This window comes from Streptomyces sp. GbtcB6 (genome assembly GCF_019091475.1).
Taxonomy (GTDB): domain Bacteria; phylum Actinomycetota; class Actinomycetes; order Streptomycetales; family Streptomycetaceae; genus Streptomyces; species Streptomyces hyaluromycini.
Window position 1 is genome coordinate 369058 of sequence record NZ_JAGXJL010000004.1, and the last position, 57671, is coordinate 426728.

General features: G+C 69.4%; 52 protein-coding genes, 1 tRNA gene and 1 other RNA gene (2 of these 54 only partly in view). 26 read left to right on the top strand and 28 right to left on the bottom strand.

The genetic code is table 11. From position 1 onward, the window contains the following. The 5 genes from KVT45_RS09605 to KVT45_RS09625 all read left to right on the top strand — a co-directional run. Positions 1-172: the end of a penicillin acylase family protein gene (locus KVT45_RS09605; protein WP_217546068.1), read on the top strand. The gene continues 2342 nt to the left of window position 1, outside the view; the window shows 172 of its 2514 coding nt (coding positions 2343-2514); the start codon falls outside the window, past its left edge; it ends in the stop codon at positions 170-172. Beyond that, positions 165-809 (top strand): GNAT family N-acetyltransferase, encoded by a 645-nt coding sequence (locus KVT45_RS09610; protein ID WP_217546069.1) that lies wholly within the window; start codon positions 165-167, stop codon positions 807-809. The genes KVT45_RS09605 and KVT45_RS09610 overlap by 8 nt, the downstream gene beginning before the upstream one ends. Then, positions 796-1269, top strand: coding sequence for a cupin domain-containing protein (locus KVT45_RS09615; protein WP_217546201.1), 474 nt, complete (start codon positions 796-798; stop codon positions 1267-1269). Before KVT45_RS09610 ends, KVT45_RS09615 begins: the two co-directional genes overlap by 14 nt. Beyond that, positions 1266-2033, top strand: a complete 768-nt coding sequence (locus KVT45_RS09620; RefSeq protein ID WP_217546070.1) for an SDR family NAD(P)-dependent oxidoreductase — start codon at positions 1266-1268, stop codon at positions 2031-2033. The genes KVT45_RS09615 and KVT45_RS09620 overlap by 4 nt, the downstream gene beginning before the upstream one ends. A gap of 169 nt (positions 2034-2202) precedes the next feature. Beyond that, positions 2203-4029, top strand: coding sequence for a copper resistance CopC/CopD family protein (locus KVT45_RS09625; protein WP_217546202.1), 1827 nt, complete (start codon positions 2203-2205; stop codon positions 4027-4029). A gap of 19 nt (positions 4030-4048) precedes the next feature. On the opposite strand, the gene KVT45_RS09630 is transcribed toward KVT45_RS09625, so the two are convergent. The 3 genes from KVT45_RS09630 to KVT45_RS09640 all read right to left on the bottom strand — a co-directional run bounded on the left by KVT45_RS09630 (position 4049) and on the right by KVT45_RS09640 (position 6955). After that, complete coding sequence (locus KVT45_RS09630; protein WP_217546071.1) at positions 4049-4558, bottom strand: DinB family protein; 510 nt, start codon at positions 4556-4558, stop codon at positions 4049-4051. A 116-nt stretch (positions 4559-4674) separates the two neighbouring features. Then, positions 4675-6096: an ATP-binding protein gene (locus KVT45_RS09635; protein ID WP_217546072.1), complete on the bottom strand. Its 1422-nt coding sequence runs from the start codon at positions 6094-6096 to the stop codon at positions 4675-4677. A 580-nt stretch (positions 6097-6676) separates the two neighbouring features. Next, positions 6677-6955 (bottom strand): hypothetical protein, encoded by a 279-nt coding sequence (locus tag KVT45_RS09640; RefSeq protein WP_217546073.1) that lies wholly within the window; start codon positions 6953-6955, stop codon positions 6677-6679. Between the two features lie 297 nt (positions 6956-7252). Here KVT45_RS09640 and KVT45_RS57635 point away from each other — a divergent pair, with 297 nt between their 5' ends. Then, positions 7253-7381 (top strand): hypothetical protein, encoded by a 129-nt coding sequence (locus KVT45_RS57635; RefSeq protein ID WP_302832485.1) that lies wholly within the window; start codon positions 7253-7255, stop codon positions 7379-7381. 26 nt (positions 7382-7407) lie between these two features. Here KVT45_RS57635 and KVT45_RS09645 read toward each other — a convergent pair whose 3' ends face one another. Further along, complete coding sequence (locus KVT45_RS09645; RefSeq protein WP_217546074.1) at positions 7408-7656, bottom strand: hypothetical protein; 249 nt, start codon at positions 7654-7656, stop codon at positions 7408-7410. Between the two features lie 217 nt (positions 7657-7873). On the opposite strand from KVT45_RS09645, the gene KVT45_RS09650 reads away from it, so the two are divergent. Then, positions 7874-8299 (top strand): hypothetical protein, encoded by a 426-nt coding sequence (locus KVT45_RS09650; RefSeq protein ID WP_217546075.1) that lies wholly within the window; start codon positions 7874-7876, stop codon positions 8297-8299. 393 nt (positions 8300-8692) lie between these two features. After that, positions 8693-8998, top strand: a complete 306-nt coding sequence (locus KVT45_RS09655; RefSeq protein WP_217546076.1) for a hypothetical protein — start codon at positions 8693-8695, stop codon at positions 8996-8998. 21 nt (positions 8999-9019) lie between these two features. On the opposite strand, the gene KVT45_RS09660 is transcribed toward KVT45_RS09655, so the two are convergent. The 3 genes from KVT45_RS09660 to KVT45_RS09670 all read right to left on the bottom strand — a co-directional run bounded on the left by KVT45_RS09660 (position 9020) and on the right by KVT45_RS09670 (position 11184). Continuing rightward, positions 9020-9916 carry a hypothetical protein gene (locus KVT45_RS09660; RefSeq protein WP_217546077.1) on the bottom strand — a complete coding sequence of 299 codons (897 nt, stop codon included), beginning with the start codon at positions 9914-9916 and terminating at the stop codon, positions 9020-9022. 138 nt (positions 9917-10054) lie between these two features. Then, positions 10055-10306 carry a DUF397 domain-containing protein gene (locus KVT45_RS09665; protein ID WP_308310689.1) on the bottom strand — a complete coding sequence of 84 codons (252 nt, stop codon included), beginning with the start codon at positions 10304-10306 and terminating at the stop codon, positions 10055-10057. Then, the gene (locus tag KVT45_RS09670; RefSeq protein WP_217546078.1) at positions 10303-11184 is read right to left on the bottom strand and encodes a helix-turn-helix transcriptional regulator; all 882 of its coding nucleotides are present in this window, start codon (positions 11182-11184) and stop codon (positions 10303-10305) included. The genes KVT45_RS09665 and KVT45_RS09670 overlap by 4 nt, the downstream gene beginning before the upstream one ends. A 224-nt stretch (positions 11185-11408) precedes the next feature. Between KVT45_RS09670 and KVT45_RS09675 the strand changes: the two genes are divergently transcribed. Together KVT45_RS09675 and KVT45_RS09680 are read left to right on the top strand one after the other, a co-directional pair. Then, entirely contained in the window at positions 11409-12749 is a 1341-nt protein-coding gene (locus KVT45_RS09675) for a hypothetical protein (protein WP_217546079.1), read from the top strand. Positions 12750-12804: 55 nt separating this feature from the next. Further along, on the top strand, positions 12805-13509 hold the full coding sequence (locus KVT45_RS09680) for a 2'-5' RNA ligase family protein (protein ID WP_217546080.1): 705 nt from the start codon (positions 12805-12807) through the stop codon (positions 13507-13509). Here the strand turns inward: KVT45_RS09680 and KVT45_RS09685 are convergent. After that, on the bottom strand, positions 13390-13950 hold the full coding sequence (locus tag KVT45_RS09685) for an ATP-binding protein (protein ID WP_217546081.1): 561 nt from the start codon (positions 13948-13950) through the stop codon (positions 13390-13392). The genes KVT45_RS09680 and KVT45_RS09685 overlap by 120 nt on opposite strands. 211 nt (positions 13951-14161) lie before the next feature. Here KVT45_RS09685 and KVT45_RS09690 point away from each other — a divergent pair, with 211 nt between their 5' ends. The 6 genes from KVT45_RS09690 (at position 14162) to fxlM (ending at position 20786) form a co-directional block, all read left to right on the top strand. After that, on the top strand, positions 14162-14569 hold the full coding sequence (locus tag KVT45_RS09690; protein ID WP_254646498.1) for a hypothetical protein: 408 nt from the start codon (positions 14162-14164) through the stop codon (positions 14567-14569). Next, entirely contained in the window at positions 14566-14745 is a 180-nt protein-coding gene (locus tag KVT45_RS09695; RefSeq protein WP_145968885.1) for a hypothetical protein, read from the top strand. The genes KVT45_RS09690 and KVT45_RS09695 overlap by 4 nt, the downstream gene beginning before the upstream one ends. Positions 14746-14941: 196 nt before the next feature. Further along, positions 14942-15160, top strand: a complete 219-nt coding sequence (locus tag KVT45_RS09700; RefSeq protein WP_217546082.1) for an FxLD family lanthipeptide — start codon at positions 14942-14944, stop codon at positions 15158-15160. Positions 15161-15240: 80 nt separating this feature from the next. Further along, positions 15241-18303 carry a lantibiotic dehydratase gene (locus KVT45_RS09705; RefSeq protein ID WP_217546083.1) on the top strand — a complete coding sequence of 1021 codons (3063 nt, stop codon included), beginning with the start codon at positions 15241-15243 and terminating at the stop codon, positions 18301-18303. Further along, positions 18300-19475, top strand: a complete 1176-nt coding sequence (locus tag KVT45_RS09710; protein WP_254646499.1) for a lanthionine synthetase C family protein — start codon at positions 18300-18302, stop codon at positions 19473-19475. The genes KVT45_RS09705 and KVT45_RS09710 overlap by 4 nt, the downstream gene beginning before the upstream one ends. Before the next feature lie 87 nt (positions 19476-19562). After that, the gene (gene fxlM / locus KVT45_RS09715; RefSeq protein ID WP_217546085.1) at positions 19563-20786 is read left to right on the top strand and encodes a methyltransferase, FxLD system; all 1224 of its coding nucleotides are present in this window, start codon (positions 19563-19565) and stop codon (positions 20784-20786) included. Positions 20787-21181: 395 nt separating this feature from the next. Here fxlM and KVT45_RS09720 read toward each other — a convergent pair whose 3' ends face one another. From KVT45_RS09720 to KVT45_RS09755, 8 genes are all read right to left on the bottom strand, one after another. Next, complete coding sequence (locus tag KVT45_RS09720; RefSeq protein WP_217546086.1) at positions 21182-22162, bottom strand: hypothetical protein; 981 nt, start codon at positions 22160-22162, stop codon at positions 21182-21184. Between the two features lie 783 nt (positions 22163-22945). Continuing rightward, a complete protein-coding gene (locus tag KVT45_RS09725) occupies positions 22946-23455 on the bottom strand; it encodes a hypothetical protein (RefSeq protein WP_217546087.1) in 510 nt (169 codons plus the stop codon). A 43-nt stretch (positions 23456-23498) separates the two neighbouring features. Then, entirely contained in the window at positions 23499-24704 is a 1206-nt protein-coding gene (locus KVT45_RS09730; protein ID WP_217546088.1) for a hypothetical protein, read from the bottom strand. A gap of 569 nt (positions 24705-25273) precedes the next feature. After that, complete coding sequence (gene haaN, locus KVT45_RS09735) at positions 25274-25753, bottom strand: cyclophane-containing RiPP N-acetyltransferase HaaN (protein WP_217546089.1); 480 nt, start codon at positions 25751-25753, stop codon at positions 25274-25276. 92 nt (positions 25754-25845) lie between these two features. After that, complete coding sequence (locus tag KVT45_RS09740; RefSeq protein WP_217546090.1) at positions 25846-27006, bottom strand: FxsB family cyclophane-forming radical SAM/SPASM peptide maturase; 1161 nt, start codon at positions 27004-27006, stop codon at positions 25846-25848. A 13-nt stretch (positions 27007-27019) separates the two neighbouring features. Beyond that, positions 27020-27223, bottom strand: coding sequence for a HaaA family cyclophane-containing RiPP peptide (haaA, locus tag KVT45_RS09745; RefSeq protein WP_217546211.1), 204 nt, complete (start codon positions 27221-27223; stop codon positions 27020-27022). Between the two features lie 127 nt (positions 27224-27350). Next, positions 27351-30119, bottom strand: coding sequence for a cyclophane-containing RiPP biosynthesis TPR protein HaaT (gene haaT / locus KVT45_RS09750; protein ID WP_217546091.1), 2769 nt, complete (start codon positions 30117-30119; stop codon positions 27351-27353). Between the two features lie 353 nt (positions 30120-30472). Next, positions 30473-32182, bottom strand: a complete 1710-nt coding sequence (locus tag KVT45_RS09755) for a hypothetical protein (protein ID WP_217546092.1) — start codon at positions 32180-32182, stop codon at positions 30473-30475. A gap of 672 nt (positions 32183-32854) precedes the next feature. Here KVT45_RS09755 and KVT45_RS09760 point away from each other — a divergent pair. Further along, positions 32855-33352: a hypothetical protein gene (locus KVT45_RS09760; RefSeq protein WP_217546093.1), complete on the top strand. Its 498-nt coding sequence runs from the start codon at positions 32855-32857 to the stop codon at positions 33350-33352. Positions 33353-33521: 169 nt separating this feature from the next. Here the strand turns inward: KVT45_RS09760 and KVT45_RS09765 are convergent, their stop codons facing one another. The 5 genes from KVT45_RS09765 to KVT45_RS09780 form a co-directional block, all read right to left on the bottom strand. After that, positions 33522-35246: a relaxase/mobilization nuclease domain-containing protein gene (locus KVT45_RS09765; protein ID WP_217546094.1), complete on the bottom strand. Its 1725-nt coding sequence runs from the start codon at positions 35244-35246 to the stop codon at positions 33522-33524. Then, positions 35243-35635: a plasmid mobilization relaxosome protein MobC gene (locus tag KVT45_RS58055; RefSeq protein ID WP_308310690.1), complete on the bottom strand. Its 393-nt coding sequence runs from the start codon at positions 35633-35635 to the stop codon at positions 35243-35245. Before KVT45_RS58055 ends, KVT45_RS09765 begins: the two co-directional genes overlap by 4 nt. 359 nt (positions 35636-35994) lie before the next feature. Continuing rightward, entirely contained in the window at positions 35995-36948 is a 954-nt protein-coding gene (locus KVT45_RS09775) for a DUF2637 domain-containing protein (RefSeq protein ID WP_217546096.1), read from the bottom strand. Then, the gene (locus KVT45_RS57640; protein WP_302832486.1) at positions 36945-37070 is read right to left on the bottom strand and encodes a hypothetical protein; all 126 of its coding nucleotides are present in this window, start codon (positions 37068-37070) and stop codon (positions 36945-36947) included. Before KVT45_RS57640 ends, KVT45_RS09775 begins: the two co-directional genes overlap by 4 nt. 260 nt (positions 37071-37330) lie before the next feature. Then, a complete protein-coding gene (locus tag KVT45_RS09780; protein ID WP_254646567.1) occupies positions 37331-38791 on the bottom strand; it encodes a DnaB-like helicase N-terminal domain-containing protein in 1461 nt (486 codons plus the stop codon). Between the two features lie 402 nt (positions 38792-39193). Between KVT45_RS09780 and KVT45_RS09785 the strand changes: the two genes are divergently transcribed. From KVT45_RS09785 to KVT45_RS09795, 3 genes are all read left to right on the top strand, one after another. After that, complete coding sequence (locus tag KVT45_RS09785) at positions 39194-39718, top strand: helix-turn-helix transcriptional regulator (RefSeq protein ID WP_217546097.1); 525 nt, start codon at positions 39194-39196, stop codon at positions 39716-39718. Positions 39719-39841: 123 nt separating this feature from the next. Next, positions 39842-40141: a helix-turn-helix domain-containing protein gene (locus KVT45_RS09790; protein WP_217546098.1), complete on the top strand. Its 300-nt coding sequence runs from the start codon at positions 39842-39844 to the stop codon at positions 40139-40141. Between the two features lie 10 nt (positions 40142-40151). After that, complete coding sequence (locus KVT45_RS09795) at positions 40152-41918, top strand: tyrosine-type recombinase/integrase (protein WP_217546099.1); 1767 nt, start codon at positions 40152-40154, stop codon at positions 41916-41918. A gap of 122 nt (positions 41919-42040) precedes the next feature. Here the strand turns inward: KVT45_RS09795 and KVT45_RS09800 are convergent, their stop codons facing one another. From KVT45_RS09800 to KVT45_RS09830, 7 genes are all read right to left on the bottom strand, one after another. Next, positions 42041-42766, bottom strand: coding sequence for a PaeR7I family type II restriction endonuclease (locus KVT45_RS09800; protein ID WP_217546100.1), 726 nt, complete (start codon positions 42764-42766; stop codon positions 42041-42043). 13 nt (positions 42767-42779) lie between these two features. After that, complete coding sequence (locus KVT45_RS09805) at positions 42780-44456, bottom strand: Eco57I restriction-modification methylase domain-containing protein (RefSeq protein ID WP_217546101.1); 1677 nt, start codon at positions 44454-44456, stop codon at positions 42780-42782. 195 nt (positions 44457-44651) lie between these two features. After that, positions 44652-46136, bottom strand: coding sequence for an SAVED domain-containing protein (locus KVT45_RS09810; protein WP_217546102.1), 1485 nt, complete (start codon positions 46134-46136; stop codon positions 44652-44654). After that, the gene (locus KVT45_RS09815; RefSeq protein WP_217546103.1) at positions 46136-47056 is read right to left on the bottom strand and encodes an AAA family ATPase; all 921 of its coding nucleotides are present in this window, start codon (positions 47054-47056) and stop codon (positions 46136-46138) included. The genes KVT45_RS09810 and KVT45_RS09815 overlap by 1 nt, the downstream gene beginning before the upstream one ends. Before the next feature lie 30 nt (positions 47057-47086). Then, positions 47087-47602, bottom strand: coding sequence for a hypothetical protein (locus KVT45_RS09820; RefSeq protein ID WP_217546104.1), 516 nt, complete (start codon positions 47600-47602; stop codon positions 47087-47089). Between the two features lie 2 nt (positions 47603-47604). Then, entirely contained in the window at positions 47605-48603 is a 999-nt protein-coding gene (locus KVT45_RS09825) for a CBASS oligonucleotide cyclase (RefSeq protein ID WP_217546105.1), read from the bottom strand. 229 nt (positions 48604-48832) lie between these two features. Further along, positions 48833-48920: transfer RNA gene (locus KVT45_RS09830), tRNA-Ser, on the bottom strand. A gap of 72 nt (positions 48921-48992) precedes the next feature. Between KVT45_RS09830 and ffs the strand changes: the two genes are divergently transcribed. From ffs to KVT45_RS09860, 6 genes are all read left to right on the top strand, one after another. Next, positions 48993-49091: signal recognition particle sRNA small type (gene ffs / locus KVT45_RS09835), an RNA gene on the top strand. Positions 49092-49136: 45 nt separating this feature from the next. Then, positions 49137-51362, top strand: a complete 2226-nt coding sequence (locus KVT45_RS09840) for a DNA polymerase III subunit gamma and tau (RefSeq protein ID WP_217546106.1) — start codon at positions 49137-49139, stop codon at positions 51360-51362. Positions 51363-51662: 300 nt separating this feature from the next. Further along, a complete protein-coding gene (gene purD, locus KVT45_RS09845; protein ID WP_217546107.1) occupies positions 51663-52916 on the top strand; it encodes a phosphoribosylamine--glycine ligase in 1254 nt (417 codons plus the stop codon). A gap of 277 nt (positions 52917-53193) precedes the next feature. Continuing rightward, complete coding sequence (locus KVT45_RS09850) at positions 53194-54987, top strand: hypothetical protein (protein WP_217546108.1); 1794 nt, start codon at positions 53194-53196, stop codon at positions 54985-54987. A gap of 280 nt (positions 54988-55267) precedes the next feature. After that, positions 55268-56764, top strand: coding sequence for a N,N-dimethylformamidase beta subunit family domain-containing protein (locus KVT45_RS09855; protein ID WP_217546109.1), 1497 nt, complete (start codon positions 55268-55270; stop codon positions 56762-56764). Between the two features lie 92 nt (positions 56765-56856). Continuing rightward, positions 56857-57671, top strand: partial view of a phosphoribosylaminoimidazolesuccinocarboxamide synthase gene (locus tag KVT45_RS09860; protein ID WP_217546110.1) — the 5' portion only. Its footprint extends 85 nt past the window's final position; only the first 815 of its 900 coding nucleotides appear in the window; it begins with the start codon at positions 56857-56859; the stop codon falls past the right edge of the window.

Consider the following 57671-nt stretch of genomic DNA (forward strand, 5'->3'; position numbering starts at 1 on the left):
CGGCGCGGACGGCGTCCCCGGCGCACCCCACCACACCGACCAACTCCCCCTGTGGCTCAAGGGAGACCTGGCCCCGGTCGTCACCGACTGGGACCGACTGGAACGCGTAGACCTCGCAGACCTCGCAGACCTCGCAGAGCGAGCAGAACTCACGGAAGAGAACGATGTCTGAGCACCACGAACACCACGACCACCACGGACACCACCCCGTCCTCGAACACCCCGTCCCCGGCTTCGGCACCGTCCGTCTCCGCCCCCTGGACCCCGAGCGCGACGCGGCCGTCGTCCACACCTGGGTCAGTGCGGAACGCGCCGCCTTCTGGGGCATGACCGGCCTCACCCGCCCCCAGGTCGCCGAGATCTACGCCCACATGGCCACCCTCGACACCCACCACGCGTACCTCGCCGAGAAGGACGGCACCCCGGTCGGGCTCCTCCAGACGTACGAGCCGGAGGCCGACCGGGTGAGCGAGTGCTACGACGTCCGCCCCGGCGACATCGGCGTCCACGTCCTCCTCGCCCCGCCCGGACCCGAAGGCCCCCGCCCCGGCTGGACGGAGGCCCTCCTGACCACCTTCACGGCGTACGCCCTGCGCACCCTCGACCGCCGGCGCATCGTCGTGGACCCGGACGTCCGCAACGAGAAGGCGATCGCCCGCTTCCGGCGCCAGGGCTTCGAGCTAGGCCCGGCCGTCGTACTCCCCGAGATCGATCTCCCCGACGTCCACCTGCCCGAAAAGCGCGCTCAACTGGCTTTTCTCACCCGGCCGGTAGCCTTCCCGGATGTCCCGGATGCTGACTCCCGATGACCTCATCGCCCACTACGGCCTGGAGCCGATCCCCCGCGAGGGCGGCCTGTTCCGTGAGACCTGGGCCGGTCCCGCACGCGCCGACGGCCGCCCCGAGGGCACCGCGATCGTGGTCCTCCTCACCGCCGACGACTACTCGGCCCTGCACCGCCTCCCCACCGACGAGATCTGGCACTTCTACCTGGGCGACCCCCTCGACCTCCTGCTCCTCGCCCCCGACGGCACCACCCGCACCTCCGTCCTCGGCCCCGACCTCCTGGGCGGCCAGCATCTCCAGCTGACCGTCCCGGCCGGCACCTGGATGGGCGCCCGCGTGACACCCCCGGGCGCCTGGACCCTCTTCGGCTGCACCATGGCCCCCGGATTCACCTTCGAGGGCTACGAACACGGGAACGCGGCCCACCTCACGGCGCGTTACCCGTCCGAAGCCGCCCGCATCACGGAACTCTGCCGTCCATGACCCACCTACTGGACGGACAGATCGCCCTGGTCACGGGCGCGAGCGGCGGTATCGGCCGGGCCATCGCGCGGCGCCTGGCGGAGGAGGGCGCGGCGGTGGCCCTGCACTGCCGTACGGCGGTACGGGCGGCCCACGAGGCGGCCTCGGGCATCACGGCCGGCGGCGGCAGGGCGACGGTCGTACAGGGCGACCTGAGCGACGAGGAGACCTGCCACCGCGTCGTCCGCGAGGCCGCGGAGTGGGGCGGCGGACGGCTGACGGCGCTGGTCGACAACGCGGCCGTACAGCCCGTACAGCCCCTGCCCGGCATGACCGCGGCCGACTGGCGCGCGGTCGTCGACACCAATCTCACCAGCGTCTTCGCCTGCACCCAGGCCGCCGCCGAGATCATGCGCGCCCAGGCCGGCGGCGGCACGATCACCCACATCGCCTCCATCGAGGCGACCCACCCGGCCCCTGGCCACGCGCACTACAGCACGGCGAAGGCGGCCGTGGTCATGCACGCGAGGGCGGCCGCGCTGGAGTACGGCCGCCTCGGTATCCGCGTCAACACCGTCTCCCCGGGCCTGATCGACCGGGAGGGGCTGGCGGCGGACTGGCCGGAGGGGGTGCGGAGATGGCAGGAGGCGGTGCCCACGGGCCGGTTGGGAAGCGCGGACGACGTGGCGAACGCCGTCGTCTTCCTGGCCTCGCCGCTCGCGTCCTGGATCACCGGCCACGACCTGGTGGTCGACGGCGGGGTGTCGGCGCGCCCGACGTGGTGACGTCTCCACCCCTCGAACCCCCCCCACTCACCCGCAGACAAAATGAGCACTACAGGCTTCTCAGCCGTATGACCCAGGAACGCGTGTTGCCGAACCCGGAGCGGATGACGTGAGCGAAGGACACGACAAGCGGGGAGCGACGCCGACCGGCAACCGAAGGAACAGGGTCCTGCGCGCCCTCGCACTCCTCGGCACCCTCCTCGCCGCTCTCCTCCTGGCGTCGGCCGGCCCCGCCTCCGCGCACGCGGCCCTGCGCGGCAGCGACCCCGCCGACGGCGCCGTGCTCAAGTCCGCGCCCGGATCCGTCACCCTCACCTTCACCGAGTCCGTCGGCCTGCTCGACGACTCCTTCCGGGTGTACGACCCCACCAACCACCGGGTGGACACCAGCGACGCCGAGCACGGCCCGGCAGGCTCGGACACCGCCCGGGTCACCTTCCCGAAGAAGCTGGGCACCGGCACGTACACCGTGGCGTGGCGGATCGTCTCGGCGGACAGCCACCCCGTCTCCGGCGCCCTCACCTTCTCCGTGGGCAAGCCGTCGGCGTCCACGACGCCCGTCTCCACCGGCCCCGTCGAGAACCCGGTCACCGGCAGCCTCTACAACATCGGCCGCTATGTCGCGTACATAGCCGTGGCGCTGCTCATAGGCGCCGCCGCCTTCCTGGCCGTCTGCCGCCCGCCGGATCCCGCCCCCCTCCGCACCCCGGTCCGCACGGCGTGGTGGGCGCTCCTCGCCGCGACCCTCTTCCTCTTCGTCCTCCGCTCTCCGTACGAGGAGGGCACCTCCCCGGCGACGGCCTTCGACCTCTCCGCCCTCGGCAGGTCGGCGACGGGCCGCCCCGGTCTGGCCCTGCTGGCGAGGGCGGCCCTGCTGGTGCTCACCGCAGCCCTCTACCTCTTCCTCCGCAAGCGCGTGAGCCCGACCCGTCTGACCCGCCCGTCACGCCCCCTGTTCGCCACGGCCGCCACCCTCTCCATCGCCCTGGCCCTGACCTGGGCGGCGGCGGAACACGCCTCGGCCGGCATCCAGGTCCCGCTGGCGATGACGTCGTCGGTCCTGCACCTGTTGTCGATGGCGCTCTGGCTGGGCGGCCTCACGGCCCTCCTCATCACCCTCCACCGCACCACCACGCCCCTCCCCGCCGTCGTCGTCACCCGCTTCTCCCGCGTGGCCTTCGCCTCGGTGACGGTCCTCGTCGTCACCGGCGTCTACCAGTCCTGGCGCGGCCTCGGCTCCTGGCAGGCCCTCACGGACACGTCGTACGGCAGGCTCCTCCTCGTCAAACTCGCCGCGGTGACCCTGCTGCTGGCGGCGGCCTCGCAGTCCCGCCGCTGGACGGCGAAACTGGCGACGGTCCCGGCCGCGACGGCCCGCGACCGCGTCCCACTGACGGTCGGCGCCCCGCCGGACCTGCCGGCCCCGGTGGATGCACCGACCGAGGAGGATCCAGCGTCCCCGGAGGAACCGCCCGCCACCCCCGCCGGCCGCCACCAGGCAGCCCTGCGCCGTTCGGTCCTCGCCGAAGTGGCCATCGGCGTCGCCGTCCTGGGCATCACCACGATCCTCGGCGGCACCCTGCCCGGCCGGGCCGCGGCCGAGGCTGCCGGGTCGGCCGGGTCGGGAACGGCGTCGGACTCGACCGGCATCCCCGCGGCCGCCGTCGCCATGGTCCCCTTCGACGTCGGCACCCCGAACGGGCACGGCAAGGTACAGATCACCCTGGACCCGGGCCGGGTCGGCGCGAACTCCGTACAGGCGGTCGTCTTCGGCCCCGACGGCGGCATCTCCACCGTCCCCGAACTCCGCCTCTCCTTCACCCTCGCCGCCCAGAAGATCGGCCCCCTCCCCGCCAACGTGACCGACCGCGGAGGCTATTGGGCCGCCGACTCCGTCAACATCCCCATCGCGGGCGAGTGGACGATCTCGATGACGGTACGGGTGTCCGACCTGGACCAGGTGACGGTGACGAAGAAGATCCGGATCGCCGCCTAGCGGGGCCCACCTCGGCCGCTCAGGCGCCCACGGTCCCGTCGACGCCCTCGCGCAGGAAGTCGGCGTGCCCGTTGTGGCGGCCGTACTCCAGGAGGACGTGCAGCATCACCATCCGCAGCGACACCTCCTCCTCCCACCTCGGCTGGTATCCGGCCTGGTCCAGGGAGCCGGCCGCGCGCTCGATCCGGCGCGAGACCGCCACCTCGGCCTCCCAGGCGGTGAACGCCTCCTGCCTGGTCGACCCGCTCGCGTCGTACGCAGCCTGGAAGTCGATCTCGTCGGACCACACCATGGGCGCGTCCTTGTCCTCGAACACCCGGCGGAACCAGGCGCGTTCCACCTCCGCCATGTGCCGCACCAGGCCCAGCAGCGACAACGTGGACGGCGGCATCGACCGTTGCCGCAACTCCTCGTCGGTGAGCCCCTCGCACTTCATCGCGAGGGTCGCCCGGTGGTAGTCGAGGAAAGCCCGCAGCATGTCCCGTTCACTGCCGAAACTGGGCGGTCCTATGCGGTCGTCGCTGCTCACTGGCCGTGCTCCTCGTCGCTCGCTCGTCCGCTCCGGCACCCCGGCGCAGCAGCAGTATCCAATGGCGGGCACCTCGGTGCGGAGCGAGCCGTGCGCTGCCTGCTCTCAGCCGTTCCTCACATCCTTCGCCAGGCGCTGAGCAGTTCCTCAGGTCCGTACGCCGCGTCGAGCCCGGAACAACTGATCCCGTTGCGCGAGACCGCTACGAGCGGTACCGGCTCGTCGGTGACCGCCGCCCGATGCTTCTGGAGCGAGGCAAGGTCGTGGCTGTCGAACGCGGAATTCTCCAGCCACTTGACCGAGCCGAGGAAGAGCAGCTGTTTGGCCACCGGTTGACGGTCGGCGCCCACCAGGTCGATTTCGACGTCGTTGCTGCGGGTCCAGTACCCGCCGATCGCCGGGGCGGTGGGCAGGAGCCCGTCCGGGAGGAGACGGGCGAGGGATTCCCGGACGAGGGGCTCGATCGCGCGGCCCCGCCAGCTCGTCCACTGCTCCTTGATCCGGCTCAGAGTGAGATCTCCTCGCATCCGCTCGATCTCCGCCATGTGCGGATCCAGAAACGCGAGCCAGAACCGCAGGTACGGGTCGGCCACTCGGTAGCGGCGTTCCTTCGAGGGCCGCAGTGACAGCGGCAGTTCGGCCGCCACGACTCGTTTCTCGGTCAGAACCTCGGTGGCTCTGGTGAGAGTGGTGTGGGCGATGCCGCCGGCGGCGCGTGCGATGTTGGTGAAGGTCCGCTCCCCGCTTCCGACGGCCCGCAGGACCTCCCTGCTCATCGCCTGCGGTGGAAACTCGGCGGCCAGTGAGCGCTCTGCCGAGACCAGCAGTGCCGAGATCGGGTTGTTCAACGAGTCGCGGAGGAACTCCCAGACAACCGCTCCCGGCCGCCACTCGGCACAGATGAGCGGCAGACCGCCCGTGACCAGTGCGGCATCGAAGGCGGCTGCCGGCTCGAGCCCGAGCATCTCGCCGATGTCGGCAGGGTTCAGCGGCCCCACGACCATTTCCCGGCCCCGCTGATGGAAGGGGCGGTCGTAGCTGTTAAGCGCCTCCATCATCGACAGGTCGGATCCGACCAGGAGGAGCAGTACGGGCTTGCGGCAGAGCAGCCGGTCCCATGCCCGCTGGAGCATGCCCTCGAAGGCGTCGATGCGGTCCATGAGATACGGAACCTCGTCAATGACGACCACGCTCGGGCTGTCGGCGGGCAGGATCTCCGCAAGGAGCCTGAACGCGGCATTCCACTGTTCCGGAGTCTCCTCCGAGAACAGTTCCCGCTCCGGCAGAGTGGATCTGCCGACGGCGTCGAGCAGTTCCGTCAGTTCGGCCTCCGCCGTGCCGCCCGCCGCGGTGAAGAAAAGGTTCGGCGTCCCGGTGCGCCGGAGAAATTCCTCGACGAGGCTGGATTTGCCGACGCGCCGCCTTCCCCGCATGAGGATGCACTGCCCCGGTTTCGCCGACCCGACGGCGTCGCGGACAGCCTGCAAGGCGTCGCCGAGCACGTTCAGCTCATGGTCCCGCCCGATGAATCGACGCACAGCAAGCCTCCCGCCAGGGATGGTATCGCTGGAGATACTATCTCTGTCGCTACCATCTTGACTCGGGCGTGACGCTCATGACGCTGTTGATGCGGGTGGCGCCGGGCTTCGAAGTGGGGCGGTCGGGCATGAGGCGGCCGGGTCCGCACAGTGCGCGCGCCACCTCGGCAGGCAAACGGGCCGGGCTGCCTCACAGCCCGGCGGGCCCCTGAGGCGCTCGTCACACCGCTGCGGCCGTTCTCCTGGTCCGAGAGATCCCGGATGTCGTTCGGCATCTGGGTGCGTGTCGGCTCGAAGGCCGGCCGAGACGGACAACGTCGAAGGGCCCCGCTGCGAACAGCGGGGCCCTTCGACATCGTGCCCGGTGAGGCACTGGCGGAGGATACGAGATTCGAACTCGTGAGGGGTTGCCCCCAACACGCTTTCCAAATGTTCGTCCGGGGGTTCGGGGGTGTACGGGAACGTCCTGACCTGCGGTTTAGAGGGTGCGGGCGGAGCTTCCGAACGGTGCCGTACGCCGGTGAATGCAACCAGAACTGCAACCACGGAGGGGTTCTCGTTCTGGCCTCCATACAGCGGTTTACTCCTCGGACAGGCCGGGCCGCCATTCCCGGATGGCTCCGTCGAAGTCGCCGTCGCGTACGTCTTGCAGGGCCGTCGCGTAACCGATCTCGATGGCCTCTGTGATCAGCTGCTGTAGCTCCGTCGGCGCGTACAAGAGTCGGTGTCCGGCGCCCGAGCAGAGGTTGGCCGCAGCGTGGCCGGCGGCACGGGCATGCTCGCTGGGAACCGTTGCGACATGCATGTCCGAGATGGCTTGTGCAGCGTTCTTGATCTCTTCCTGCGGAGACGAAGTCATGGCCGCCAGTATCCGCACGCTGGCGCAGGTAGGGAATGCCGCCTGTGGCGCGTGATCCCGGTTCTGTGCTTTGGCAGCGGTGAGCCTCGACGGCGTACGTGTTCGAGCTCGACACGGGTGCCCAGAGTGGCGGCCGATGTGACTCCGCCGATCAGGGCGATCAGTAGCATGCCTGCACCTCGGCGCGAGGGTGCCAGGTTCATGAGAGGGGTGTAAAGATCGCTTGAAGCCGGGTGGAGTTCAGGGTTGACCTCAAGATCGCCACTGCCGGGACCGTCGAATGCACCAGCATGGACCATGTCACCGATCCTGCTGGCTTATTCCGTGCTCGGCGGGGCTGGCTGCTCGCTGGTCGGAGCAGAGGAGATAGCCGCAGCGCTGAACGAGAACCGCATCAACATCCTCGTGGCCGACATCCAGCGCTGAAGCGGCCGTCCAGCACGTACTGCCAATTAGTCGTTGACACTCAGGGCGGCGCGCGCGCAGCTGACGAATTCCTTCATGGCCTCCTCATGCTCCCTCCAGTACTGGTCGAGCCGGGGGCCTATCTCAGGCTCCATGCAGTCGCTGAGCAGGGCCGACGCTTGCTCCGCGTCCAGGGCCGGGAGCTGGTCGAGAGCCGCAGACGCCGCATCATGCATCTCCATCATGTTCGCGGCATCGGCTGCATGCGCGGCGCGGAAGGCATCCAGGGCCTCCACGGCCCTGCGGGCATCCTCATACTCGGGCCTCCAGACGCTGACACCGGTCAAACGCATGTAGAGCCAGTACGCCTCACCTCGTTGGCGAGCGAGGCGTTGGAGGTTCTGCGCCGCATTCAGAACGCGGGTGGACGCAGTGGCGAGGGAGACTGGAGCGACAAGCTGGAGCACCCCCCAGGCATGGATAAGTTCGTCGTAGGCGGGCGTGGAGGCTCCCGTGTCGGGTTCCCGGAACATCGTGTGCAGAACTCGGCCGAACGCCCTGTCGGTGCGGATTAGGTTCGTCGCTGCGCTGATCCGCTGCGGCGTGGTCGGCCTGTTCCCGGACTGCCTGGAGGGTAGCTGTCGCAGCCGTTTCCGCTGCTTCCTTCGCGGCCTTGGCCTGCGCGACGCCCCCGCCGGCTTGCACTTTGGCGCCGAGCCAGACGCCTGCGAAGGTGAAAACGATGGGGAGGAGCCAGACTATGAACGCCTGGTGTTCCTTGAGGAAATCAATCACGCGCTGATCTTCCCCTGTGCCGCGGGAGACGCCAGAGCCGACGACACAGCCGGGCTCGGAGAAGCCGGGAGCAAATCCCAGCTCAAGACGGAGGCCCCGGAGACTACCGTCTGCGGCGTCGAGCAGCCGTACCCGTCGCTATGATCCGCGTCGTACCGAATGTCAGGTGGCGACCCCCGCTTTCGTCCCCCACAGAAACCGGCCGAGCAGCGCCTGCCGCAGTCACCTTGCTGAACGTGAAAGGTAGACATGACCCGCCGGTTCTTTCCTGTCATAGCCGCCTGCGCGGCAGCACTTCTCGCCGCCGGCTGTAGCGGCCGAGCCCCGCAGCCTGCTGCGGCAGCCCCCACGGTCACGGTCACCCAGACCATCGCGCCCACCCCCACCCCCACACCGACATCCACGCCTGTAGCTAGACGCACTTCGGCCACCCCCACACCGGCCGTCTCCTCGGCTCCTGCGCCAGCCCCGGCCCGTAGTCCCCAGGGATCAGTCGCCCTGACCGAATGGCACGACGGCGACGCGACGAACAAGTGCGTGAACGTCATGACCGTCTACGAGAACCGCTCCGACACCGCAGTCATCTCCGTCACCCAGAAATTCCAGACCTTGTACACGCCCAAGCACGCCGACGGTGAGTACCCCGACGACGTGGACGGCCCAGTGAAGATGCTCACTCAGGACGCGGGCATCGCCCCATACGGGACCCGGACCCTGTACTGGCAGGTGTGCGCGCCCGAGCTGGCCTCCAAGCAGAACCCAGTTCCGCCGGACGGCACCGACTCGTTCATGTCCGAGATCGGCGCCCAGCCTCGTGCCACCGTCTGGGACTGGGCGCAGTAGAGACGACGCGGGCCGCGCACATCAGAACGGCGCACGCGGAGCGAAGAAGTCCCAGCGCTTGTGCAAGAGATCCCGCAGCAGGAGGGCAGAGCCCCACAATTCCTGCGGCGCACCATCGTCCTTGTAAAGGTCCCAGAATCTCCGGTGACGGATTTTTCCCGCCTCTTCATCGTGGAAGGGCTTGTCGATGGCGGTGAAGACGACACCGATTCGCGACGTCTGCCTCAGTGCCTCGTAGAGCGCCTCGTGATATTCGTCCGCGCGGCCGGGGCGCACCCAGCCCGTCGGGACGTGGATGAACAGCCACCCGATTTTGCCCCGAGGCAGTTGCTTGACCGCACCCTTGACCGTATTTCGGACCGTGGCCTGCGAGAAGGGCGTGTCGTCCTGCTTGTACTTCACCTCGACGGGAACGTCACCGATGTTCGCCAAGTTGAGGAGGATGTCGAAGTCCTGGCCCTTGACTCCCGACTCCGTCACCCTGGCGATGCCGGCTGGCATGCGCATGAGGGTCTGGAGGACGTCTGCTTCGAAGATCGCCGACACGACATCGTTCGTCTTGGTGTAAGAGAGGAAGTCAGCGAACCACAGTTCGCCCTGAAACTCGAACACTCTCCTAGCGAGTTCCTGGCGCTGCCGGGCCTGCTGCACCCAAGGGCCGAGCTCCTCTCGGTTGTCGGCGAGGGGAAACTTCTCCTTCACCCAGGCGGCGCCGAAGATAGATTCGAGGAAGGCGGTCGCCGCGGTCTCGGCTACGGCAGCCTCGTATCGATTCGCTGCGACCTCTGGATGTTCGAAGAGGGCCTGCATGCCCTCATGCATCCGGTCGTTGTAGACCGCCCACGCAGTTGCCTTGTTGGGAAAGCCTTGGGCCCGGTTCTCCTCCATCCAAGCCGCGAAGGTCGGTATTTCGATCATTCCCGGACTATAGGGGCGCCCGGGACGCCGTCGCCAAGGTTTTCCGACAGGGCCACGCCCGTCCTGAGACCGGGACACCCGCGCCCACCACGACGGCTGTCACCGCTCCCTCCTCCCGCGCCAGCTCGCTTTTCGGTATCAACGGTCGATGATTGACCCGTTAGTGACCCCGCTGACCAGCGCGCGCATGGCCGCCGTTGAGAAGAGCAACGGCCCACGGCTCATGTCCTTGGAGTCGCGCACTGCGGCGTGTTCGCCCAGTTCCGCGACTTCCACGCAGTCGTTCGCACCCCCGCTGTACGAGCTCTTCCGCCACCGCGCGTGCGCGAGGTCGACGTCGTACTGGGCTGTCGTGACGTCGTGCGGGGCGGCCATGCTGGGCGTGCTCACTCTTCGAGCTCCTTGCTGATGCGTGCGATGCGGGTGCGGGTCTCCGACGGGTCGAGGGCGCTTTCCCTCAACTGGTCGAAGATGTCCGTGTAGTTGTCTACGTCCTCAGGGGACTCCAGATACACGGAGTTCTTGGGGTTCTCCAGCCACACCAGGTCCGGCGTCGGGTGCGGGAAGGTCAGGATGACGAACGGGCCGTACAGCCCGGGATGCGCTCCGAGCGAGAACGGCAGCAGCTGCACGGTGACGTTCGACCGCTCGCTGGCCTCTACCAGCTTCCGCAGCTGGTCGCGCATCACTTCTACAGAGCCGACCCTCCTGCGCAGCACGGCTTCGTCGAGGATCGCCCAGAGCCTGGCAGGGGCCTCGCCACCCAGGCGGCTGTTCTGCCGCTCCATGCGGACCCTGACCAGGGACTCGACCTGCGGCGGGGACAGGTCCTTCCTCATCTGGGAGATCACGGCACGCGCGTAGTCCTCGGTCTGGAGCAGCCCTGGCACGAGCATTGGCTGGTAGCTGGCGAGGTGCGTCGCGCCGGCCTCCAGTGCGAGGTACCCGTCGTAACGGGTCGGGGTGAGTACCGTCGAGTACTTCCGCCACCAGGGCTTCTGCTGCTCCTTGTCCGCTCGCACGAGGTCGAGCACGTCGGCGCGCCGGCCTTCGTCCTCGACGCCGTACAGGTCCAGCAGAGCGCGGACGAGGACCGGCGTCGTACCGCGTTCGCCGTTCTCGATCCGGCTCAGTGACCCCTGGTTGACCTCCAGCTGGTCGGCGACCTCGGTGAGGGTGAGCCCGGTCGCGTCACGCAGTTCCTTCAGCCGTGCCGCGAGCTGTCGCCGGTAGACCGACTGCGGGACCAGGCTTCTCTTCAAGGCCATGCCGGAAGTCTCTCCGTACCGGCGCCGCCTCGACAAGCCCGTACGGGTCAACTTCTCAAGACATATTGCCTAGTTGGTAGTTGCATCGGCATGCTGTCATGAGTCGCGACGCGCGTTCGTTCGGGTGCGCGCCGCAGCAGACCGATGGGCGATGCCTCGCCAAGACCCCGTCACCGGCGCGCGCCTCCATGTCGGTCCCGCACGCCGTACCAGGAGGGTGGGCCATGCCACGGACAACGCTGCTTCGGCAGCTGCTCCAGCAGCGGCACCTGACGACGCACGAGGCTTTCGCGGCCCAGTACGAGCGGGCCGCCGTGCGGCTGGCGGAGCTCGACCGAGACCCTCGCCTGGCGTCCCTCCAGGTCTCTCCACGCCAGTTCGACCGCTGGTACGGCGGGGAGCTACTGACTCTGCCCCGTCCTGACGCCTGCCGGGTGCTGGAGCACATGCTGGGCAGACCGGTGTCCGAGCTCTTCTCCGCGGTGTACGACGGGGACTCCGAGTCCAGCCGCTCCGAGGAGCCGCGCACACGCGAGCAGGCGCCGAGTCCCCTTCCGCCACGAGAGGACGACGAGAACCCCCTGGACATCGTCGCCCGGACCCGGCAGCTCACGGCCAGCAACGCCGACGCCGCGACGCTCGCGTTCCTGGATTCCTCCCTGGAGGGCATTGTCGGCCGGTACGAGCAGGACGGGCCGTACGCGCTGCGCCCCCAGGCTCGCCAGGTGCGGCAGCTCGCCCACACCCTCCTCGACGGTCGCCAGCCACCAGGCACACGCCGCGAGCTCTTCCGCCTCGCCGCTCGCGCCTCCGGCCTGCTCGGCTACATGGCGGTGAACACGGGCGACTTCGTGCTCTCGGAGGCGTACTGCACCGAAGCCCGGGATCTCAGCCGGGAGATCGGCGACCTGGACACAGAGCTCTGGGCGCGTGGGACCCTCTCCTTCGGCCTTTACTACGCCGGCCGGTACGACGAGGCCGACGCTTGCGCCGCCGCGGCCGTCGAGCGCGCGCCACGCCACGCCCAGTCCATCCGCCTGCTCGCCAACGGCCGGGCCCGAGCCCTTGGCAAGACCGGCGACCGGCGTGCCGTCGAGCAGGCCATCGGACAGGCAATCCGCCTCTCCGACCTCCACGAGGTACCCGTCGGGCTGACCTCCTGCATCTCCTTCGAGCCGTACGGGCGGGCCCGGACGCTGGCCAACGCCGTCACGTCACACGTTGCCCTGCGCAACACGGCCCAGGTACTGCGCGACGCCGAGCACATCGATGACCTCGTGGAGCACTCCACATCCTCCTGGAGCCGTTCGCTCGTACGCCTTGACGTCGCCACCGCGCTGCTGCAGCAGCGCACTCCCGACATCGATCACGCGATGGAGCTCGGGGGTGAGGCCCTACGGCTGTGCGGAGACACCCCGATCAGCTCCGTCTACCAACGCTCCCGTGACCTGCGCGAGCAGGCCGGGCCGTGGCGTGATCACCCGGCGGTACGCGATTATGGCGAGGAGTTCCGGGCCTGGAGCTCGCAGCCAGCCGTCATGGCCATGGCGTCATCCGCGTCGTAGGCGCCGTCGGTGTCGTCGTACGCCGGGGCGGTGTGAAGCCGAAGGAGTTCGACGGGTGCCCCTGCTCAGCGCCGATCCCGCCGCGTTCCCCGCCGAGCCTCCCGCCGACACGCGGGATCCGGCGGTCACCGCGGCCCACGACTGGGCGGCGTTCAGCGCGCTCGACGAGATGACCGATCACTGGGCACGCCCGGGTTGGTCGGACGGCAGCCGGGCGTTCTACTGGATGCTGACCTTCCCGGACGAGCAGCGGCTCGCGACCCTCGTCGGACGCTGCCAGGAGGAGCTGGCCCCCCTCGGCCTCGACCCGGTGCCGACGGACGGGCTGCACATCACCCTTGCCCGCGTGGGCAGGCCGGGCGCTGTCGCCCCCGATCAGCTGGACAGCCTGGCGCGGGACGCGGAGGCGCTGCTGCCCTCCGCTTTCTCCGTACGCGCCATGCCGCTGGCCGGCTCCCGCGGTGCCGTCCGCCTGTCCCTCGGCCCGTGGGAACCCCTGCTTCGGCTGCACCACGCACTGGCCGAGGCCGGAAGCAGTGCTGGTCTCGCGCCGAAGAAGCCGACGTCCGCTTTTCGACCGCACTTGAGCCTCGCCTACAACAACCGGCGGCGTCCCGCTGCCCCCGTCGTGGAGGCGGTCTCAGCACTTCGCGCTCTCCCCGCTGTCGAGCTCTCCGTGTCCGCCGTTCAGTTGGTGGAGCTCCGCCGCGAGGGGCGGACGTACTGCTGGGATGTACGGAAGAGCGTCCCGCTCGGGTAGCCCACGGGCATCCAGAGGGAAGACCACGACGACTTCCTTGCCGATCGCGGTCGGCCGGACCGACCATTCGGAGGCCAGCGCCCCGACGAGCAGCAGTCCGAGACCACTTCCCGTCAGCTCACCCAGCGACGCCTGCGCTGATCGTGCCCGGACCTTGGAGACATCCCGTCCCGCGTCGTGGACTCGCAGTACCGCTACGTCCCGGTAGACCTCCACGCACATGCAGTCCGGTCCGCCGGCGGTGTGTCTGACCGCGTTGCCCACCAATTCCGAGGCGACCAGAACGGCGTCGTCGACGCGCTCCGGTGAGGCACGTCCCTTGAGGGACTCGTGCACGTGTCGCCGCGCGAGCCCCGAAGGCTCGGCGCAGTCGGCCAGCTTCACCCAATGACGCCTTACCGGTGTCTGCCTGCAGAGGCGTTCTTCGTCTACCGCGTCCATCGCCGCTCTCGTTTCCGGTTGGGCACTGGACCGATCAGCCTCGCCATCCGTGAGCCGCGACGGTACGCCGCAGCTCCGCCTCTTCGCGCGCCGCCGGACGGCGGACGAACGGCGTCCTGACGGCGTACCGCCGTCTGCCGCCCCCAGCGAGGCTCTTCTTCGAGGCGCTGGCCCTTGGCGTCTCGCCCCGACCGGCTGGAGGTAAATCGGAATGAGCGGCAGCGCCAGGCAGACCGCACCGCACGAGGTGTCCCCGGGCGCGCGCCTGGTGCTGTATGCCTGCCTGCCCGCGTCGCTCGGTGAGATCGCCGACCACAGCGTGGCCAGCACACGGCAGTACGCCGCCGATGCCGGCTGGGAGGCGGTCGAGACGTACGTCGACCGAGCGGCACCGTTCGAGAGCCGCGCCCTGTGCGCGGGCTGGCACAACGCTTTGGCTGCGGTCGAGCAGGGGAGGGCGGCCGGGATCGTCACCCCCCTGCTCGTGATGCTGGGGCATCTGGAGGAGGACAGGACGAACCTCGCGGCCTGGCAGGCCCGGACAGGGGCGTTGATCACGACGCCGTGGGCGGTCGTCGACGCCGCCGTCCCGACGCTCTTACGCAGGACGGCGGCGTGATGACCAGCATGCGGCTACGGCCTCTGCGGCAACTGCTCAGCCAGCTCGGATTGGTGCTGCGGCACCCGGCGAAGTATGTCGGCCGGTTCGGCTTTGGCGCCTTCCAAGTGCTGTTCCTGCCCGTCCTGGTGACCGGCACAGCGTTGACCACGCTCTACGCAGGCCAGATCCGGTAGCTACGGCCCGCGTCCTCGACTCCCTCTCCGGATGCTCCGAATCCCCGTCCCCCACGGAATCCGATCAGCCGGAGAGGGGCCGCACCGCAAGGTGCGAATGCAGGAACCCGGCCGGTGTGCGGCGCGGCGAGCCGCACATTGGCCGGCCAGCAGTACGACGAACCGTTCGAACCTTTCCGACACGAGAGGAAGTGCGATGACCGCAACCACACTCAGCCCGATCAGCGCGCCGCCGCCGGTAACCGCCGGCGCCGAGGCGTCCGTCGTGGCAGGCGCCCTCGACGTACCCGCCGACCCCTTCGACGTCGACCTCACCATCATCACGGAGGTCGACTCCGACCTGCTTCCCAGGGCGTGCGACACCGGTGACGGCTGCAAGCCGTCCTGCGCCTCGTCCTGCGCGAGCGCCGTCTGACAGCGGCTCGTACGCGGGGCCGGGAGCACTTTCGCTCCCGGCCCCGCCCCGGTCACAGCACTATGGCGGAGGCACTGGAAATGGGAAGTGACGAAAAGCTCTACCAGCACACGGGCACGGCCCTGCTCCGGGCCGCCGCGATGCCGCTGACGAGCCTGCCGGAATGGTGGCCCGATCCGGCCGACACGGACGCCTGCCGCAGATGGTTGAAGCAGGTGTGGGCCGACGAGGGGTTCGCCGACGCCGTCCGGCAGACGAGTGGTGACCTTGCCACGCGGGTCGACGCGATCCGCGGGGGGCAGCCGGCACGTCCCAAGCAGGTCCGGCGCGCGGCCCTGGCCACCGTCCGCTACGCGCTGCGAGCCACCGGGCGGCCGACCCCGTTCGGCCTCTTCGCCGGGGTGGCGCCGGTCGGCGTGGGTTCCACACCGTACGCGAGATGGGGAGACGCACACCGGGCCGTGGTGCGGGTGGACACCGAGTGGCTGGACGACGTCGTCGCTCGTCTGGAGGCGAGCCCCGACCTGCTGGAACGCCTGGACGTGGTCCTGAACAATCTGGCGGCACGCCGAGGCGGACGCCTGCACGTCCCGCACGGCGGACCGATGGGGGCCACCGTCCGGCGCACCAGCGCGGTCCGTTGGATCGAGGACCTCGCGCGCGAGCCGGTCCGCTTCGCCGCTCTCGCCGAGAAGTTGGCCTCCGCCTTTCCCCGAACCGAGCCGCGCCACATCACCACACTGCTCGGCACGCTGGTGCGCGAGAAGTTCCTGATCACCAGCCTGCGCCCGCCGATGACCGACACCGATCCGCTGTCCCACCTGATCGAGCGACTGCACGGCGTGGACGTCGGTACGGTGCCGGAGGCCGCGCAGGTCCTACCCGAACTGGAAGCGGTGCGACGCGCCGTGCACGAGCACAACCGGCTTCCCGCGGACCGCCAGGCGCCCCAACGGGAGGCGCTGACGCCGCTCTTGCGCCGGCTCTCCGGCGCGGGCCGAAGCCCTCTCGCCATCGACCTGCGGCTGGACGCCGACGTACGGATCCCCGAGAGCGTCGCGCGCGAGATGGAGCGGGCCGCCGATGCGCTGCTGCGGTTGACGCGCCGACCGGCGGGCCAGGGTGTGTGGAAGGAGTACCAGGTCGCGTTCTGGGAGCGGTACGGCACCGGCACGCTGGTGCCGGTGAAGGAGGTCGTCGACGCGGCGTCCGGGCTCGGCTACCCAGCCGAGTATCCCGGCAGCCGCATGACCGCGCCGCCACCGGTGGTCTCCGAGCGGGACGAGCAGCTGCTGGCCCTGGCCTGGCAGGCCAGGGCCGACGGTGGCAGAGAGATCGTCCTCACCGACGACATGATCGACCGCCTGGCCGACGAGACGATCGCCGCGCGGGAGGTGCCGCCTCACGTGGAGATGTGCGCGCGCCTGCACGCCGACAGTCTGCCCGCGTTGGAGCGTGGGGACTTTACGCTCACTGTGACGCCGGCCCGCGCCGCGGGAACGCTCACGTCCCGGTTCTCACCGGTCGCCACCGGCTCGGGACTCGACGAGATCTACCGGCAGGTCCCCGCGAGCGTCGAGAACGCGCTGACCGCGCAGCTCTCCTTCGCGCCGCTGTACCCGCACACCGAGAACGTCGCCCGCATCCCCGCCTATCTCCCGCGCGTGATCCCACTGGGCGAGCACCGCAGCTCTGCCGACACCGTGCCGACGCTCATCGACATCGATGACCTCGCGGTCACGGCCACGCACACCCGCCTGTACCTGGTCAGCATCTCCCGCCGTCGTGTCGTGGACCCGCAGGTCTTCCACGCCATGGCCCTGGACAAGCAACCTCCGCCCCTGGCCCGGTTCCTGGCGCACCTGACCCGCGCCTTCGGCCCCGTCTGGACCGGCTTCGACTGGGGTCCGCACGGCGCACGGCTACCGTTCCTGCCACGCGTCCGCTACGGGCGAGTGATCCTCTCTCCTGGCCGCTGGAACCTGAGCGCCGACGCCCTCCCAGGCCGGGGTACGGACACCCGGGAGTGGGCGGACGCCCTCAGCCGCTGGCGGAAGCGGTGGCACTGCCCCGATGCCGTCGAGCTGCGGGAGGACGACCGCACACGGCGACTGCGGCTCGACGTGCCCGCCCACGTGGCGGTTCTGCGAGCCCACCTGGCCAGGGAAGACCAGGCCGTGCTCACCGAGGCGCCGCAAGAGGAGAGCTACGGCTGGATCGGCGGCCATGTCCACGAGATCGCCATGCCGATGACCAGCACCAGCCCGCCGGCCCCCGACCCGCTTTCCGGCTCCCTCCCCGTGCTCACCAACAGCACCCTCGGGCCTGTACCGGGGTCGGTGTGGGCACCCTGGCTGAACGCCAAGATCTACACGCACCCCGACCAGTTCCATGAGTTGATCGGCACCCACCTCGCGAGGCTCACGGCCCAGCTCCAGGGCGGACCCGAGTGGTGGTTCGTCCGCTACCGCACCCCGCACGACCCCGACCACCTGCGCCTGCGCATCCGCACCCGAAGCCCCGGGCAGTACGCCGCCTATACCGAGCTCGTCGCCCGATGGGCCGCCGGGCTGCGCCACGAGGGGCTCAGCAGCAGGCTCGTGTTCGACACCTACACCCCAGAGATCGGCCGCTACGGCCCTGGCGCCGCCCTGCGCGGTGCGGAGGCGGTGTTCACCGCCGACTCGGCCTACGCCCTCGCCGCCCTGCAGGGCCTGGGAGGCGACGGCGTCGACGGCCTCGACGGACGCGCACTGGCCGCGGCCGGCATGGTGGACATCGCCTGCGGCCTGCTCGGTCCCGACGAGGGCATGCGTTGGCTGGCCAACCGTCCCGCGCCTCCGGCCCGAGTCGAGCGAGACGCCAGAGACCAGACCATCGACCTCGTTCACCACACCACGCCCCGCGCCCGCGGCTGGGGCGAAGCGCTCGCCCAAGCGTGGCACCGCCGCGCCGTGGCCCTGACGCTGTATCGCGAACACCTCGCCAAGGACATGGACCTCGACTCGGTTCTGGAGTCCCTGCTGCACATGCACCACAACCGCCTGCGCGGCCTGGACCGGGAGGACGAGCGGATCTGCCGCCGCCTGGCCCGTCAGTCCGCTCTCGCGTGGACCGCCCGGCTGGGGGAGAGCCACCCATGAACCACGACGCGTCGCCCACACCCACCAGGCCCGGCTGGGGCCAGTCGCTGTACTCCGGCGCGGCGGGAGCCGCCCTGCTGCATGCCGTCAGATCCCACACCGGCGAAGACGACACGGATGCGCTCCGGCCGTGGGCCGCTGCCATGGTCAAGGGCCCGATACAGGCCGCCCCGGAGGCATGCGGCCTGTACGAGGGCGCGCCAGCCGTCGCGTACGTCCTCAGCTTCACGCACACGGACACCGGCACCCGCGCCCTGGCGACCCTGGACTCACACCTCGCCGACGTCACTCGCGACCGCCTCAAGCGGGCGAACGCCCGCATCGACCGTGGCGCACCGCCCAGCCTGAGCGAGTACGACCTCATCAGCGGACTGACCGGCCTAGGGGTCTACCACCTTCACCGCGGTCACCGGACGGAACTACGAGACGTCCTCGCCTATCTGGTGCGGCTCACCGAACCGATCACCGTCGAGTCCCAGCTCCTGTGCGGCTGGTGGAGCAGCGACAGCCCCGACCTGCGCCCGTCCCCGCGGTGGCCCGGCGGACACGGAAACCTCGGTCTGGCCCACGGCATCAGTGGACCCCTCGCGCTGCTGGCCACCGCCGTGGGCCACGGCCACACGGTGCCCGGACAGAAACGAGCCATCATCCGGATATGCGGCTGGCTCGACCAGTGGCGCGACGGTACGGGCTCGCGCGCCTGGTGGCCGGGCCTGGTCACCCGGGCCGAACACCGACGCGGCGCTCTCCAGCATTCGGTACCGGGACGTCCGTCCTGGTGCTACGGCACTCCCGGCATCGCCCGCGCCCAACAACTCGCCGGTATCGCCCTCGGCGACCGCGACCGGCAACGCCGGGCCGAACAGGCCCTTGCCGGATGCCTGGCCGACGACCGGCAGCTCGCCCAGCTCACCGACGCATCCCTCTGCCACGGGTGGGCCGGCCTCGTACAGACCGCCTCCCGTGCCGCCGCCGACGCCGTCGATGACGAACTCGCGGCCCATCTGCCCCGTCTGCGGGCCCGGCTCGACGAGCACCTGGACCACAGCGGACTGCCGGACGGCGTCGGCCTGATGGACGGTACGTCGGGCATTCATCTGGTCCGTCTCACCGACCCCGTCAACACGGCGGCCACCGCCCCCTGGGACCGCTGCCTGCTGCTGGCGGGATGACGCGCGTGAGTCGCACCCCGCACCAGATCACCTGAGTACGATCTGCCCCTGCCGTACGCACGGCCGGGCACCTTCCGGAAGGACGCGATGAACACCACCACCGGCGCCTCCCCCGAGGACCTGCGCAACCGCCTGGTCGACGCCATTTTGCAGCAGGACGTCTCCGGCCCCCGCGACGCACGCGTCGAAACCGCCATGCGGACCGTGCCCCGCCACGCCTTCCTCCCCGACGCGCCCCTCCAGGAGGCGTACGCCAACAAGAGCGTGACCATCAAGGAGAACCCCGACGAGGACGCACTCCCACTGAGCTGCGCTTCCCAGCCCGACGTCGTGCACTTCATGCTGGTCCAGCTCGCCGTCCGCGAAGGCGACCACGTCTTCGAGATCGGGGCCGGCACCGGCTACAACGCCGCCCTGCTCAGTCATCTCACCGGCAAGTCCGGACAGGTCACCACGTGCGACATCGCCCCCGACGTGACGGCTTACGCCCGCCGGATGCTGGACGCGAACGGGTACGCCGACGTTCGCGTGGTCACGAGGGACGGAGCCCTCGGCGCCCCGGAGTTCGGCCCCTACGACCGAATGATCGCGGCGGTCGGCATGTGGGACCTCCCCGCAGCCTGGTGGGACCAGCTCGCGGTCCGCGGACGACTCGTGGTCCCGCTGCGATGGCGCGGGCTGTCCAGGTCCGTGGCGTTCCGACGGGAGAAGGACCGGATGCGATCCGACTCCGTCAGGATGTGCGGTTTCCTCCCGGTGATCGGCCAGGACGGCGAGCGGAACGGCTACATCGACGACAACCGACTCGTCAGGCTCTACTGGGACGAGGACCAGCCCATCGCCCCAGAACTGCTGCGCGACGCCCTCACCCGACCGAAGTCGGTCGTCTGGACGGACGCGACGGTCGGCTCCGTTGAGTCCTTCGACGGCGTCTGGCTGCGCCTGAGCGCCACCGAACGAGCAACCTGCCGCATCACCGCGAAGCCCGCGGCACTGGAAGCGGGCCTTCACCGCCCCGCCTCACCCGCTCTGAGCCCAGCCCTCGTCGAGGCTGACTCCATTGCCTACCTCACCTTGGAGCGCACCGCCGACCCGCTGGTCACCGAACCCCGGTTCCGGCTGGGAGCTGTCGGCTACGGCCCGGCCGGTGCCGAACTCGCCGAGCGGATCTGCGCGCAGATCGGTGCCTGGAGCCCGGCCAGGACCGTCGAACCCGCGATCACCGCCTACCCCGCGGACACGCCGGACAGCGACCTCGCCGACGGAGCCGTGATCGATCGCCCCTCCGTGCGGCTCGTCATCGCCTACTGATCCTGCTGATCCCAACGCAGGTGGGCGCGGCTGTCAGCAGAAACGGCCGGGCCCACCGAAGCGGGAGCGGAGTGGTGCAGGAGGACGATGGTCAGCCCCGGGCGAGGTTTCCCTCACAGGTTGTGCACCGCCGCACGGCCATCCGCTTCGGCTTGCCCGCAGTCGCAGTCGCCGGAAAGGCACTGCTCAAGCGTTCCCAGAGCCCGTGCGGAGGGTTCGCGATTCACCCCCACTGCGGGTGAGTATGTGGGCGAGTTTCAGCAACGGTTGTCGTTCAGCGCGGACAACACCCGGAGTTCGTGGGGGAACGGTGTTGACGAGTTCCAGCAGCACCTGGGGGCTTGCGGTGGGAGCATGAGGGTGCTCCATACCGCTGGGGCCGGGACGTTGACCGACTACGAAAACAACGGCCCGATCTGGGGCCGCTGGGGCCGCTGGGGTCGGGGCCTGTTGAGCAAAGCGCGCCTCACAGAATCGTGCGCCGGCTGACGCAGAAGAGTGTCGTCGCCCAGCTGGAACAGGTGGATGGGCCACTTCTCTCCACGCTTGGCGTAGGAGGGGAAGTCGACCAGTTTCCCGTCGGAGCGCCGTCTGGGGTCCGCAACGCGCTGGATCAAGCCGAGGCGGTCGAGCATCAGGTGGGACTCGTAGACGTCCCGGGGCAGGAAGTACTCGGAGGTTCGCGCCTCCGGGGAGAAGTAGGCGCCCGCCCTCCTCAGGTAGCGCTTCTCCAGGTGACGGAAAGCGAAGTAGAACCTGATCTCGGCGGGAGTCAGCAGGTAGAGCCAGCCCTGTGTCACGAACTCCGTGGGGATCGTGATGACGCTTTCGAAGGGATCAGGGACGTGGTAGTAGGCCGTCTCCTTGCGCTGCTTACCAGACTCGTCGAGCGCCATCACCGCCCGGGGTGGAGTGCCGACGTTGCGCTGGATCAGTCCCTCGTCGGCCAGCCGTTTCAGGGCGGAGCGGACTTGGCGCTCACGGTTGGCCCGAGCGGAGATGGGGACTTTGAGCGCGTCGTTCTGCGTCGCCTTCGAAAACGTGAGGCTGGTCCAGGAGTGAACTTCCTCGCGACTGTTAAGGGGAAGCGGGCTGGGCCCAGCGAAGCCGTTGCGCTTCCGGCACTGGGCCTCGAAGAGGATCAGCAGGTACAGCTGGAGGTTTACCCCCCGGGGTGCGGCGATTCGAACGATGGGGGGTGTACCTGTCTCGTCGGGCTTGGTGAAGAAGAAGCTGCTCCGGATCATGAACTTGTTCAACTGATGTGGCGCAGCAGTATGCAGCGATGAGCACAGGCGCGTCGTCCGCTCCCACTGCGACTCCATCTCCTCCAGGTCCGCCAGGCGCGCCGCTCGCCGGTCTGCGATCCTCGGCACCACAACCCCCTATTTCGACCCTTTGGCCGCACGCTCACGCCCCGTTGCCCAGCAGAAATGGCTTAGCAACTGAAGGCTTTATGCGGGCCAAAGGGTTCTTGGCCCTGACGGATCGACCATCGACCCTTTGGCCGCATGCTCACGTCCTGCTGACCAGCGGAAATAGCTTAGCAACTGAAGACTTTATGCGGGCCAAAGGGTCGCCCGCGGCGACTTCGATTGCTGTCCCAGATGGAGAAATCTAGTGGTGCCGGGGTGCTCCCGGTGCCGGCCTGGGCAAGGTCGGCGAGATCAATCGAGGGGAAACCGTTCCAGTGGCCAAGAACAGGAAGAAGAGCAACCGCCCAGGACGGGTTCCTGCGGGCCGTGCCGGACGTCGGCCGAGCACGAGTCGCTCGACGGCCCGGAGGCCCGAGGGTCGCCGCAACGACAAGATCACTATCGTTTCCACCGTGATCGAACTCCTGCGGCTGGTCTGGGAGATCAGCCAGAAGATCAACTGACCAGCGCCCGATGACCTGCCCGGCCCGGGACCTGCTTGCCCGCGGCCGGGCTGGGTGCGAGGGCCTCAGATGCCACGGCCGTCGAGTGCCCTCTGGCGCCCCAACTGAAATGTTGGCTTTCCCTCGCTAGAGTCACCGGCGCGGCGGGCCCGGCAGACCATCGATGACGCAGAGCTACTTGTCACTTCGCGGCAGCTTCGGGAGCAGAGGGCCCAGATCCCCGTGAGTTCAAGGAAACCGAAGCCCCTTCAGCCCGAACCCACGGGTCCACCGGTCTGCTTCAGGTCGGTAGATCCGTGGGTTCGGTTGGAACACGAGGGTGCGGTGCAAGCCGAAGAGCTTCGGCCGTGACATCGGCGTCGACCTGCGCCTGCGTTCTGTCGCCGTATTCAAGGACGTCGTAGTCGTCGTCCAGGTTGGCGAGTCGCTCGGCCAGAGGCAGTTCGTGCCCGAAGCGCTGATGGATCCTGAAAGCCAGCTCGCGTGGCGTCAGTTCGCCGGCCAGCATCCGGGCGGCAAGTGCTCGCGCGGCGGCTTCCTGTCCGGCAACGCTGCCCGCTGGGTGGAAGGTGAGGCCCAGTTCGTCGAGTGCCGGGGGAAGGAGGTCGGGGACGTCGTAGTCCGCCTCCGCGCGTGTGCACGCGGCCAGGATCCGCAGGGCAGGACTGTCGAGGCCGGCGACGAGTGCATCACAGGCAGCAGTGACGACGTCGGTTGCGCGGATCTCGCCCATGCTCCAGAGAACGGCACGATCCTGAAGCTGGCGGGCTGCTGGTTCGGTCGACGACATCCATCCATGATCTCCTCAGTGGGATGGGCGGGTCGAGTGGGTTTCATTGCGATGCCTGCTCGGCAGCTTCTCCCAGAAGCGCGCGTGCTGAATCCGCGTAACGGATGGCCGTCTTCTCGTCGATGCCGAAAACGAGGGCGAGGTGGAGCGGGTCGGCGCCGTGGGTGAGAGCCTCTTCGAGCTGACGGTCGACGCGGAGCCGTTCGAGGGTGGCGGTGAGGTTGCGGGTGGCTCGGGTGGTCCAGAGCTTGCCGGCGGGGCCGAGTTCGACGGCGGTCTTCTGGGGGATCAGCAGGTGGGGATTGGCCGTGTTCGGCCAGCGGTTGCGGCGGTGGTCAAGCCAGTCCAGGACCGCTCGGTGGGTGAGATCGTCAAGTGGGCGGACGTGGCCGCCGACGGTGATACGCCGGTTGCCCAGGTCGACGTCGTCCAGCTGCATGGTGCGGATCATCTTCGGCCGTGCCGCGTGGACGGCGGCCAGGGCGACGATGAGCCGGATGTCTGGGGTGGTGGCCGTGGCGATGGCCTCGTCGATGTCCGCCTGGACAAGGGCCTGGAGGACGCCGCCGGTCTGCCGGGGGACACGGATGCGGATCGTGGGGTTGCGGAAGATCTGGCCGTTCTTCTTCGCGTGCCGGAACAGTGACCGCAGTGCGACGATCCGGCTTTCGCGCTGTTTGCCGGTGGCAGCGTCCCGGGCCGTGATGATGTCCTCCCGGGTGACTTCTCGCAGGTGGTCGTAGCGGCTGGACCACTCCAGCAGCACCGGCTGGATCTCACCCAAGTAGGCCCATGTCGTATGCCGGGAGCGAGGCTCCGACCTCGGACCACCGTCGAGGAGAGTGCGGACCCAGGCTTCTACGGCGCTATGGATGCCAGGGGGCATCCCGTCGAGTTTTCGCTCCAGCCACCGGTCGACGGCGGGGGCCCGGTCGTCGGTGGACAGGCCGAGACGGTCGAGGACTTCGGTGGTCCGCACGACGGGAAGCCCACGGACTCGCAGGGCCGGAAAGAGCTCGGAGTACCGGATCAACTCACCTTCGCGGAAGCCGGACAGCACGATGACCAGGGCTCGGTTCACGTCACTGGTGATCCAGCGGCTCCAGCCGCGGGCATCTCCCAGCGCCCGAGCGGCCTGCTGGGCCCGGATCAGCCAGGGATTGGCCAGGTCGGCGTGGAGTTCCCGGTCGAACCGGCGGAAGTCCCGAGTGGCAGTGAACAGCGTCAGTTGCGTTGACGTCGTGATCACGCGATGCGGTTCGGGAAGCGGCGACGGTTTCAGCACGCGCCGTCCGGCCTTGCCGACTCGCGGCCCGCCATTCTTGGGCCGCTGGAGGTTCGCGAAGAACAACTGCTGGCAGGTCACCCGCCGTAGGTACGGCTCGATCACCGAAGCCTTGCCGCTGGCCTTGATCGCCCAGGTCGCCTGAGCCCGACAGAGGCGGCAGTAGCCGTGCTTGTCATCGACCGGGACCTGCCGCCGGCAGCCGACGCATGCACCGACGGCGTGTAGCTGGCCGTAGGTGTAACAGCTGCGGCAGAACCGGCCGGGCAACTGCCCCCAGGCGAAACATCACTGCGGGGGTCGCACATCGTCCTCGGCCATGTGGTCGCACCAGCCGGGCAGGTGCGCGCACTGCCCTGGGGAGATCAGGATCGTGTCATCCGGGTGAGCACGCCACTCCCTCTTCACGGACGTCTTCACCGAACGAGGGGCCGCCGAAGCGGACGAGCCCGGCGGGCAGTCGCACCCAAGCCCGATGACGATCTGGCTGCCGCACTCCTCGCAGCGTTCCACTTTCACAGTCCCACTCGCCCTCACGCGGTGCCGGAGTCGACCCGGTAGACGATCTTGCCGTCGGATTCGGTGAACCCGAGAGCCTCGTAGAAGGCGGGAGCGCCTGGGTTGTCGCGGTCAGCCATCCATTCCACTCGGCTGCACCCGGGGCGCGCGGCCGCCAAGGAGCGGAGTTCACCCATGAGGCGAGCACCGATGCCCTGCCGACGCAGGGTGGTACGGACGTAGAGCTCCTTCAGGAACAAGGAGTGCGAGGATCCGGCGGCTGGCCATAGGTACGAATAGGCGGCGAGCCCCACGACGTCCCCGGTCTCGTCTTCGACGAGCAGGGCGTAAGCCAGCGGTGGCGCGCCGAAGAGGGCTTCCTCCACTTGGAGGCGGCGCTCCTCGATCGGCTGGATATCTGTGTCGGTAGCCCCGTAGAACCGCTCGATCTCCTCGATCAGTTCGGCCAGTGCCGGGACGTCCCGCTTCTCCGCGGGACGGATCGTCGCGGTCATCGGCGCCTCCTGTCCTTCCTCGCTTGTTTCGGTCGCTGCTGCATTCGCTCGTTCCAACGCGTGATCCCCTCTTGGCGGTACGGCACACGCGCCTACGGCGACGCGGCGGCCCGCGCATACGGGTTCCAGCCGTGCTGCCGCAGGGAGCCCTGCACATGTCGTATGAGGTACTCCAGGTCCGCGCAGTAGACAGAGGGGTTCCGGTAGCCCTCGGCTTCGCTGAAGCGGTGTGGGAGGTAGCCACCGCCGCACACGTCCACGAGCGGGCAGGCGCGGCACTGCTCGGCGAGCGCGTCCTTGCCGTGCTGCCGGTGCAGCAACTTCGGATGCGACAGGGCTTCGTCGAAAGAGTGGCGGAGGACGTCGAGCCCGAGCCAGGAGGCGCGCTCCTCAACCGACCTCAGGGTGTCCACCGCTTCAATGGAGCCGTCGGACTCGATCACGATGCTCGTCGGCGGGGCCAGGCCGAGCGTCTCCACCGAGCCGCGTACGCCAGAGCTGAGGGCGACGATGTCCTCCAGCATCCGGACGCTGTGCCCGTACTCGGGCCGGGCGAGCCAGGCGTTGTAAACCCTGCTCATCCACAGCCCGTACTCGGGCACGCTTGGGTCGGCGCGGTGCGGCGGGTCGTCATGGGTCGCGTGTGGCAGGCCGAAGTCGATCACGGGGGGTTCGAACGCCGCCAGGTAGTCGTGAACCTCCACTGGGTCGTTGGCCAGGTCCACGACGGCAAGAAGCCCTGCGAACAGGTGCGGCCGTGACCGCAGGAGTTCGATGCCGTGCACGGCGGACGCGGCGCTCGACCGTCCGGCGTGGGTCAGGCGATGCCTGTCATTGGCACGCGGCGGTCCGTCGAGGCTGACACCCACCGCGACCTCGTACCGCTCGAAGAGATCCAGCCAGGCCCCGGACAGAAGAGTCCCGTTGGTCTGGAGCTCGAAGAGCACCCGGGTCCCGGTCGGCGCACCGTCCCGAACGACCTCCAGTAGCTCGGCCATGTGCTGGACGCCGGCAAGAAGCGGCTCTCCGCCGTGCAGGACGACGTGGATTGTCCGAAGACCATGTGTGGAGGCGTGTTCACCGATTCGCCGGGCCGCAGCTCGGGCCACAGCGAGGTCCATCCGGGCTGGCAGGTGCCGCGCCGTCTGGTCCCTGGAGTTGAAGACGAAGCAGTAGTCGCAGTCGATGTTGCAGCGATTGGCGACCTTAAGGATGAACGTCCGGAAAGGAACGGGGCCTTCGGGTTCTGTCATCGAGCAGATGCGCCTACAGCGGCCAGGGCCAGATGAGCGAAGCCGCGTGGGCACCGTCGCCGAACCGGCCCGTCGCGCCCTCCTCTGCCTCCAGCCGTTGCCGGACGCGGGCGGCCACACGGTCCAGGACGGCGGCGCCGGCTACCGTCGGCTCTGCGGACGTCTGGCCGACGGGTGGAATGGTCCGTGGCTCGGTGGCGGACGTGGGTGACGGCATTCAACGCTCCTCGTGAGGTACGTGCCGGAGGCGGCACGGTGCGACGGGGTTGAAGCGATAGATCAGCCGGAAACGTAGCATCCTCAACCACCCATCCGGCACGGGGAATTCGGCCACATGGTCGGTGTCAGCCAGACCGCGGCACCAGCAACCGTTCGAGGTCGTCCACGGCCGCGCTCACGCCCAGCCGCCGGTACACCGTCAGGGCGGCTTGCAGCGAGCCCACACCGTGACCAGGTCCGTCAACCGTCCAGTCGCAGCGGCCAATGCCCTCCAGCGCCCGCGCCTCCTCCAGCGGACAGCGGATGTCCCGCGCGAGTGTGAGGGCCTGATCGAAGTGCCGGCGGGCGGCCGTCGGTTCATCGGAGGTGAGCAGCAGCATCCCCCAGTGGTTCAGTACCTCTGCCTCGCCGCACCGGTCGCCCAGGCCCCGCAGGATCACCAAACCGCGTTGGAACGCCTCGATCGCGCCGTCGCGCTCACCGACGACGCCGAGCGCCGCGCCCAGCTCGCTCAGCGAGGCGGCCTCACCCCCGCGGCTGCCGAGTTCGCGGTAGGCGTCCAGGGCCTCCTCCAGATGCCGGATCGCCTCTGTCGCATCCCCGGAAACGCGGTCCACGACCCCAAGGTGGCGGACGCTGGTCGCTTGGCCGAACCGTTCACCGAGCTCGGTGAAGTGCGCCAGGGCCTGGTTGTGCGCCGTCCGCGCTCCCTCAATGTCTCCGGTCTGCCGTCGGATGACGCCCAGCTCGTTCAGCGCGTAAGCCTGGTGTGTGCGGTCGTCCAATTCCACGTAGATGTCGAACGCTTCCTGGTGATGCCGCGTGGCCAGGTCGTACACGCCCATGAGGCGGTGCACGACGCCCAGGTCTCGCAGGGAGTTGGCCTCCCCGTACCGGTCCCCGAGCTCTCGGTAGATCGTCAGGGCCTCGCTCTGTGCCTCCACAGCAGCGTCGAAGCGGCTCATCTGCCGGTGGGTCATGCCGAGATCGGCGAGCGCGTTCGCCTGCCCGAGCCGGTAGCCCAGCTCTCGGTAGAGGGCGAGGGCCTCCGTCTGGGCGCGGGCCGCGTCCTCGTTGTCCGCGGTCAGGTACCAGACGATGCCGAGCTGGTTGAGTGCGTCCGCCTTACCGCGCCGTTCGTCGACCGCTTCGTACGCCGTCACGGCGTCACCGAGGGACTCGATCGCCTGCGGGTAGGCAGCCATGAAGCGGCGCACGACACCGAGTTCGGCGAGAGCGCCACCGCGGGCCCGCTGGTCGCCGGCATGGCGGGCGGCCTCGGCGGCAGTCCGGTGGAGCCCGACGGCCTGGTCCCAGGGACCGGCCTGGCGCAGGAAGGGCGCCATAGCTGCGGCGAGCCGGACGACGAGGTCGTATAGGGCGAGGCCGTTTGCCCGCCGGACACAGGCGAGGATGTTGGCCCGCTCGGTCTCCAGCCAGCTCATAGCGTCCGCCCGCGACTCCAGGGCCGGCGTCTCCACCCGCGAGGCGCCGTCTGGTGCTGGTGGCACTACCGCACCACTGCGCCCGATGTGCCCGTTTACGACGGCGAGAGCAGCCAGGTAGTAGGTGCACACACGCTGTACGGCCTGTACGTGGTCCATGCTGTCCCCCTCGGCGGCGAGACCGCGAGCGTAGTCACGCAGGAGATCGTGCAGCCGGTAGCGACTCCCCGGTTGCTCGTCGATCAGGTGGTCGTCGTAGAGCGCTTCGAGGTGCCCACGAGCCACCACGACCGAGAACTCGCCAAGAGCCGCGCCGATGTGCGGGTCGAGATCGCTGCCGGGGAAGAAACCGAGCTGCCGGAAGAAGCGCTGCCGCTCCGGCGCGAGATCCCGGTAGGAGAGATCGAACGTCGCGGTGACGGCGCGCTCCCCGGCCCGCAGCTCTCCCAGGCGGTCCCGCGCCGCCAGCAGCCGCCCGCGCAGGTCCTCGGCGGTCCAGGACGGATGATGCCGCAGCCGTGCTGCGAGTAGAGACACCCCCAGCGGCAGGCACCCGCACAGCCGGACCAGCTCGTCCACCACATTCCGGTCCAGGGCATCGGCCGGCCGCCCGCTGAGCCGTACGAAGAGGTCGACCGCGTGATCCGGCGGCAGCGCGTCCACCGACATGACCACCTCCTCGTTCGCCACCAGTCGCCTGCGGCTGGTCACCAACACCAGGCAGCCGCTCCCACCGGGGAGCAGCGGCTCCAGCTGCCGGTAGCTGGCAGCGTTGTCGAGAATCAGCAGCGCCTTCTTGTCCGCGAGCCGACTCCGCCACATGGCGGCCCGGGCCTCCGTGACCGCTCCGACGTCGTCCCCGACAGGAATCTGCTGTGTCGGCACGCCGGCAGCCGCGAGAAGCGAGGCGAGCGCCTCGCCGGCCTGCACCGGAGTACGCCCCGGCGTGTACCCGTTGAGGTTCACGAAAAGCTGACCATCGGGGAACCGCTCGGAGAGCAGGTGGCCGGCGTGCACGGCAAAAGTGGTCTTCCCAACCCCCGGCATCCCGTCGATGACATGAACGGGAAGTCCCTCGCCCTGCTCCTGCGAGGCACGCACCGAGCCCACCAGCTGCTCCAGCTCCGCGGTACGGTCGGTGAACGCTGCGGTGTCGCGTGGCAACGAACGCAGTACCTGGGCGGCCCCCGGCGGCCCCGCTCCATCCTCCGACCTCGCCGACGGCGCGGGGGGCCGCGCCTCCGAAAGCCCGGCGAGCAGAGCCGTCATCCCCGCCATCGTCACGCCCAATACGACGAACGAGAGCCAGGCGTGCTCCTGTAACCACCCCAGCCAGCCGGGCCACCGCGACTCATTGGACACGGCGTTCGTGACGAGCCCGACCAGCAGCGTGGTCACAGCGCCGCCTCCGGCGACAACGGCGATCGCGATCCCGCGCCGGAGTCTCATACCCAGGCCCCAGCGGCCAGGGGAGCGACCGGTTCCCCCGCGGTGCCGCTGATGAGACACCACGCACCGCCAACCGACCTGGTCACGAAGGCCACCCCCGAGTCCGACGCCCCAACTTTTCTAACGGAACAGCCCTCGTAGACCTTGGTCAAGGGCGCGTCTGAGCCACGGAGTGCACCACGAAGGCCGCTGGCAATCACAGACCTGACCGCCCTGGGCCTCAACAGCTCCTACCCCGAGGCCGCAGCTCGCGTCCTGGCGCGACCCGCCCCGCGGATCCAGTCCGACCTCCGATTATCGTGGTCGCGCAGCTCGACGTCGGTGGCGCGGAGGATGCCGGGATCCGGACGGCTCTACGCCCGCAAGGCCACGGCGATGAGTTCATGGATGCTGGAGACGTGGCAGAGGTCTCCTACCGGCTGTGCGGCTGAGGAGTCGATCGGCACGTACGGGACGAAGGGCATTACGACCAGTCCTTCGAGCGTGCATCCGTCAGGCAGGTCCACCCCGAGCACGGATGGACGCCGGCGGATCCTCTCAAGGTAGCCGTTCCACTGCTCGCTCGCCGCCACCGCCTTACGCGCGATCCTCCTGACGGCGTCGTAGGCACCAACCGCGTAGTCGGGCCCGGCTTGGAATGCCTTCGCGCTGATCAGCCACAGGGTCCCTGTGTGGAAGGCGACGGCGTCGATGTCCGTGATCACATTGCCGTTCTCGTCCTTGACCTTCTTGCCGATCACCGAGCGCAGCGCGCCGGTCGGCTTCCAGGGTGTGGTGTCGATCGCCGCCTGCACGGCGGTTTCGAACGAGCTGCCCCATTCGTTGGCCGCGGCCCCTTCCTTGGCCCGCTCGAAGCTGTGCATCAGCAACGAGGTGGCGCCCGTGAGATCGACGACGAAGTAGCGCCCGACCGGCAGCACCACCTGTTTGCGGGCCAGTAGCGTGATCACTTCGCGAACCGTCGCGCCCGCCCGCCAGGATGAGCCGAGCAGTTCGGGCAGCGCCGGACCGTCTTCCAGGCGAGCGATGAGCCAGTCGCGCGGGCAGCGCAGATAGCCGTACTGGGACCATTCGCCCGGAACGGACTTCCAGGTGGCTCCGCGATCCGCGAGATAGGTCCAAGCCGCTGAAAGGACTGCGGCGGCGGCCTGGGTCTCCAGGGTCAGGCCGACTCCGCTGGAGAAGGCCGCGGGCGCCAGGTCCTCGATGTTCGTGCCGAGCGGGAAGACTGGGCCGTATTTCTGAAGGAGTCGTGCGACGTCATCGCGCGAGACAAGGTCCTGGCCGCGCAGATCCGCCCAGGTGATGATGTTCGCAGACTCGCGGCGGTCCGTGACCGGACTCGGGAACGAGCCCAGGTCGTTACCGCGGCCTCCGGCGAACTTCAGTCGGCCGTCGTACAGCCAGATCGCACGCTCAACGGTGTCGTCCGTGTCGGTGACCTCCGGGATCAGGTGCGGTCCACGGAGTCTGAGACTCTGGCCCTTGGCCACGCGCCTACGGGCGTTGTACACGTTGAACAGCAGCATCCCGACCGAGCACAGCTCGTCCAGGTCGGTCAGGGCCTGGGGGGCAAGCCACCACCGGCTCGTGATCAGCTCGGCCGACCTGGACGGGCGACGGCTGGACCCCACCTCACTCAGGGCGAACGACAACACGGCCGCGGAGATCGAGGCACGGGCGGCAGGCAGCAGATCCGTAGGGTTGATCCGACGCGTAATCACCAGCCAGCTGAACGCGGAACGTCGGTCAGTGATCTGCCGCAACTGCACACGCAGCGCGTCATGCAGCAGGGTCAACTGGTCCCATCCGGCCTCGCCCGCCAGGACATCGCTTGTGTCGATGCCGATCCGCTGCGCCTCGGCGGCAGCCCATTCCTGCCACTTCGGCATGAACCGCAACATGAACACGCCCCGGTTCGCCTCGACGAAAGGCGCCTTGAGGACCCAGGCGGGAAAATCGCGGCGCAGGCGGGGGCGGAGGGTCCCGCCGAGCAGGTCTTTAAACGCGTCCACCACATCCTGGCCGAAGGGATGAGGGTACTGCCCGTCCTCCACGCGCATGTTCGAATCTTCCCACGCTGCCACCGCCAATTGCCCTGTGCAACCGCAGGTTACTGAGCCTTGGGCGGCGGTGCGACAGGATGCGCGTGGCGGACGACTTTGTGCTGGCCGAGGTTGGTGCGATCGCCGCGCGCACCTGGGCTCCGCCAATTCTTCGTGCCAAGGGACCAGCCACACGTGGTGCCACGGCAGCGCTGCCCCGAGGTCGACCTGACCCCGTAAGCCAACTTGTACGTGTCTCCAGGGCAGATGCGGGGTTCACTTACGGGTTCCTCTGCTTCGGGGCTCAGGATTCTGGGAACTCGCGCCGTTCCACGGCTACATCGCAGAAGCTGCCCACCCCGAAGCTGGGCGACGAGAGGTGGAGCCCCACCTGCTGACTTTTACCACCAGGGGACGCAGCAGCGTGATCAAGCAGACGGCCGTCCGTATTGGGAGGGTAGTCGTAGTGCTCTCTGGCAGCGCGGACCTGGTTAATGCCTGCATGGCGAAGGCCGTTGACAAGGCCAAATAGTGATCCCTGAGTGCGCAGTGGGTGTATCTGACCCCCCGAATACGGCTCACAGAGTCATGGCGAGCAGACCGAGGACGAGGAAGAGGGGCTTGTCGGTGGGCACCGCTACTATCCGGGATGCCTCACGGCACGACGAGCGGAGTCAGGAAATGGGCGACGTGAACGAATCAGCGGTCAAGCGGAAGTTGGGTATCCCGAACTGGCGGAACCTGTCCAAGGACAAGGTGCTCAAGTTCGCGGCAGCGATGCCCGAGATGGCCACCGAGGTGCGGCTCAAGCTCATCGAGCAGTTCCCCGCCTTCAAGGACCTGGGCAAGGCCGACATCGATGCGGTCACAGAGGCCCACAAGTCCACTCTCGCAGCCAACGAGAACAGTCAGAACCACTTCTACAAGGCTTCGCAGGACCAGCGGGACGCTCTGCGGGACGACCTCGGTCGGGACGACCTCAGCTGGGCACAGCGGGAGGCCCTCCACGACCGCCTCGACCAAAACGTACAGCGGGTGGGCGAGAAGGACAGCGAGAGCAAGCAGTTCCTGGGGGCGGGGATGAAGGTGGTGGCAGCTGCCGGTGCAGCTGCCCTCGGGCTGGGTGTGGTGTTCGTCGGCGGCAAGCTCGTTGGGGCGAGCGAGGACGGTTCCGAGGAATCCCAGTAGGACTGTTATTGATCAGAAACTCATGGGGTTCTCGTCCAGGGGGTAGAGGACGTGCGGGCCGCCGAAGTAGCCGCGAACGATGTGCGGCTGGCGCTGGCGTCTGCGTAAAGAGCTGCGGGTCTTGGCGGCTAGTTCCACCTGGTCGCGGGCCTAGGGACCACCGCCAGGATCAGCGCCGCGGTGCGCGTGATGCGGAAGGTGTGGCGAGGCGCGGTGCCATGGCCTGGCGGTCTGTGAGGCGGTTGACCGGGGTTGGTTCCGGAGCCAGGGCGTAGGCGGGAAGGCCGGCCATTCGGCGCAGGCGCCAGACCAGGACGTCGCTGATGGAATCGGCGGTGCCCAGTTCCCTACGAGAGGCAGCTTCGGCGAGCAGAGCCTGCGGTTTGTGCCCTGCCTGTGTGGCGTCGGCGAGGGTGGCGGCCAGAGCGTCCCAGCCTGGTTCGGCCAGGATGGACTCGGCGAGGTCGGGCAGGGCGGCGCGCACGGTGGTGGCGTGGTGGTGGCGCAGGGACGGGACGATACGGCGGCCACGCTCGCGTAGCACCGTGAGGGGTTCGGCGGCTGCCTGCTCGTAGGCAGCCCGCAGGTGTGCTGCGGCTCGGCGGGCGGCCTCGGCCTGCTGGGCGTGCTGCCGCTGGGCGTGCCAGTGGGCGGCGGCGATGGCGAGGAAGACCAGCGTGTCCAGGACCATCGCGGTACCGGCCCCGTCCTCGCCTCGGCCGAACGCGGGCCCGCTGTTGACCAGGTCGCGGGCGGACCGGCGCAGGTCCTGCGCGTGGCGGAACTCGGCACGGGTATGGGAGCGGGAGGCACGCTCGAACTCCCAGGCCGCCTGCCGCAGTTCATTGCGGGTGTGGAGGGCTGAGGTCTTGGCGAGGGCATCGAGGACCTCGCCGGTGGCGGCGATCTGGGCGGCAGAAGCACCGTCGTCGCTGTTGTGGTCGAGGACGAGTACTGCCGCCCAGGCCGCGTGGGCGGTGGTGCGCCGTGCAGCGGCGGGTGCCGAGGAGGCGGTAGAGCGTTCCGGTCGCTCGCTATCGGCGGTCCCTGGTGGGGTGGAGTCGGTAGTGAAGCGTGCCTGGATGCGGGGCAGGGACAGGTCAGGGGCGAGCGTGGAGCCGGCGTAGTAGATCGGCTCCTTGTCCCTGTTGCGATCACCAGGCAAGGCGACGTTGTAGCCCTTCACGTCGCCGGAAGGCAGAACCCTGGTACGCACGAGAAGCCCGGCGTCCTTGAGGCGTTCGAGGAACTCGTCCGTGGAGGTGGCACCGGCGACCGCGCGGCGCACGGTCTCACGCAGCTCCTCGCGCGCGGCGCGGTCCCAGCCCAGGCGATCGGCCTTGTGCCGCTCGGCGCTGGTGGTGCGCTTCGCCGCAGTGCCATCGCCGGGGGCAACGCGGTGGAGGTCGTAGTCGGCTTCGATGAGGCGGGCTTCGGCCTGGGCGCGTTTGCCGGAGCGGTGGTGGTCGGGGCGCCGGCCGTCTTCGCGTACGAGGGTGGCGATGATGTGGATGTGGTCGTCGGCGTGGCGGACGGCTGCCCAGCGGCAGCCGGCGCCGTCGCCGGGGTCGATGCCGGTGGCCGCGACGATGCGGCGGGCGATGTCGGCCCACTGTTCGTCGGTCAGGATCGGGTCGTCGGGGGCGGCGCGCACCGAGCAGTGCCACACGTGCTGCTCGGGTCGCTGGTCTGCGTCGAGCAGATGGAGGGGCTGGTCGAGGAGGTGAGCGAGGTCCTTCTTCGTGGCCGCGGGGTCGCGGCCCGGGTCGGGGGCCATGTGGTCGAAGGAGGCGACCAGGTGGGGGTCGACGCGCTCCTCGTGCGTGCCCTTGCCGTAGAGGTAGTGGAGCAGGCCGAGGGTGCTGTTGCCCTGCCGGTGGATGCTGGGGATCAAGCCGCCTCGCTTTCCTGGCGGTTGACCACCCGGTCAACGGCCTTCTTCGCCGCGTGGGCCGCGCGGTGGATGTCGGCGAGCACTTCCTTGAGGTAAGGCGCATCGCCACCAGAGTTGAGTGCCTTGGCCACCTGGTTGAGATTGCTGCCGGCCCAGCCGAGCTGACGGCGCATGGCGAACAGCTCGGTGAGCACATCGCGTTCGGTGGCGATGGTGGCGGCGGTGCGGGACTGGTCGCGGGTGGCAGCAAGAGCGGAGTGCGCGAGGAAGCCGGCCACACTCATGCCGACGGCATGTGCGCCGGCCTGGATGATGGCGTGCTCGTGATCGCTGAGGCGGACGCTCTGCGCAGGACGCTGCTTCTTCGCGCGCGGACGTGCCTTCCCCATGATCGTGGTCCGGCGTGCACGGCCGGCCTTTCCCGGCTGCGAACCGCCCTCGGTCGCAGCCTCCTCGTCCGGCGCCCCCTGGCACCGGACGGGCCCCGCCACCCCCGGGGCGGGGTCGGGTTCGGGCGCTCCCCCTACGGGGGAGTGTCCGAACCTCCAACTTGCTGTGCTGTCTGGGGCTGGGGTGGTGGTTGTCACCTGCTGGGCGGCGGGGGTTTCGTGGTGCGGATCGTGCATGGATCGGTGCTCCATGGGGTGCTGATGGCGGGTGCTTCGCTGTTCGCGGCCCCGTGCCCTGTGTTGTTCTGCGCGGGACAAGGGGATCCGGAGGGGTGATGCGATCGGTGCGTTTGCGGGGATCAGTCGGTGCCGACGGGGGCTGTGTCGAGTTCCCTCTGCCCCTCCGAGGCGGCTTCGTCGAGTCCGTCGAGAGACTCGGCCTGGCCAGTGCGCTCGGCCTGCAGTTGGTCGCGCAGGGCGCGGGCTCTGTTCTGGCCGGTCCGTAGCGCGCTGCGTAGACGCTCGGCGCTCAACCTGTCGTCGCTCCAGTCGGCAGTCAGGCGCCGGGCCTCGTCGAGGACTTCGGCGTCGGTGCGCGTGCGATCGACGGTCGACTTGGCGGTGACGGGGACCCGACCGGTCGCCCGACGCGGAGTGGCTCCGGTCGACTCCATCAAGGCGGCCAATCGGGGCGGTCGGGTAGCGGGAGCCGACCCGTCGGCCATAATCGGCCTCGTCACGGGCGCCTCGGCGACCTCCACCGGGGCCGACTCGGTCAGCTGCTTGGGGGACGATGTGGCCTGGTCAGACCTCGACCGTGCGGCCTGCTCGTCAGCTTGCTGACTCCCCGACTCGGTACAAGCTGCTTCGGCAGACTCAACCGACTCGGGGGTGTGGTGCAGCACCTTCGCCACGAGGTCCGACCCGAAGTAGATCGACCCGACCGGGAGCGAGGTCCCCAGCAGCACAAGGGCCCAGTTCGCAGGGGCCCAGTCGGCCAGTCGGCCCCACTGGATCGACGTGGTGTGCAGGGCCGGCATGAGGCCGTGCACGTAGTTCAGCAGGAGGCTGGCGATTGTGTAGGTCGCCAGGACCCTCAGCGCGAACTTCCGGTCGGTACCGGTCAGCACGAGCGTGGCGACCAGCGCGAGGGCCATCAGCCCGTCGACAACGATCGGGTACAGCAGGGCAGCGGTGGAGTCGGCGCCGATGGCGCGGGCCACGTCGGACAGCGCGTTCCACGAGACCCTGAAGGCCATGAGGACGACGGCCAACAGGCCGACGACGAGGATGATGCGTCCCAGGCGGTTCACGCGACGACCCCCAGCGGGTGTGAGTACACGGTGGCCGTGGCGGGCGGGAGCAGGGCGATGCCGGAGCGGATGCTGCGGCTGCCGTGTATGGCTGCCGGGGCGCTCGGGGCAGGGGAGTGCAAGGGCGGGCTCCAGGGCGGGGAAGTGAGGCTTGTGGCGCAGGGGTGAGAGGCATTCACGGACGGTGCGTTCACGCGGGCCCCCTTCTAAAGGGGGCCCCGCGCGTGATCGCTTGGGCGCGTGTACGGCGTGGACGCTCCCGTGATCGCTTGACCTGCGGTTTTACGGTCAGCGTGTGCGCTGTGCGCGGTTCACGCCGGTGCCTGTGCGCGAGAGCCGCGTGTACGGTCGCGTGATCGCTTCGCGCGGGCCTGCGTGAGGGTCAGCCGACGGCGGTGAGGTGGCGTGCGGAGGCGTAGTAGCGGGTCTGCTGACCGCCTCCGGCCCCTCCAGCGACGCCATCGGCCTTGGTGGCCAGGCCGCTGTCGACGAGGCGGGCGAGGTGGCGGCGTGCCTTCTCCACGTCGGCGCGTTCGGGATCGCCGCCCCCGATCAGAATGGCCGCCAAGTCGCGGGCGGTCAGGCCACCAGGGGCGTTACCGAGCAGGACGGCGGGGTCCTTGCTGGGGTCGACCGTGGTGGTGCCGCGCACGTGGTCGTGGGTGACATCCAGCGGGCCGATCTCCCCGGTGGGGGTCTTGAGATGGTGCAGGGTGACGGCGGGGTCGCCTGCCCGGCCGGTGACGAACAGGACGCTGCCCGCGCCGGCGGTGATCCAGGTGGAGCCGTAGACCTGATCCAGGCTGGGGCGTTGGCCGCGCGGGGCGTCGGCGGTGGCCTTGCGCTGGTGGTGCAGCTCCAGGATCTCCACGCCGCCTCGCAGGGCGCGCATACGGGCGTTGTGGAAGGCGACCGCGAGGCTGTCGTCGACCATCGTGCTGACCGCGTCCTTGAGGCTGTCGATTACGATGGTGTCGGCCCGGTGGGCGGCGGCGAGGTCGGCGAGGAGGTCGGGCTCCTTGTCGAGCGTGGCGGGCAGCGGGCCCTCCCAGACGACGAGCCCCTCGCGCAGGATCTTCTCGTCGCTGGGGAAGACACGGCGGTCCATAGCCCGGGCGATCTGCCGGGGCCGGTCCATGGCCAGGTAGAGAATCCGCCTGCTCGGGGCGACCGGCATCTCCAGGACCGTCTCCTGCAGCCCGAGGCGGGCGAAGACCACCTGGTGGGCCAGTGTGGTCTTGCCGACCCCGGGTGCGCCCACGATCATCAGGCTCTCGCCCGGCGCCCAGACAGTCTTCTCCCGGGTGCCCCACAAAGGCTCGGCATCCGCGCCGGTCTCTTTGACGAAGGACCACCCGTCGGTGGCGAAGCGGTTCAGACGGCCCTGTCCCGAGGCGAGGGCGCGCTCGCGCTCGGCCCGCATCTCCGTTTCGACCTCGCTGCGTATCGCCTCGGGGTCGGCGCCGGGCTCCTGGGCGCGTTGGACGGTGCGGATCGCCGAGGCGAGCAGGCGGCGGAGATTGGCCTTTTCCCGGATGATCTCCGCGTGGTGCTCCGCGCTGCCGCTGCCGTAGTGCACGTCGGCGAGCTGGTGCAGATAGACGGCGCCACCGACACGCTGCAGGTCCCCTCGCTGCTGGAGCAGTTCGGTCAGGACGATCGGGTCGGTCGGCCTGTCCTCGCGGCGCTGGGCCACCAGCGCGCGCCAGACCGTCTCGTGCGCGGGCCGGTAGAAGGCGGCGTCGCCGAGTATGGGCCGGACAGTGTCGATCACGTCGGCGCTGTGCATGCAGGCGCCCAGGACCGCGCGCTCGGCATCGATGTTGAACGGGGCGTGGAGCATGTCCGTCGGCGGCTCGGCGTCGGTGGCGGCGGAGGATGGCGGCGGCGGGGTCAGGGGCGTACCCTGAGGCATGAAGCTCCTCTCCTGCGGGGCCATGTGGGACGGCAATCCCGGCCAGGCAGGTTGATCGCTAGGGATGGCGGTTGCAGAGGTTTGCGCTTTGAACCCCTCGGTGTCGCGCCGAGGGGTTTTCTGCATTGGGGTCTCCGGTCGGTGTCTGGGCAGGACTACCAGGATGCCACGCGATCTGCTAAATGCAATGCATCTATGCGTGATGCAGAGAGTGTCGATGATCACTGGCTATGCGTAGTGCATTGATGCCCTGCAAAAGGCAGAGCTCGTGGTACAGTTTTAGTTCCCTGCGTATCGCAGGGGTGCCCTGCGACAGGAAGGAGGGGGTGGATGGCAGACGACGAGACCCCCCAGGGGATCTTGCTCAGCGGCGAGGAGAACGCCGCTGTACGGATCAAGCTCGAACGCGAGCGGCGCGGCTGGAGCACGACCGCCCTGTCCGACCGCCTGAACGAGGCCGGCTTCGATATGAACCCGTCCGCGGTCTGGCGAATCGAGAACCGCAAGCGCCGCATCAACCTCGACGAGGCGATTGGGTTCGCCGAGATCTTCGGGGTCGACCTCCGCAACCTTGCCGGCCCTCCGCAGCTCGCTGCGAAGGGCCGCGCCATGGAACTCATCGACAAGGTCGTCGCCGCCCACCAGGAGACCCAGCGCGCCCAGCACGTGTTCACCCGTGCTCGTGACGACTTCGACGCCTACATCGCTGAACACCCCGACATCCGCGAAGAGGCGGAAGCGATGGTCTCCAACGCCATCGCCGAAAGCCTCATGAAGATGAACGCGGAGATCCACGGGCCCCCGCCCGACACGCAATCCGACCCTGAGCGCGCGGACTCCGCTCCCGACGCATAGCGCCTCCGCCACCCGACCTGGGCCCCGCAAACCCCCAGGCACGGAAACCACTGCACACATCCCGAGATCAACCGGCCAGGCCGGGGTTGCCGCCCCACCGCCTGCCAGGAAACGGACTTCTCCTTGCCCGAAAACGCCCTGCCCGTCACCCAGATTGCCCAGCTCCTCGGCGTCTCCGAGACTGAGCTGCGCGCTCTGATGAACCAGCGCGACGCCTCCCACGGCGACGCCACCCTCGTCGGACTCACCGTCGCCGAAGCCGCCCGGCGCATCGGCATCGGCCGCACCAAGCTGTACGAGTACGTCTCCTCCGGCCAGATCTCCTCCGTGAAGATCGGCCGGCTCCGCCGCATCCCCGCCGAGGCGCTGAACGACTTCCTAGCTAGGCGCCCCGACTCGGCGGACTACACGACCGCGGCTTGAAGGGGGCGGAATGACCAAGTCCCCGAAGTCCCGCCAGCCCAATGGTGCCTCCACCATCTTCCTCGGCAAGGATGGCCGCTGGCACGGCTACGTCAGCGTCGGCGTCAAGGACGACGGCAGCCCGGACCGCCGCCACGTCAGCCGCAAGACCCGCCCCGAGATCACCAAGGCCGTACGCGACCTGGAGAAGCAGCGCGACTCCACGGGCGTCCGCAAGGTCGGCCAGACCTGGACGGTCGAGACCTGGCTGACCCACTGGGTGGAGAACATCGCCGCGCCCAACGTCGCTGAGAACACCATCGACGGCTACCGCGTGGCGGTCTACCACCACCTCATACCCGGCTTGGGCGCCCACCGCCTGGAGAAGCTGGAGCCCGAGCACCTGGAGCGCTTCTACCAGAAGATGCAGGCGAACGGCAGCGCCGCCGGCACCGCCCACCAGGCGCACCGCACCGCCAACACGGCACTCAACGAGGCCGTGCGTCGCCGCCACCTCACCATCAACCCGGCCTCCATCGCCAAGGCCCCCAAGGTTGAAGAGGACGAGGTAGAGCCGTACACCCTTGAGGAGATCCAGCGCCTCCTCCTCGAAGCGGGCAAGCACCGCAACCACGCTCGCTGGGTCATCGCGCTTGCGCTCGGGCTTCGCCAGGGCGAAGCCCTCGGTCTGAAGTGGGACGACGTGCACTTCGAGGAGGGTGTGCTCGTCGTGCGCCGGGGTCGCCTACGGCCCCGCTACACACACGGCTGTGGCAACAAGTGCGGCCGCAAGCCCGGTTACTGCCCCCAGAAGATCAACACCCGGCGCGAGACGAAGGACACCAAGACCCGCGCCGGCAAGCGTTCGATCGGCGTACCCGAGCAGCTGTTGACCCTGCTGCGACGGCATAAGGAGGAGCAGGACCGCGAGCGGACCCTTGCCCGTGACCTGTGGGTGGAGAAGGGGTATGTGTTCACCTCGCCGACCGGCGAACCGCTCAACCCCAACACCGACCACCACAGGTGGAAGGACCTGCTGAAGGCCGCCGGCGTCCGCGAGGGACGACTCCACGACGCCCGCCACACCGCCGCGACCGTGCTGCTGATCCTCGGCGTCCCCGAGGCGGTCGTCGACCGCATCATGGGCTGGGAGCCCGGTAAGTCCGCCCGGATGCGCCGCCGGTACCAGCACCTCACCGGCCAGGTGCTCCAGCAGACGGCAGCGAAGGTCGGCGCCCTGCTGTGGGGACCGCAGCCCTCTGTGCCCGCATCGGTCCCTGGAGGTTCCGTGCCCAGCCCGAGCCAGGATCCCGTCCCGGCGGGCCCGACGGTGTACGTCGCCCGACTCGGCGAACGCCTCATCCCGTTCCTGCACCGCGAGCACGCGGAGGCGGTGGCCGTGCAGTGGGGCGCTGACCGTCCCAATCACGCGGCAGAGGTGGAGGAATGGGACCGGGAGAAGTGGGAGGACAAAGGCCACGGCGGCGCGCGGGCCATCCGCGACAAGATGCCCGACCACCGGATCGTCCACCACGCCCTCGCGGTGTTCATCCCCGGCGGCGAGCGGCTCAACATCGGCCGCGAACCCCAATGGTCCGGAACGGCATGGGAGTTCGAGGCCGACCTCTACACGGACCTCCCGGTCCGCTGGCACACCACCCGTCGCCCTGGGCAGGAGGTCGAGGCCCAGGTGCGAGGCACGGACGAGGACGCCGTCGCTGCGGCCTACGCCGAGGCTTGTGCACAGGCTGTGGATCGCGCGAAGGACCCCGGCAAGTACGGCGATACACAAGGCTGACGTCCCCTCAGTCCTGAGGGAGACGACAGGGCGGGGCCTCGACCGATCCGGTCGAGGCCCCGCAACGCATGATCCGACCGCGTGTACCAGACGGTGTTCCGCGGATCGCTGAGGCTGATGTCCTAGCCGGGAATGCCAAGGTCCTTGAGGTACGTGAGGCGACCGTTGATCGCTGCTGAGAAGTGGCGCCAGTCGAGGCTTTCCACCAGTTCGATGGGCTTGGGGTTCTCGGCCGAGGACGTGACGTAGCACGCGGCGTCGTAGAGCTGTTCGGCCATGAGGCGCTCGCAGAAGATCCCGAACCGGTCCTGGTACGAGGTGTTGTGCCAGATCTCGTCGGCGGGCAGGGCGCCCTTCGCGGTCTTGACCGGCCTCCGGGAACCTTCGCCGTCCTGCATTATGAAGAAATAGCCGAGCCAGGGCTTCTCCTTCGGGTAGAGCTCGGCGAGGGCTGCGCGGCGGAGGTCCACTGCGCTGCCGAGTGCTTCCTCTACTCGGTTGTTGTAGTTGTTGCCGTACGACGGTCCTCCGAGCGCCTTCATCTCGAAGGCCGCAACGAGTACGCCCTGGTGAACGACTACGAGGTCCCACTGTTTCTGCGGCCGGTAGTAGCCGGGCAGCTCCAGGCCCTGGGACTTGCTGACGCGGATGCTCTCGGGCGGGAAGCCGGCGTCCAGGAAGAACTTCGCCAAGAGGGTCGCGATCACGTCGAAGTGCTTGCCACCGCGTACCGATCCGGCTGTGCCGGCGCCAACCGCGGCTTTGATCGCGGACTGCTCGTTCTGGAGCTGCTTCGCACCCCAGTAGGCCGCGATAGCGTCTTCGAAGTCTTGGCGGGTGACCGTCAAGATCTGTCCCTCCCTAGTCAGGCAGCTCGGCGAGTCCGTAGACGCGAAGCGCGGCCTCCGTGGCGGCCTTCACGTCGCGCTTGTCGAAAGCCTCTGCAAGGGCAACCCGGTCGCTCTCACTGATCGATGCGGGGTCGGGCACGCGGATCTTGCGGAGGTACTGCGCCTGGAACCGGAGGGTCCCCCCTCGCATCTTGACCGCGTACGCCTCCACGAACGCTTCCGCGACCTTGGACAGCAGCAGACCACCGAGTACGCGCATGTCCCAGACGTCCGAGACGATGAAGTACAGGTTGTGGTGAGGGTACAGGCCGCCTTCATCGAGGACCGGATGGATCGTCAGCTTCATGTCCGGAAACAGCAGCTTGGGACGCCTGGTCAGGCGGTGGTCGACCTTGTCGATCGTCTTGTACCAGCGTTGGGGCTGCTTGACCGCGATGTAGCGCTTACGCAGGGCGGCACCGTGCTCTTCGAAGTACTTGAAGAGCCGGGGGTGTGTGGCGAGGTCTACGAGGTCGCCTTCGGCGGTCCATGGGTTGACCAAGTAGGTTCCGTGCCAGTTCAGAGTGCCGCTGGTGGTGTCACGGACCATGGCCATCGGCAGCAGTCGGTCACGCTCGACGAGAGCGTCGTCGTCTGTGAGGAAGACCTTGTCGGCGCCGGTGGCGATGCCGATGCCGACGCGTGTTCCGGTCTTGTCGTCCTCCAGCAGCTGGAAACGTTCGGTCAGTTCCTCCAGGACTGCCAGCCTGGCTGGCGACGCAGCCGGCCACGAGTCCTCGTCGGGGAACCAGTGCGGCATGCGCGCGGCCTGGAAGGCCGCGCTAGTGATCGACTCCGACGTGCCCTTCATGTACCACTCGGCGAAGTCATGGGCCTGGGCGCTGCCGAACGCGCGGGTGGTGTCCGCCGCCACCGCCTCACCCTGCGAACGGTTCGAGATGATCGTGATCGCCGGATAGGCCGAAACTTGATCATCGAAGGCGTCCACGTCGTGCATGACGAGTGCCAAGTCCATGCTGAAGCGACGCTTCACCAGCTGCCGGAGCCGACGGCCATACTGATTCCGCATCCAGCGGTCCGCGCAGATGAAGCCCAGCCGACCTCCGGGCTTGAGGCTTCGCAGCGCGATCTCGTAGAAGCCGATGTAGATGTCTGCTCGACCGCCCATCGTGGGACAGGCGCTGCGGTAGGCGGCCATCCGATGGTCGGGAACATCTTCAAGACGAATGTACGGAGGGTTGCCCACCACGTAGTCCGCACGGTGGTCGGCGTCGGACTGCAGCAGGTAGTCGCCCTCTTCGACCCATGCTGCTGCTACCTGCTGGGCCTCCTCGGCCTGCCATCCCTCGTCCGCCAACTGGTTCTCGATGACCGCACGGCTTTGTTTCACGTTGCGCTCCAGAAGGTCCAGAGCACGGACTGCCGCGAGCGCGTCTGTGATCGGTCGATTGTGTGCACGGCAGGAGGCACTGATCCGCGATGCCACAGCCACCAGGAATGCACCCGAGCCGCAGGCCGGCTCTACGAGCTTCACGTCGCAGAGATCCTTGTCGGCCGTGTAGCCGAGGAGGTCGAGGATCAAGTCGACCACCCAGCGTCGCGTGAAGACCTCGCCGTGCTCCACGGCCTCCGCGGGAAGAGCCGGGAGACCGTGCAGATCGGTGTCAGGGAACAGAGGAGTGGCCACGTCTTGACCCTACTAGGGAGGATCTCGGCCACGAGAGTTATCCACAGGTCGGCCCACATACGCCGCTGCTACCAGCACCTGACCGACCGCGTGGGCCGTGCGGGCTCAGACCGTCAACGGTCGGAGCCCGCACTCTGCGAAGCGTGCCCGTTACCCTCCGAACTCTGAGGTCCGGCGCCCTTGGGCTTGAGCCTCTTATGCCTCCACGGTGAATGCCGCTTCGTATCCGTCGCCGATCTTGATGTCCTCGTAAACGACGGTCTGACACAGCCGGTTCCATCGGTTGCCCAGTAGAACAGCAAGTCCCATCGGGCAAGCGAGGAAGAGGTGCATGCGCTGAACTCGGCGGGTGGAGTGGCGGAGGTGATCGCGGATGCCCACTGCCAAGGCGTTGGCGGCGGTGCTGCCGGGGACGGAGCCGTCGTTCGGTTTGCCACTCGGCGGGGCGAGGACGATGAGCTTACCGACCGGAAGGTCCTGCTCGCGCAGGTACTCCAGGACATCCCTAGTGATCTCCGTCGCGACCGCGATGGCGACAGCGAGCTCGTCGCCCTGACCAATCTCGTACTCAGTGGCTTCCGGGACCAGGGCGGTCTCGAACGGGTCGTTGGTGGACCAGAGCTGGCTGCCGGCCCTCCCCCGCTGCAGCGCTGCGAGGTCGGTCCCGGTGACCATGCGGAAGGTGGTCCCAACCAGGAAGGCTGGCGCTAGACGGATGCTGCCCGTGACGGAGACAGCGGTCGTACCGGCGGGGAGGCGTCCGGGCGCGGCCTCAATGTCTGCCTGTAGCTGGGCCCAGGTATTCGGCGACAAGGGGCGACGCTTGGTGTATTCGGACTCGCTTTCGAAGCGGTCGACCCAATCAATGGCGTGGTCGGCGTCCGGGGCCATCGGGTCTGGCTTAAGGGTGGCGATCGACAGAACGGCCCGAGCGGGGCCGGCCTTGAGGTCCAACTCGGCGACGGCGCTCTCGACCATTGTCAGCGTGAGCTCGCGCTGGCCGTTGCGGACCATCTTGGCGACCCACCCGGCCCCCGCCTCCAACGCGTGCTGGTTGTTGCGCAGACCCGCGACGGCCATCAGCAGCTGCAGATGCTCCTGGTACTTGACCATGTTCACCGACAGGTCGAAGTGCAGAACCGACAGCAGGTCGAGGAGCTCAGCCTCGGTCAGACCTGCTTCCTTGGCCCACCGGGCACGTGCCTTGCCGCGATCCGACCTGTCTCCGCCGATGGCCGCCTTGGGCATCAGGAGCCCGGTGCGGGCATCGCAGACCTTCACCAGGTCATCGGCAGGGTCGGCCGCCCGGTTGGTGACCAGGTGCAGTTCGACGCTGCCACCGTCTGCGGTCAACTGTTTCCACGTCCTGGCGATCTTCTTGAGAATCGACGGGCCGCCGGTGTCGGTGGACTTGGTCAGGTATTCCGCATTGACCGGTGTGGCGCTGTCGACCGCGTACTTGACCTGCTTGTAGGTGTTCGGGGGGACATCACGCAGCAGGACTACGTCGTCGAGATTGCCGACGCCGTCAAGTTCGACGCCGACGGCGCGCACCGGGTTGTGCGAACGGGCGGCGTTCTCACGGAGGAGGGTCAGGCACGCCTCCCAGGCGACGAGCCATTGGTAGTAGTCGCCGGTGGTGCGGACGCTGGTGGGGCCGGGGGCGGGTAGGTGGGCCATCAGCGCTCCTCGGTAAAGACGGGTGTGGGCTTCAGGTCCTCGGCAAGGGCGAGGAGATCCTCGTCGATGACGGGTCGGTCGGGGAAGGCACGGAAAACGGCTGCCGGGACCAGGCGCTGGGTGAGGTCGGAAAAGGTGTAGCCGGGGCGGTCCTCGGTAGGGCCGGTGAGCTCGACGACCTTGTGGATGGTCTCCGGCCGGATGCCGAGTCCGTCGAGTGCTTGGGTGAGGACCGCGTGGCGCTGCTCGTCGTTGGGGCGGGTGAAGGTGAATGTGGCAGCGGCGCGGCGCATGACGGCCGGGTCGAGGGCGCCGACCCGGTTGGTGCACAGCACGATGATGACTGGTAGTGCGGCGCCGGCCAAGCTGTCGATGCCGGCCAAGAACGCGTCGACGCCAGCCCGATCCTCATGGTGCATCTGCTGTGCCTCGCGGGACTGCACCAGGGCGTCGGCCTCATCGACAACAAGAATCTGCACTGCGCGGGCTCCCTCAGGGCCCGACGCGCGCTTGCCCACCATGTGCATGTGGGTAAAGGCGTCTCCAATGAGGGAGGTCATCTCGCCGACCAGGCCGCTGCCGCGGGTGGCGAGCTTGAGCCGGTACAGGTACACGGGCAGATCGAGCCAGTCGGCGAGGTCGCAGCCGAAAGACTCGGCCAGTGCGGACTTGCCGGAGCCGACGTCGCCGGCGAAAACGAACAGCGGCGCCCTATCTGCGAACAGGGCGAGAGCGGCGACGTCGCCGCCGTGGTACTCCGCGGCCCAGGACCGAAGTCGGCGCGGGTCCGCGAGGAGCGCGGCTTCTTTGCGTAGGCGTAGCTTCGTCTCGTCCAGGCCGACCAGACGGTCGTAGCGGGCGCGTCGGGTGGGCTCGGGCAACTCGATGACTGGGTGGAACAGGTCGTCCTGGCTGGTCACGTGCTCGTTCCTCCTGCGGGTGGCGCTGGACTAGTAGGCGACGTAGACGTCGCGTGAGACGCCAGTGCCGTTGCGGGCGTAGCCGTGCCCCGTGGTGCTGGTGCCTGCGACGGCACTCGGGGCGGTGCCAGTCGTCCGAGAGGTCGGCAGGGCCTCCTTGACCCCGGCCTGCTGGCTGCTGGTCAAGAGCCAGAAGGCGGAGCTGTAGTTCAGGAAGCTGTGAAAGGCGTAGCCGGTGAGGTCGACGGGGTCTGGGAAGCTGCCGGGCCGTGAGTCGACGAGCTGGCCGCCGACCGTGGCCTTGTAGCGCAGGCGGAACTTCCAGGCGTTGGTGGCCGTGTTGCGGAAGCCGTAGTCGACGGTGTCGAGATATCTGTCTCGCAGAAGCAGGGCGACCTCTTCGGCGAACTTCTCGATTCTCTCGTGGGAGGGCTCGCCGTAGAGGTTGTACAGCAGGCGCAGGTCGGCGGCGACTCTGCCTCCGATGTAGCGGGCATCGGTGATCGTGAACGAACCGGAAGCTGATCTGGAGTACGAGCCGGTCATGATCACTCTCCCGGGAAGGTGGGGCCGAACAGCTCACGCCAGAGGTCGAGCGCCTCACTCTTCGTGGCCGCGTAGGCGGCCGTCGTGAGGGTGTCGAGGGTGGTCTTGGCGTGGTTGACCAACCGCTGGCGGTCGAACTCGGTATAGCCGCGAGCGACGTTGTTTTCCGGGTTGACCGGGTCCCAGACCTGGATAGGGTCTGTCGTCGTGCTTACCTCGTCGGCCGTGTAGTAGTCGCTGAAGACGATCGGTGTCTTCAGGCCGGTGCGGACGATGTAGGAGAGGACCTGCTCGATCGCCTGCGGGTAGTCGTCGACCTGCAGCGGCTTCCCGTTCCAGCCGACGTCCCAGAGATGTGCGACCAAGAGTTCGATCAGGAAGGACTTGCAGCGCAGCTGCGGATCACCCTCCTTGCTCTGTCGGATCCACGCCTTCAGCAGGCGGATCAGCTCTCGGTAGCCGTCGCCGGCCTCCCCCTTGCGCTTTTCGATGAAGCGCAGGTGCAGCGTGACCGAGGTGAGTACCTTGATGCCGCCGCTGGTGACCAGGTAGCCCCGGTCGTCCGGCTCGCCGTTGTAGAGCACGGGCACCACGTCGATCTTCAAGCCGGAGCCCCGCATAGTGATGCCGACTGCGTGGTCGGAGGGCTTGAAGTCCTCCGCGACCTTCGTCTTGCCGTAGACCTCTTTGCAGCGCTCCTCCAGCCAGGCCAGTACCGTCGAGACGTCGATGTCGGGGTCACCGACACGCAGGTACGCGGCGACATCCGCGTCAGACCCTGTGCCGCCCCTGCGACGGATCGCCGTGTGCTTGGCCGTACTGCCGGATGCGCGGAGCTTCACCAGGTCGAAGTCCGGGTGGGCGGCGATGTAGTCCTCCAGCCGCTCCCGGAGGTAGTTCACCTGGCGGCGGCGCTCCTTCGCCTCCTCCTTCGGCACGTTCACCTTGTTCTTCGCGAATGCCTTGAGGACCTCGTGGTCGACGTAGCTCTCCCCCGCCATAGCTGTTCACCCTTCACCCGAGGAGCCGAACGGTAGGAGAACAGGCTTACCACCCACCACTGACAAACCCGGTCGAAGTTGCGAGGGATGCCCAGGCGCCGATAGCGGACCGTCTGTCGAGTCCTCCGGCTACGCCGCCACAGGAACTGCAACCAAAACTGCAACCACACACGTCGAAGGGCCCCGCTGCGAACAGCGGGGCCCTTCGACATCGTGCCCGGTGAGGCACTGGCGGAGGATACGAGATTCGAACTCGTGAGGGGTTGCCCCCAACACGCTTTCCAAGCGTGCGCCCTAGGCCTCTAGGCGAATCCTCCGCTCGGAACATTACATGACCGAGAGGAGTGCTCGCGAACTCGTTCCCACCCCCTGACGTCGGGTACTCTTTGCGGAGCCCCTCACGCGGCGCTATCTGACTGAACTCCCCCAGGGCCGGAAGGCAGCAAGGGTAGGTTGGCTCTGGCGGGTGCGTGGGGGGCGCTTGCGTTTGCGGGCGGGGCTGGTTGTCAGTGGGCGCCTATAACCTCGTATGCGTGTCGTCTCTCGCGCTGTACCGCCGCTATCGCCCGGAGTCGTTCGCCGAGGTCATCGGGCAGGAGCATGTCACCGACCCGCTGCAGCAGGCGCTGCGGAACAACCGGGTCAATCACGCGTACCTGTTCAGCGGGCCGCGTGGGTGCGGGAAGACGACCAGCGCGCGGATCCTCGCCCGGTGTCTGAACTGCGAGCAGGGGCCGACGCCGACCCCGTGCGGGGAGTGCCAGTCCTGCCAGGACCTCGCACGCAACGGCCCGGGATCCATCGACGTCATCGAGATCGACGCGGCCTCTCACGGTGGTGTGGACGACGCCCGTGAGCTGCGCGAGAAGGCCTTCTTCGGGCCCGCCGCCAGCCGCTACAAGATCTACATCATCGACGAGGCCCACATGGTCACGTCGGCCGGCTTCAACGCGCTGCTCAAGGTCGTCGAGGAGCCGCCGGAGCATCTCAAGTTCATCTTCGCCACGACCGAGCCCGAGAAGGTCATCGGGACCATCCGGTCGCGGACCCATCACTATCCGTTCCGGCTGGTGCCGCCGGGGACCCTGCGGGAGTACCTCGGTGAGGTGTGCGGCAAGGAGAAGATCCCCGTCGAGGACGGCGTCCTCCCGCTCGTCGTGCGCGCCGGTGCCGGGTCCGTGCGTGACTCCATGTCGGTCATGGACCAGCTGCTCGCCGGGGCCACCGAGGAGGGCGTGACGTATGCCATGGCCACCTCGCTGCTCGGCTACACCGACGGCTCGCTGCTCGACTCCGTGGTCGAGGCCTTCGCGACAGGGGACGGCGCCGCCGCCTTCGAGGTCGTGGACCGCATCATCGAGGGCGGCAACGACCCGCGCCGCTTCGTCGCCGACCTGCTGGAGCGGCTGCGGGACCTGGTGATCCTCGCCGCCGTCCCGGACGCCGTGGAGAAGGGGCTGTTCGACGCCCCCGCCGACGTCCTCGAACGTATGCAGGCCCAGGCCGGCACCTTCGGCGCCGCCGAGCTCAGCCGCGCCGCCGACCTCGTCAACGCGGGCCTGACCGAGATGCGCGGCGCCACCTCCCCGCGCCTCCAGCTGGAGCTGATCTGCGCCCGCGTGCTGCTGCCGGCGGCGTACGGCGACGAGCGGTCCGTGATGGCCCGCCTCGACCGGCTGGAGCGGGGCGTCAACTTCTCGGGCGGGGGCGGCGCGCCCGCCATGGGGTACGTCCCCGGCCCCGAGGCGCACATGCAGCCTCCGGCTCCGGTGCAGGCTCCGGCTCCTGTCCCGCAGGGTGGCGGTCCGGCCGCGGCCCGGGCGGCCGTACGAGGGGGAGCGGCCCCAACACCTGCGCCGGCTCCAACACCTGCGCCGGCCCTGGCCCCGGCTCCAGAGCCTCCGGCTCCGGCCGCCGCGCCCACCCCTCCCCCGGCCGCACCGCCCGCTGCCGCAGCTCCCGCCGCTTCCGCGCCCGGTGCCTGGCCGACCGCCGCCCCCGCAGGTGGTGGCGGTGCCCGCCGACCCGGCGGCTGGCCGACGGCCACGGGAGCTCCGGCGGCCCAGCAGGCCCCGCCGCCCCCGGCGACCCCGGCAGCCCACCCGACCCCGACGCCGACCCCGGCTGCGGCTCCCGCCTCTGCTCCTGCCCCCGCCCCCGCCGGTGGCCTCGACCCCCGCGTGCTCTGGCCGAACATCCTGGAGGCGGTCAAGAACCGTCGCCGCTTCACCTGGATCCTGCTCAGCCAGAACGCCCAGGTGGCCGGTTTCGACGGCACCACCCTCCAGCTCGGCTTCGTCAACGCCGGCGCCCGCGACAACTTCGCGAGCAGCGGCAGCGAGGACGTGCTGCGGCAGGCGCTGACCGAGCAGTTCGGCGTGCAGTGGCGGGTCGAGGCGATCGTCGACCCGACGGGCGGCGGCGGTGCGGCTCCCCCCGGCACCGGGTACGGCGGCGGGCAGGCAGGCGGCTACGGCGCTCCCGCGGCGTCCGGCTACGGCGCCGCCGCTCCCGTGGCCCCGGCCCGCCCTGCGCCCACCCAGCAGGCTCCGGTGGCGGCCCCGGCCCAGAGCCCGCCCCCGCCCAACCCGACGGCCCCGGCCCGCCCTGCCGCCGCCCCCGAGCCGCCGCCGGTGGCCCCCGAGGACGACATCCCCGAGGAGGACGACCCCGACCTCGACGAGTCGGCCCTCTCCGGCCACGAGCTGATCGTGAAGGAACTGGGCGCGACGGTGATGGAGGAGTTCCAGAACGAGTGACGCGGGGCGGGTGCCGACGGCTCGGAGGCCGCGGGCCGGTGGGGGTTGCCCGCGCGGTTCCCCGCGCCCCTGGGTTTCTCGGTGCACCCGGGGACGACTGCCGGCCGGCACCACATCCCAGCCTGTCCGGCGTTTGAGGACGAGGCCGTTCAGGCCGAAGCGGGGGTCTGGGGGCGGCAGCCCCCAAAGGGCGGCGGCCACCTCAGCAGGCGGCCACACGGCCATCTCAGCAGGCGGCCACACCCGGCTGAGCCCCCTTGGAGGAACCTCCAGTCGGCCCACCCAGCTACGCTGGCCCCCGTGAAGGTCCTCGTCATCGGCAGCGGCGCCCGCGAACACGCCCTGTGCCGCTCCCTGTCCCTCGATTCCGACGTCACCGCGCTGTACTGCGCCCCCGGCAACGCCGGCATCGCCGAGGTGGCCGAGCTGCACCAGGTCGATGCCCTGGACGGCGGTGCCGTGGCCTCGCTCGCCGTGGAACTCGGCGCCGACCTCGTGGTCGTCGGCCCGGAGGCACCCCTCGTCGCCGGGGTCGCCGACGCCGTGCGCGAGGCGGGCATCCCGGTCTTCGGCCCCTCCGGGGCGGCCGCACAGATCGAAGGTTCCAAGGCGTTCGCCAAGGACGTGATGGCGGGGGCCGCGGTGCCCACCGCCCGTTCGTACGTCTGCACAAACGCCGAGGAGGCCGCCGAGGCGCTGGACGCCTTCGGCGCACCGTACGTCGTGAAGGACGACGGGCTCGCGGCCGGCAAGGGCGTCGTCGTCACGGACGACCTGGACGCCGCCAGGGCGCACGCCGCCGCCTGCGACCGTGTCGTCATCGAGGAGTTCCTGGACGGCCCCGAGGTCTCCCTCTTCGCGATCACCGACGGCGAGACGGTCCTCCCGCTCCAGCCCGCCCAGGACTTCAAGCGCGCCCTGGACGGGGACGAGGGCCCGAACACGGGCGGTATGGGGGCCTACTCCCCGCTGCCCTGGGCCGACCCCAAGCTCGTCGACGAGGTCCTGGAGACCGTCCTCCAGCCGACCGTCGACGAGATGCGGCGCCGCGGCACCCCGTTCTCCGGTCTGCTCTACGCCGGCCTCGCGATCACCTCGCGCGGTGTGCGGGTCATCGAGTTCAACGCCCGCTTCGGCGACCCGGAGACCCAGGTGGTCCTCGCCCGCCTGAAGACGCCGCTGGCCGGCGTCCTGCTCGCCGCCGCGAACGGCACCCTCGCCGACCTTCCGCCGCTGCGCTGGCGCGACGCCGCCGCCGTCACCGTCGTCGTCGCCTCGCACAACTACCCGGACACCCCGCGCACCGGCGACCCCATCACCGGCCTCGACGAGATCGCCGCCGAGGACGCGCCGCACGCCTACGTCCTGCACGCGGGGACGAAGCGCGCCGGCGACGACGTCGTCAGCGCCGGCGGCCGCGTCCTCTCCGTCACGGCGACCGGCGAGGACCTGACCCAGGCCCGTGAGCGGGCGTACGCGGCGGTGGCGCGGATCGGCCTCGACGGCTCCCAGCACCGTACGGACATCGCCGCGAAGGCGGCGGCGGAGGCCTGACCTCTCCGCCCCCGCAGACCCGTCCCTGATCAGGCCCCGGACTCGGAATCCGGGGCCTGATCGTTGCTGTCTGTCGATCACCTCTGACCAAAGCCATTCCATCGAGTGACCGATGCCCTATCCGGCTGACGGGGGCCGAGGCCCCAACTAGGGTGCGGCGCAGGTGTTCCGGCACTTGGCCCACCGGCATTGCGATGTCAGTGGCGGGTGCCACAGTGGGGGAGTGAGCAACAGCCAGGACAGGCCGAGGACAGCAGGGAGGGGGTGAGGTCCGGACGTGACCAGTACCGGTATCGGTGCGGAGGCGGGAGCGCAGGCAGCGCGTACCCGGGCCCTCGCCGTGCTGCGCATCCGCGGCCGGGCCCTGGCCGTGGCGCTGCTCCCCGCCGCGGCCACGGTGATCCTGCTGACCGGCGGTTCCACCGGCCACTTCGTCGGCCCCGGCTGGGACACCGCCCGCTGGATCGTCGGCGTCCTCGCCGTGCTGGTGCTGCTGGCCGCCGCCGGCATCGCCCTGGTCGTGGCCCGCGCCCGCCCGGCCGTGACCCCCACGGTCCCGATCCCGGAGGAGTCCGCCCCGGACCTGTACCGGATGGTGCGCGACCTCGCCGACCGCCTGGACGTGCCGGCGCCCTCCGCCATAGCGCTCACCCCGGACTGCGACAGCTGGCTGGAGGACCGTACCCACCCGGCCCACGGCCCGCCCGCGCCCAGGGGCGGCGACGAGCTCGGCACCCCCGGCCTGCACCGACGCACCATGGCCGCGCCCGTCCTCGTCATCGGCTCCCCGTTCCTGTGGTGGATGCGCGTCGGCGAGCTCCGCGCGGTCCTCGCCCCGGTCGTCGCCGGCACGGGACCGTCGGCGCAGCCGGACATAGCCGCCGCCCGCCGTTTCGTACGGGGCCTGGACGCGGCGGTGGCCGTCTCCGCGGCGCCCGGCCGATGTCCGGGCACCCGCCTGCTCTGCGCGGGTGTCGGCTGGGTGGCCCGGCTGCTGCTGCGCGGCTGCCGGGAGCACGCGGCGCTGATGGAGCGCGGGGTCGCCGCGGCGGCCGCCGAGCGGGCCCAGGCCGTGGACTACGGACTGCGGATCGTCGCCCAGGAACAGGTCGGTCTCGCGTACGCCGGCTGGGACCGCCTGCTCACCCGGGTCGCGCTGCCCGCCTGGCGGATGGGCCGCTGGCCCTCCCGGCTGGACGCGGGCGTGGTCGCTGCCCTCACCGAGCTGTCCCGGCGCGACCGGCTGGCCGAGGGCTTCGCCTCCCGGCTGGGCGAGCGGCCCGCCTGCGACCTGCTGGAGGAGCCGGGGCTGGTGGACGAGGCCGCCTCACTGCTCGCCGCCCGCCTCTTCCACGGCGGTCCCGCCGAGCCCGGACCGGCCTGGTCGCCGGTGGACTGGCTGGAGTATCCGGACGAGGTCGTCGACCGCACCTGGCGCACCGAGGCGGCCCGCCTGCACCGCGTCCTGGACGCCCTCGGCGTCCGTGCCACCCTCGACCCCGCCGCCCCGGACCCCGGCGGTCCCACCCTGGCCCGTGTCATGGACCACCTGACCGACCCGTCCGCCCCCGGCAGGCGCCCGTGCCCTCCGGCGTACGACGAGGAGCCCCGCACCCCCGGCTACGACGAGGAAGCAGAGGAGCCCACCGGCACCGAACGCAGCGCCGCCCTCGCCGCCGGCCTCACCGCGGCCCTCGCCCGCGAGGAGCGCGCGGAAGCGACCGACGCCGCGCGCCCCGGCTGCCCCGCCCCCGCCGGCCAGACCGGTCCCGGCAGCCCCCTCTGGGACGACGGCGCACTGCCCCTCTTCCCGCTCCAGCCCCCGCGCACCGCCCGCGAGCTCCTCGCCGACCACGTCAAGGCGATGGTGTGCTGCGCGGCCGTGGACACCGCCGGAGCCACCCCCGGCCTGGACTGGCTCGACGGCCCGTCCCTGCTGGTCGACGGCGAGCGGGCCGCCGACCTGACGTCCAGAGTCCTCAGCCTCGTCGAGGAGGGAGACCCGGCCCCGCTGCGGGCCTGGCTGGTCGAGTCCGGAATACGTCCCGAGAAACCGGTCCGACTCGTCTGACCTCGGCGTTTCGGCGCTTTAGCGGAGCGAAGTGTTCCACTTCAGGCAAATTCGCAACGAACCGTGACCGGACGCGTGCGTTATGTGATGTGCTGGGACCGTTCGCGGATGTGGCAAGCGCATCCGACATAAGACAGCCGCCGCAGTCGCAGCGCGACACCGGGCCGCGACCCGGATCAGAACCGGGCGCAACCAGGCACAACGGAAAAAGAACCTCGCGCACATCGCACATCGGCTCGTATCAGCACACTTCACGGGGGCACGAGGGAGGGGAGCCACCATGGCATCGGACCACATCCGCCGCTGGGAGTCGGGAGCACTCGCGCACGCCGTCACGGACCCCTTCGGCCAGGGGCCCGTCCCCTGGCTGCGTGGCAGCGAGACCTATTTCGACGACACCGGTCATGTCGTCCCCTGGTACGTGGACCCCAGCCGGCCACAGCCCACCGGCGAGAACCCCAGGGTCCCCGCACCGCGCACCGCCGTCGGCGGCCCGCGCTCGGCGGACGACGTGCACCGCCAGATCAAGGGGTTCACCTCGACCGGCGCGGTCGCCCCGGGCGAGGCCGTCGACTTCCACATCACCGTCGACCCGCCGCAGGAATTCAGCGTCGACGTCTACCGCATCGGCCACTACGGCGGTGACGGCGCATCCAAGATCACCACCAGCCCCCGGCTGTCCGGCATCGTCCAGCCCCCGCCGCTGGCCGCCGACCGCACGGTCTCCTGCCACCACTGGTGGCTGTCCTGGCGGCTGCAGGTTCCGTCGTTCTGGAGCATCGGCGCGTACGTCGCCGTGCTCACCACGGCCGACGGCTACCGCTCGCACGTGCCCTTCACGATCCGCGACAACCACCCGGCCGACCTGCTGCTCCTGCTGCCGGACATCACCTGGCAGGCGTACAACCTCTACCCCGAGGACGGCCACACCGGGGCCAGCCTCTACCACGCCTGGGACGAGCGGGGCCGGCTGCTCGGCGAGGCCGACGCGGCGACCACCGTCTCCTTCGACCGGCCGTACGCCGGCGCCGGCCTGCCCCTGCACGTCGGCCACGCCTACGACTTCATCCGCTGGGCCGAGCGCTACGGCTACGACCTCGCCTACGCCGACGCCCGCGACCTGCACGCCGGCCGCGTCGACCCCACCCGCTACCGGGGCCTGGTCTTCCCGGGCCACGACGAGTACTGGTCCCCGCAGATGCGCCGCACGGTCGAACTGGCCCGCGACAGCGGCACGAGCCTCGTCTTCCTCTCCGCCAACACCATGTACTGGCAGGTGGAGTTGGGCCCCTCCCCGTCCGGGGTCGCGAACCGCCTGCTGACCTGCCGAAAACGCAGGGGCCCGGGGAAGCCCGTGCTCTGGCGCGAGATCGACCGGCCCGAACAGCAGACGGTCGGCATCCAGTACGCGGGCCGGGTGCCCGAGCCGTACCCCCTGATCGTGCGCAACGCGGGGCACTGGCTCTGGGAGGCCACCGGCGCGCACGAGGGCGACGAACTCCCCGGCCTGGTGGCCGGCGAGGCCGACCGCTACTTCCCGCGCACCGCGCTGCCCGAGCACGAGGAGCGCATCCTGCTCGCCCACTCCCCCTACACCGACAACGACGGCGCGCTCCGCCACCAGGAGACCTCCCTCTACCGCGCCCCCTCCGGCGCCCTGGTCTTCGCCTCCGGCACCTTCGCCTGGTCCCCGGCCCTGGACCGCCCCGGCCACGTCGACGCCCGGGTCCAGCGCGCCACCGCCAACCTCCTGGACCGCATCTGCAAACACGACTGACCCGCACAGGCGTCCGCGTGGCCCCCGTGTCCGTGCACAACCCGGCATACGGGAGAATCGAGGGCACCTGTACAGAACCACGGGGAGGAACCGTGTCCGGATTCGTCGAAAAGCCCGAGCCCGTGGAGGTCCCGGGTCTGGTGCATCTGCACACCGGCAAGGTGCGCGAGCTGTACCAGAACGCGGCCGGTGACCTCGTGATGGTCGCCAGCGACCGCCTGTCCGCGTACGACTGGGTGCTGCCGACCGAGATCCCCGACAAGGGCCGGGTGCTCACCCAGCTCTCCCTGTGGTGGTTCGACAAGCTCGCCGACCTGGCCCCCAACCACGTCATCAGCACCGAGCTGCCCGAGGGCGCCCCCGCCGACTGGGCGGGCCGCACCCTGATCTGCAAGTCCCTGAAGATGCTCCCGGTCGAGTGCGTGGCCCGCGGCTATCTCACCGGCTCGGGCCTCGCCGAGTACCAGGAGTCCCGCACGGTCTGCGGCCTCGCCCTGCCCGAGGGCCTGGTCGACGGCTCCGAGCTGCCCGCCCCGATCTTCACCCCGGCCACCAAGGCCGAGGTCGGCGAGCACGACGAGAACGTGTCGTACGAGGAGGTCGCCCGCCAGGTCGGCGCCGAGACCGCCGCCCAGCTGCGCCAGGCCACCCTCGCGGTGTACGGGCGGGCCCGGGACATCGCCCGGGACCGGGGGATCATCCTGGCCGACACGAAGTTCGAGTTCGGCTTCGAGAACGACACCCTCGTCCTCGCCGACGAGGTCCTCACCCCGGACTCGTCCCGCTTCTGGCCGGCCGACGAGTGGCAGCCGGGGCGCGCCCAGCCGTCGTTCGACAAGCAGTACGTGCGCGATTGGCTTACCTCGGCCGAGTCCGGCTGGGACCGGAAGAGCGAGCAGCCCCCGCC

Excerpts from the sequence above, each read along its gene's own strand:
- KVT45_RS09610 (WP_217546069.1), top strand. The coding sequence starts at position 165 with ATGTCTGAGCACCACGAACACCACGACCACCACGGACACCACCCCGTC.
- KVT45_RS09620 (WP_217546070.1), top strand. The coding sequence starts at position 1,266 with ATGACCCACCTACTGGACGGACAGATCGCCCTGGTCACGGGCGCGAGC.
- KVT45_RS09640 (WP_217546073.1), bottom strand. The coding sequence starts at position 6,955 with ATGACTTCGTCTCCGCAGGAAGAGATCAAGAACGCTGCACAAGCCATC.
- KVT45_RS57635 (WP_302832485.1), top strand. The coding sequence starts at position 7,253 with ATGTCACCGATCCTGCTGGCTTATTCCGTGCTCGGCGGGGCTGGCTGC.
- KVT45_RS09660 (WP_217546077.1), bottom strand. The coding sequence starts at position 9,916 with ATGATCGAAATACCGACCTTCGCGGCTTGGATGGAGGAGAACCGGGCC.
- KVT45_RS09670 (WP_217546078.1), bottom strand. The coding sequence starts at position 11,184 with ATGGCCTTGAAGAGAAGCCTGGTCCCGCAGTCGGTCTACCGGCGACAG.
- KVT45_RS09675 (WP_217546079.1), top strand. The coding sequence starts at position 11,409 with ATGCCACGGACAACGCTGCTTCGGCAGCTGCTCCAGCAGCGGCACCTG.
- KVT45_RS09685 (WP_217546081.1), bottom strand. The coding sequence starts at position 13,950 with ATGGACGCGGTAGACGAAGAACGCCTCTGCAGGCAGACACCGGTAAGG.
- KVT45_RS09690 (WP_254646498.1), top strand. The coding sequence starts at position 14,162 with ATGAGCGGCAGCGCCAGGCAGACCGCACCGCACGAGGTGTCCCCGGGC.
- KVT45_RS09700 (WP_217546082.1), top strand. The coding sequence starts at position 14,942 with ATGACCGCAACCACACTCAGCCCGATCAGCGCGCCGCCGCCGGTAACC.
- KVT45_RS09705 (WP_217546083.1), top strand. The coding sequence starts at position 15,241 with ATGGGAAGTGACGAAAAGCTCTACCAGCACACGGGCACGGCCCTGCTC.
- KVT45_RS09710 (WP_254646499.1), top strand. The coding sequence starts at position 18,300 with ATGAACCACGACGCGTCGCCCACACCCACCAGGCCCGGCTGGGGCCAG.
- fxlM (WP_217546085.1), top strand. The coding sequence starts at position 19,563 with ATGAACACCACCACCGGCGCCTCCCCCGAGGACCTGCGCAACCGCCTG.
- KVT45_RS09725 (WP_217546087.1), bottom strand. The coding sequence starts at position 23,455 with ATGTCGTCGACCGAACCAGCAGCCCGCCAGCTTCAGGATCGTGCCGTT.
- haaN (WP_217546089.1), bottom strand. The coding sequence starts at position 25,753 with ATGACCGCGACGATCCGTCCCGCGGAGAAGCGGGACGTCCCGGCACTG.
- KVT45_RS09740 (WP_217546090.1), bottom strand. The coding sequence starts at position 27,006 with ATGACAGAACCCGAAGGCCCCGTTCCTTTCCGGACGTTCATCCTTAAG.
- haaA (WP_217546211.1), bottom strand. The coding sequence starts at position 27,223 with ATGCCGTCACCCACGTCCGCCACCGAGCCACGGACCATTCCACCCGTC.
- haaT (WP_217546091.1), bottom strand. The coding sequence starts at position 30,119 with ATGAGACTCCGGCGCGGGATCGCGATCGCCGTTGTCGCCGGAGGCGGC.
- KVT45_RS09755 (WP_217546092.1), bottom strand. The coding sequence starts at position 32,182 with ATGCGCGTGGAGGACGGGCAGTACCCTCATCCCTTCGGCCAGGATGTG.
- KVT45_RS58055 (WP_308310690.1), bottom strand. The coding sequence starts at position 35,635 with ATGGGGAAGGCACGTCCGCGCGCGAAGAAGCAGCGTCCTGCGCAGAGC.
- KVT45_RS09780 (WP_254646567.1), bottom strand. The coding sequence starts at position 38,791 with ATGCTCCACGCCCCGTTCAACATCGATGCCGAGCGCGCGGTCCTGGGC.
- KVT45_RS09785 (WP_217546097.1), top strand. The coding sequence starts at position 39,194 with ATGGCAGACGACGAGACCCCCCAGGGGATCTTGCTCAGCGGCGAGGAG.
- KVT45_RS09795 (WP_217546099.1), top strand. The coding sequence starts at position 40,152 with ATGACCAAGTCCCCGAAGTCCCGCCAGCCCAATGGTGCCTCCACCATC.
- KVT45_RS09810 (WP_217546102.1), bottom strand. The coding sequence starts at position 46,136 with ATGGCCCACCTACCCGCCCCCGGCCCCACCAGCGTCCGCACCACCGGC.
- KVT45_RS09820 (WP_217546104.1), bottom strand. The coding sequence starts at position 47,602 with ATGACCGGCTCGTACTCCAGATCAGCTTCCGGTTCGTTCACGATCACC.
- KVT45_RS09825 (WP_217546105.1), bottom strand. The coding sequence starts at position 48,603 with ATGGCGGGGGAGAGCTACGTCGACCACGAGGTCCTCAAGGCATTCGCG.
- KVT45_RS09855 (WP_217546109.1), top strand. The coding sequence starts at position 55,268 with ATGGCATCGGACCACATCCGCCGCTGGGAGTCGGGAGCACTCGCGCAC.